The organism is Burkholderia sp. AU32262, assembly GCF_020419985.1.
Taxonomy (GTDB): domain Bacteria; phylum Pseudomonadota; class Gammaproteobacteria; order Burkholderiales; family Burkholderiaceae; genus Burkholderia; species Burkholderia semiarida.
This window is the reverse complement of the sequence record NZ_JAIZRS010000001.1, coordinates 1-57,671: the sequence shown is the minus strand read 5'-3', so window position 1 is coordinate 57,671 and position 57,671 is coordinate 1. Positions and strand designations below refer to the sequence as shown.

The 57,671-nt window shown below is 67.2% G+C and carries 45 protein-coding genes, 1 tRNA gene and 1 pseudogene (1 of these 47 running past the window's edge); 22 read left to right on the top strand and 25 right to left on the bottom strand.

All coding sequences use genetic code 11. The annotated features are described in order from the left end of the window. Positions 1 to 736: the 3' portion of a LysR family transcriptional regulator gene (locus tag LGN10_RS00235; protein ID WP_226221100.1), read on the top strand. The gene continues 137 nt to the left of window position 1, outside the view; only the last 736 of its 873 coding nucleotides appear in the window; its start codon lies off the left edge, out of view; its stop codon occupies positions 734 to 736. 74 nt (positions 737 to 810) lie between these two features. Here LGN10_RS00235 and LGN10_RS00230 read toward each other — a convergent pair. Further along, positions 811 to 895 (bottom strand) — tRNA-Leu (locus tag LGN10_RS00230). A gap of 144 nt (positions 896 to 1,039) precedes the next feature. Here LGN10_RS00230 and LGN10_RS00225 point away from each other — a divergent pair. Then, positions 1,040 to 2,353, top strand: coding sequence for a leucine-rich repeat-containing protein kinase family protein (locus LGN10_RS00225; RefSeq protein ID WP_226221098.1), 1,314 nt, complete (start codon positions 1,040 to 1,042; stop codon positions 2,351 to 2,353). Between the two features lie 35 nt (positions 2,354 to 2,388). Here the strand turns inward: LGN10_RS00225 and LGN10_RS00220 are convergent, their stop codons facing one another. The 7 genes from LGN10_RS00220 to LGN10_RS00190 all read right to left on the bottom strand — a co-directional run bounded on the left by LGN10_RS00220 (position 2,389) and on the right by LGN10_RS00190 (position 7,096). Further along, a complete protein-coding gene (locus LGN10_RS00220; RefSeq protein WP_226221096.1) occupies positions 2,389 to 2,562 on the bottom strand; it encodes a hypothetical protein in 174 nt (57 codons plus the stop codon). 31 nt (positions 2,563 to 2,593) lie between these two features. After that, the gene (locus tag LGN10_RS00215) at positions 2,594 to 3,037 is read right to left on the bottom strand and encodes a copper chaperone PCu(A)C (protein WP_059584498.1); all 444 of its coding nucleotides are present in this window, start codon (positions 3,035 to 3,037) and stop codon (positions 2,594 to 2,596) included. A 92-nt stretch (positions 3,038 to 3,129) separates the two neighbouring features. Continuing rightward, positions 3,130 to 3,495 carry a copper resistance protein CopC gene (locus LGN10_RS00210; RefSeq protein WP_226221094.1) on the bottom strand — a complete coding sequence of 122 codons (366 nt, stop codon included), beginning with the start codon at positions 3,493 to 3,495 and terminating at the stop codon, positions 3,130 to 3,132. Positions 3,496 to 3,786: 291 nt separating this feature from the next. After that, on the bottom strand, positions 3,787 to 4,164 hold the full coding sequence (locus LGN10_RS00205) for a DUF2946 domain-containing protein (protein ID WP_060011865.1): 378 nt from the start codon (positions 4,162 to 4,164) through the stop codon (positions 3,787 to 3,789). A gap of 92 nt (positions 4,165 to 4,256) precedes the next feature. After that, entirely contained in the window at positions 4,257 to 4,751 is a 495-nt protein-coding gene (locus LGN10_RS00200; RefSeq protein ID WP_060311625.1) for an SRPBCC family protein, read from the bottom strand. Positions 4,752 to 4,809: 58 nt separating this feature from the next. Continuing rightward, entirely contained in the window at positions 4,810 to 5,112 is a 303-nt protein-coding gene (locus LGN10_RS00195) for a 2Fe-2S iron-sulfur cluster-binding protein (protein WP_059584503.1), read from the bottom strand. Positions 5,113 to 5,191: 79 nt separating this feature from the next. Further along, a complete protein-coding gene (locus LGN10_RS00190) occupies positions 5,192 to 7,096 on the bottom strand; it encodes a sigma-54-dependent Fis family transcriptional regulator (RefSeq protein WP_226221092.1) in 1,905 nt (634 codons plus the stop codon). 184 nt (positions 7,097 to 7,280) lie between these two features. Between LGN10_RS00190 and LGN10_RS00185 the strand changes: the two genes are divergently transcribed. Together LGN10_RS00185 and LGN10_RS00180 are read left to right on the top strand one after the other, a co-directional pair. Continuing rightward, positions 7,281 to 7,556 (top strand): DUF2964 family protein, encoded by a 276-nt coding sequence (locus LGN10_RS00185; protein ID WP_226291178.1) that lies wholly within the window; start codon positions 7,281 to 7,283, stop codon positions 7,554 to 7,556. A gap of 240 nt (positions 7,557 to 7,796) precedes the next feature. Continuing rightward, positions 7,797 to 8,084, top strand: a complete 288-nt coding sequence (locus LGN10_RS00180) for a DUF1488 domain-containing protein (protein ID WP_006486743.1) — start codon at positions 7,797 to 7,799, stop codon at positions 8,082 to 8,084. Between the two features lie 243 nt (positions 8,085 to 8,327). Here the strand turns inward: LGN10_RS00180 and LGN10_RS00175 are convergent, their stop codons facing one another. Further along, positions 8,328 to 9,629: an NCS2 family permease gene (locus LGN10_RS00175; protein WP_059584507.1), complete on the bottom strand. Its 1,302-nt coding sequence runs from the start codon at positions 9,627 to 9,629 to the stop codon at positions 8,328 to 8,330. An 823-nt stretch (positions 9,630 to 10,452) separates the two neighbouring features. Here LGN10_RS00175 and LGN10_RS00170 point away from each other — a divergent pair. Beyond that, the gene (locus LGN10_RS00170) at positions 10,453 to 10,731 is read left to right on the top strand and encodes a hypothetical protein (RefSeq protein WP_006480752.1); all 279 of its coding nucleotides are present in this window, start codon (positions 10,453 to 10,455) and stop codon (positions 10,729 to 10,731) included. 160 nt (positions 10,732 to 10,891) lie between these two features. Here LGN10_RS00170 and LGN10_RS00165 read toward each other — a convergent pair whose 3' ends face one another. From LGN10_RS00165 to LGN10_RS00145, 5 genes are all read right to left on the bottom strand, one after another. Continuing rightward, positions 10,892 to 11,266, bottom strand: a complete 375-nt coding sequence (locus tag LGN10_RS00165; RefSeq protein ID WP_059585091.1) for a DUF2917 domain-containing protein — start codon at positions 11,264 to 11,266, stop codon at positions 10,892 to 10,894. Positions 11,267 to 11,517: 251 nt separating this feature from the next. After that, positions 11,518 to 11,805: a hypothetical protein gene (locus LGN10_RS00160; RefSeq protein ID WP_059525440.1), complete on the bottom strand. Its 288-nt coding sequence runs from the start codon at positions 11,803 to 11,805 to the stop codon at positions 11,518 to 11,520. A gap of 79 nt (positions 11,806 to 11,884) precedes the next feature. Next, positions 11,885 to 12,790: a metal-dependent hydrolase gene (locus LGN10_RS00155; RefSeq protein WP_060310579.1), complete on the bottom strand. Its 906-nt coding sequence runs from the start codon at positions 12,788 to 12,790 to the stop codon at positions 11,885 to 11,887. 29 nt (positions 12,791 to 12,819) lie between these two features. Then, complete coding sequence (locus LGN10_RS00150) at positions 12,820 to 14,607, bottom strand: SDR family oxidoreductase (protein ID WP_226221090.1); 1,788 nt, start codon at positions 14,605 to 14,607, stop codon at positions 12,820 to 12,822. Positions 14,608 to 14,656: 49 nt separating this feature from the next. Continuing rightward, positions 14,657 to 15,556 carry a M24 family metallopeptidase gene (locus LGN10_RS00145; RefSeq protein ID WP_226221088.1) on the bottom strand — a complete coding sequence of 300 codons (900 nt, stop codon included), beginning with the start codon at positions 15,554 to 15,556 and terminating at the stop codon, positions 14,657 to 14,659. A 498-nt stretch (positions 15,557 to 16,054) separates the two neighbouring features. On the opposite strand from LGN10_RS00145, the gene LGN10_RS00140 reads away from it, so the two are divergent. After that, complete coding sequence (locus LGN10_RS00140; RefSeq protein WP_124863432.1) at positions 16,055 to 17,332, top strand: haloacid dehalogenase-like hydrolase; 1,278 nt, start codon at positions 16,055 to 16,057, stop codon at positions 17,330 to 17,332. 87 nt (positions 17,333 to 17,419) lie between these two features. Here LGN10_RS00140 and LGN10_RS00135 read toward each other — a convergent pair whose 3' ends face one another. The 3 genes from LGN10_RS00135 to LGN10_RS00125 all read right to left on the bottom strand — a co-directional run bounded on the left by LGN10_RS00135 (position 17,420) and on the right by LGN10_RS00125 (position 20,896). Beyond that, a complete protein-coding gene (locus LGN10_RS00135) occupies positions 17,420 to 18,193 on the bottom strand; it encodes a slipin family protein (protein ID WP_059584516.1) in 774 nt (257 codons plus the stop codon). Continuing rightward, complete coding sequence (locus tag LGN10_RS00130) at positions 18,190 to 19,740, bottom strand: NfeD family protein (protein ID WP_226221086.1); 1,551 nt, start codon at positions 19,738 to 19,740, stop codon at positions 18,190 to 18,192. The genes LGN10_RS00135 and LGN10_RS00130 overlap by 4 nt, the downstream gene beginning before the upstream one ends. Positions 19,741 to 19,861: 121 nt before the next feature. Beyond that, on the bottom strand, positions 19,862 to 20,896 hold the full coding sequence (locus LGN10_RS00125; protein WP_226221079.1) for an AraC family transcriptional regulator: 1,035 nt from the start codon (positions 20,894 to 20,896) through the stop codon (positions 19,862 to 19,864). Between the two features lie 137 nt (positions 20,897 to 21,033). Between LGN10_RS00125 and LGN10_RS00120 the strand changes: the two genes are divergently transcribed. From LGN10_RS00120 to LGN10_RS00095, 6 genes are all read left to right on the top strand, one after another. Beyond that, positions 21,034 to 22,167: an acyl-CoA dehydrogenase family protein gene (locus LGN10_RS00120; RefSeq protein ID WP_059584519.1), complete on the top strand. Its 1,134-nt coding sequence runs from the start codon at positions 21,034 to 21,036 to the stop codon at positions 22,165 to 22,167. A 198-nt stretch (positions 22,168 to 22,365) separates the two neighbouring features. Further along, the gene (locus LGN10_RS00115; RefSeq protein ID WP_059640841.1) at positions 22,366 to 24,072 is read left to right on the top strand and encodes an AMP-binding protein; all 1,707 of its coding nucleotides are present in this window, start codon (positions 22,366 to 22,368) and stop codon (positions 24,070 to 24,072) included. A gap of 112 nt (positions 24,073 to 24,184) precedes the next feature. Next, positions 24,185 to 25,714, top strand: a complete 1,530-nt coding sequence (locus LGN10_RS00110; protein WP_226221078.1) for a CoA-acylating methylmalonate-semialdehyde dehydrogenase — start codon at positions 24,185 to 24,187, stop codon at positions 25,712 to 25,714. Positions 25,715 to 25,732: 18 nt separating this feature from the next. Then, positions 25,733 to 26,632, top strand: coding sequence for a 3-hydroxyisobutyrate dehydrogenase (gene mmsB, locus LGN10_RS00105; protein ID WP_059640845.1), 900 nt, complete (start codon positions 25,733 to 25,735; stop codon positions 26,630 to 26,632). Further along, positions 26,632 to 27,423: an enoyl-CoA hydratase gene (locus LGN10_RS00100; protein WP_059584526.1), complete on the top strand. Its 792-nt coding sequence runs from the start codon at positions 26,632 to 26,634 to the stop codon at positions 27,421 to 27,423. The genes mmsB and LGN10_RS00100 overlap by 1 nt, the downstream gene beginning before the upstream one ends. Next, entirely contained in the window at positions 27,420 to 28,559 is a 1,140-nt protein-coding gene (locus tag LGN10_RS00095; protein ID WP_226221077.1) for an enoyl-CoA hydratase/isomerase family protein, read from the top strand. The genes LGN10_RS00100 and LGN10_RS00095 overlap by 4 nt, the downstream gene beginning before the upstream one ends. Positions 28,560 to 28,611: 52 nt before the next feature. Here LGN10_RS00095 and LGN10_RS00090 read toward each other — a convergent pair whose 3' ends face one another. Continuing rightward, positions 28,612 to 29,532, bottom strand: coding sequence for a LysR family transcriptional regulator (locus LGN10_RS00090; RefSeq protein ID WP_060310584.1), 921 nt, complete (start codon positions 29,530 to 29,532; stop codon positions 28,612 to 28,614). 177 nt (positions 29,533 to 29,709) lie between these two features. Between LGN10_RS00090 and LGN10_RS00085 the strand changes: the two genes are divergently transcribed. Next, on the top strand, positions 29,710 to 31,248 hold the full coding sequence (locus LGN10_RS00085) for an MFS transporter (protein ID WP_226221076.1): 1,539 nt from the start codon (positions 29,710 to 29,712) through the stop codon (positions 31,246 to 31,248). Between the two features lie 44 nt (positions 31,249 to 31,292). Here LGN10_RS00085 and LGN10_RS00080 read toward each other — a convergent pair whose 3' ends face one another. From LGN10_RS00080 to LGN10_RS00060, 5 genes are all read right to left on the bottom strand, one after another. Further along, a complete protein-coding gene (locus LGN10_RS00080) occupies positions 31,293 to 32,675 on the bottom strand; it encodes an efflux transporter outer membrane subunit (protein ID WP_226221075.1) in 1,383 nt (460 codons plus the stop codon). 6 nt (positions 32,676 to 32,681) lie between these two features. After that, complete coding sequence (locus LGN10_RS00075; protein ID WP_226221074.1) at positions 32,682 to 34,760, bottom strand: MacB family efflux pump subunit; 2,079 nt, start codon at positions 34,758 to 34,760, stop codon at positions 32,682 to 32,684. Further along, positions 34,757 to 35,953, bottom strand: a complete 1,197-nt coding sequence (locus LGN10_RS00070; RefSeq protein ID WP_059640876.1) for an efflux RND transporter periplasmic adaptor subunit — start codon at positions 35,951 to 35,953, stop codon at positions 34,757 to 34,759. The genes LGN10_RS00075 and LGN10_RS00070 overlap by 4 nt, the downstream gene beginning before the upstream one ends. A 304-nt stretch (positions 35,954 to 36,257) precedes the next feature. Further along, the gene (locus LGN10_RS00065; RefSeq protein WP_099317732.1) at positions 36,258 to 36,860 is read right to left on the bottom strand and encodes an HD domain-containing protein; all 603 of its coding nucleotides are present in this window, start codon (positions 36,858 to 36,860) and stop codon (positions 36,258 to 36,260) included. 78 nt (positions 36,861 to 36,938) lie between these two features. Further along, entirely contained in the window at positions 36,939 to 37,505 is a 567-nt protein-coding gene (locus LGN10_RS00060) for a helix-turn-helix domain-containing protein (RefSeq protein WP_059584538.1), read from the bottom strand. 383 nt (positions 37,506 to 37,888) lie between these two features. Between LGN10_RS00060 and LGN10_RS00055 the strand changes: the two genes are divergently transcribed. The 3 genes from LGN10_RS00055 (at position 37,889) to LGN10_RS00045 (ending at position 40,819) form a co-directional block, all read left to right on the top strand. Further along, positions 37,889 to 39,292 carry an HdeD family acid-resistance protein gene (locus LGN10_RS00055; RefSeq protein ID WP_226221073.1) on the top strand — a complete coding sequence of 468 codons (1,404 nt, stop codon included), beginning with the start codon at positions 37,889 to 37,891 and terminating at the stop codon, positions 39,290 to 39,292. A 96-nt stretch (positions 39,293 to 39,388) separates the two neighbouring features. Further along, positions 39,389 to 39,961, top strand: coding sequence for a hypothetical protein (locus LGN10_RS00050; protein WP_059640859.1), 573 nt, complete (start codon positions 39,389 to 39,391; stop codon positions 39,959 to 39,961). Positions 39,962 to 40,087: 126 nt separating this feature from the next. Then, positions 40,088 to 40,819 (top strand): ribonuclease T2, encoded by a 732-nt coding sequence (locus LGN10_RS00045; protein ID WP_226221071.1) that lies wholly within the window; start codon positions 40,088 to 40,090, stop codon positions 40,817 to 40,819. Between the two features lie 156 nt (positions 40,820 to 40,975). Here LGN10_RS00045 and LGN10_RS00040 read toward each other — a convergent pair whose 3' ends face one another. Continuing rightward, positions 40,976 to 42,505, bottom strand: a complete 1,530-nt coding sequence (locus LGN10_RS00040; RefSeq protein ID WP_226221070.1) for an FAD-dependent monooxygenase — start codon at positions 42,503 to 42,505, stop codon at positions 40,976 to 40,978. Between the two features lie 145 nt (positions 42,506 to 42,650). On the opposite strand from LGN10_RS00040, the gene LGN10_RS00035 reads away from it, so the two are divergent. Then, positions 42,651 to 43,328: a TetR/AcrR family transcriptional regulator gene (locus LGN10_RS00035; RefSeq protein ID WP_185716561.1), complete on the top strand. Its 678-nt coding sequence runs from the start codon at positions 42,651 to 42,653 to the stop codon at positions 43,326 to 43,328. A 47-nt stretch (positions 43,329 to 43,375) separates the two neighbouring features. Here the strand turns inward: LGN10_RS00035 and LGN10_RS00030 are convergent, their stop codons facing one another. Continuing rightward, the gene (locus tag LGN10_RS00030; protein WP_226221069.1) at positions 43,376 to 44,011 is read right to left on the bottom strand and encodes an isochorismatase family cysteine hydrolase; all 636 of its coding nucleotides are present in this window, start codon (positions 44,009 to 44,011) and stop codon (positions 43,376 to 43,378) included. 710 nt (positions 44,012 to 44,721) lie between these two features. Between LGN10_RS00030 and LGN10_RS00025 the strand changes: the two genes are divergently transcribed. The 5 genes and pseudogenes from LGN10_RS00025 to LGN10_RS00005 all read left to right on the top strand — a co-directional run bounded on the left by LGN10_RS00025 (position 44,722) and on the right by LGN10_RS00005 (position 57,103). Further along, positions 44,722 to 46,428, top strand: coding sequence for a ShlB/FhaC/HecB family hemolysin secretion/activation protein (locus LGN10_RS00025; protein WP_413227129.1), 1,707 nt, complete (start codon positions 44,722 to 44,724; stop codon positions 46,426 to 46,428). A gap of 90 nt (positions 46,429 to 46,518) precedes the next feature. Further along, on the top strand, positions 46,519 to 47,421 hold the full coding sequence (locus tag LGN10_RS00020; protein WP_226221064.1) for a hypothetical protein: 903 nt from the start codon (positions 46,519 to 46,521) through the stop codon (positions 47,419 to 47,421). 27 nt (positions 47,422 to 47,448) lie between these two features. After that, positions 47,449 to 47,598, top strand: a pseudogene (locus LGN10_RS33600) (ESPR-type extended signal peptide-containing protein); the annotation flags it as partial. A 24-nt stretch (positions 47,599 to 47,622) separates the two neighbouring features. After that, positions 47,623 to 48,399, top strand: a complete 777-nt coding sequence (locus tag LGN10_RS00010; protein WP_226221392.1) for a filamentous hemagglutinin N-terminal domain-containing protein — start codon at positions 47,623 to 47,625, stop codon at positions 48,397 to 48,399. Beyond that, on the top strand, positions 48,386 to 57,103 hold the full coding sequence (locus tag LGN10_RS00005; RefSeq protein WP_226221062.1) for a hemagglutinin repeat-containing protein: 8,718 nt from the start codon (positions 48,386 to 48,388) through the stop codon (positions 57,101 to 57,103). Before LGN10_RS00010 ends, LGN10_RS00005 begins: the two co-directional genes overlap by 14 nt. The last annotated feature ends 568 nt before the right edge of the window (positions 57,104 to 57,671 follow it).

The window sequence follows — 57,671 nt, the reverse complement described above, 5'->3', positions numbered from 1 at the left end:
ACTGTTCAAACGCACCGCGCGCGGCGCCGAGCTGACGCTGGCGGGCGAAGTTTTCGCGGAAGAGGCGCGGCGCGTGCTCGACGATGCCGAGCGCGCGGCACGGGCGGCCCGGCGCGCCGCGCGCGGGGAAACCGGCCATCTGCGCGTCGGCTTCACCGGGACGGCCGCGTTCAATCCGAAAGTGTCGGATCTGCTTCGCCGCTTTCGCGAGGCGTTTCCGGATGCGGAGCTGACGTTGCAGGAAGCGACGTCCGGTGTGCTGCTGGAGGCGCTGGAGGCCGGGCGCCTCGACGTCGCGATCGTGCGGCCGGAGCGCCGCGTCGCCGCGACGCTGCGGGTATCCGATTGGGACGAGGAGCCGATGTTCGTCGCGCTGCCCGTCGCGCACCGGCTGGCGCAGCGCCGGCGCATCGAACTGGCGGAACTCGCCGACGAGTCGTTCGTGCAGGTGCCGCGCGCGGCCGGCGCCGCGCTGTTCGACGACATCGTCGCCGCGTGCAAGGCGGCCGGCTTCGAGCCGCGCATGGGGCAACCGGCGCCGCAGATCGCGTCCGCGGTGACGCTGGTGGCGGCTGGCCTCGGCGTGTCGGTCGTGCCGAAGGCGATTACGCAGGTGCAGGTGCCCGGGGTCGTGTACCGGCCGTTCACGGGCAACCGGTTTCGCGCGAGGCTCGCCATTGCGTCGCGCTGCGACGAGCCGTCCGCGGTGGTGCGGAATTTTCTGTTGCTCGCGTAGCGGACAACAAAAAACCCGCGAAGCCATGTGCTGTCGCGGGTTTCGGAAATGCGGGAATGCGAGGAAAACGCATCTGGTGCCGACGGCGAGACTCGAACTCGCACAGCTTTCGCCACTACCCCCTCAAGATAGCGTGTCTACCAATTTCACCACGTCGGCACTGCAAGGGGCGCAATTTTAACGTCACATCGCGCGTTTGTGAAGGGGGTATGACGAGGTCGTGTACGGGCGCCCGATCGATCCCGGTAGAATTCATCCGATCGACCCGACGGGTCCCCGCAACCGCCACCCGTTTTTCTCCCCGTGACCCACACCCTCGAACAACTGCAGGCCGGACAACTGTCGGGCGCGCGGCAACTGAAGCTCGCGTGCGGACTGACCGAATTTCCGCGCGAGATCTTCGATCTGGCCGATACGCTCGAAGTGCTCGACCTGACCGGCAATGCGCTGTCCGCGCTGCCGGACGACCTGCCGCGGCTGCATCGGCTGCGCATCCTGTTCGCGTCGGGCAACCGCTTCACCGCGTTCCCCGACGTGCTCGGCGCGTGCGATCGGCTCGACATGATCGGCTTCAAGGCGAACCGGATCCGCACCGTGCCGCGCGGCGCGCTGCCGCGTGCGCTGCGCTGGCTGATCCTGACCGACAACGCGATCGACGAACTGCCGGCCGATATCGGCGACTGTGCGCGCTTGCAGAAGCTCATGCTGGCCGGCAACCAGTTGCGTGCGCTACCCGTGGAAATGGCCGCCTGCCGCGCGCTGGAGCTGGTGCGCCTGTCGGCGAACCGGCTCGACGCGTTGCCCGAGTGGCTGCCGCGCCTGCCGCGTCTCGCATGGCTTGCGGTGGCCGGCAATCCGTTCGGCGCGGCGCCGGAGGCCGCGGCGTCCGCCGGGCCGGACGTCGCGGAGATCGACTGGGCCGCGCTGTCGTGCGAACAGAAACTGGGCGAGGGCGCGTCGGGTGTCATTTATCGCGCGCAATGGCGTGCGGACGGCCATCCGCCACGGACGGTCGCGGTGAAGCTGTTCAAGGGTGCGGTGACGAGCGACGGCCTGCCCGATTGCGAAATGGCCGCGTGCCTGCATGCCGGCCGCCACCCGAACCTGATTCCGGTGATCGGCAAGGTGCGCGGGCATCCGGACGGCACGCACGGCCTCGTGATGGAGCGGGTCGATCCTGCGCTGACGAACCTCGCCGGGCCGCCGAGCTTCGCGTCGTGCACGCGTGACGTCTATGCCGCCGATGCGACATTCGATCCGGCGCAAGCGCTGCGGATCGCGCATGGTATCGCGTCGGCGGCCGGCCATCTGCACGCGCGCGGCATCATGCATGGCGACTTGTATGCGCACAACATCCTGCACGACGGCGCGGGCGGCGCGCTGCTCGGGGATTTCGGGGCGGCTTCGCTGTACGACGTGAACGAGCGCACGCGCGGCCCAAGGTTCGAGCGGCTCGAAGTGCGCGCGTTCGGCTATCTGCTCGGCGAATTGCTCGAACGCTGCGAATCGCGCACCGGCGCGCTCGACGCGCTGGCGGCGGCGTGCGTGAACGAGGACGTCGATGCGCGGCCGTCGTTCGACGAGATCACGGCCGCGCTGGCCGCTCGGATGCGCTGACGGAGGGCGCCGGCTTACGCGTGCCGCGCCGCGCGTCAGCGCGCGTCGCGCATGCAGTACGCGGGAATCGGCGGTGGCGTATCGATGGCGGCAGGCCGCGTCATCCACGCGATCCACGCGGCCCATAACCCACAGGCGATCAGTACCGCGACATTCAGCGGCGTCCGGTAGCGGACGATCAGGTCGGCCAGCGGCAAGCGGTTTTTCATCAGCATCTCCTTCTGTCGTGAGCCGGCGGCGTTACTGGCCGGCGTAGGTCGGCGCCTTCGCGTCGCAGGTCACGGACACGGTCGAGCCGTCCGCGAAATGCAGCCGGACCGGCACCTTCGCGCCAGGCGCGACGGCCTGGCGCGGCTCCTCCAGCATCACGTGATAGCTCTTCGGCTTGAACGTCAGCGTGCCGTGCGCGGGTACGACCACCGAGTCGACGTGAACCATCTTCGCGGTGCTGCCGCTCGTCCGCGTTTCATGCACCATCGCCATCCCGTATGCGGGCGTGTCGATACCGGTCAGCGTCGCGGGCGCGTCGCCGTCGTTCTTCAGCGTGAAGTAGCCGGAGGACGGTACGGTCGCCGGCATCGTGCGGATCCAGCAAGCGTCGGCCTGGATGGCCGGCGCGGCGAACGTGGCGGACGCGTGCAGCGCCAGCGCCGCGAGCAGGCCGGTCGGAATCGAGTGTTTCATCGTGGGTTCTCCTTGTCGGGTGCGATGCGGAGGGCATCGATGCGAATGCGCCCGGCATCGAGCGCCGACGCGCATCGCGTGGGTGACATGCGTTACTTCAGCGTGAATGCGTAGCGGCCGTGCGTGCGATGGCCGTCGCTGGCCACCGCGATCCACGCGACGGTGTAGGTGCCGGGCTTCAGGCTCGTCAGCGCGACGCGCATCCGCTTCCGGTTGCCGGCATCGACGGCCGACTTCCCGTCGACGACCGACTGCCCGTGGCTGTCGGTCACGGCGATCGAGCTGAACGCCGGCTCGAGCGCCTCGCCGAAATCGATCGTGACCGCGTGCGGCGCGCTCGACAGCGTGGCGTCGGGGGCCGGGTCCTGCGTTTTCGGAAGCGCATGCGCATGGGCGGCGTGGATGATGACGAAGCCGAGCGCGGCGAGTGCGCCGCGAGCGAAAGTGGCGGTTTTCATGGGTGGATGAGCGAGTGACGAATCGGATGGAACAGACGGATTCGACGGACGGCTGCGCGCGGCATCGCGGCCGGTGGCGGTCGGTACGAACGTGCGCGGCCGGACATTCGCATGCGGGCGAATGCAGGCGCGGCCAGCCGGGCCACAGACGGCCAACCATGCGCCCGGCACGACGCCGCGCGCAGCAGGGTGACACATGATGATCGTCCTTCGAAACGTGACATGTCGCGCACGCGGGCGGCGTGCGCGGGCTGCGCGATGCGCTGCGGCATCACGCGCAATGACGACGGATCAGGACGTGAACGGCGGGGCGCGCGGTTGCGCGGCCGTGAGCGGCAGCGCGCGGCGCAGGCTTTCGAAGCGGGTGGCCGCGCGATGCGCGATCGCGTGCACGTGGGCCGCGAACGTCAACTCGGGCGCGGGCAGCGCGGGCGTATGGGCAAGCAGGCTGCAGTAGCCGCATGCCTGGAGATGGGCCTGCAGATTTTTCGTCGACGCGTCGGCGGAGCGGTCACCAGCGGCCGGCGCGGCCGAACAGTAGCCGGCCAGCAGTGCGTCGACGCGCCCTTGCGTGGTCAGCGCCTGCGAGATCGTCGGCGCGAGCGCCGTCATCAGGATGGCGAGCATCCCGATCAGACTGCCGATCTTCCGGAGACGACGACTCAGCATGCGATGCGCGGCGGCGGGTGGACGACGATGGAGCCGATTATGCCACGCACGTCGATTCGCGAGTCGGCCGGCGCGTGCGGCATCGCGGCGCGCTACGCGTGCTTCGCCAGATACTTCGCGATCAGCGTCATCTGCGCGGCCCAGCCCTGGTCGTTCATGTCGCGCGCCGTCGCGCGACGCGCTTCGATCAACTGGTCGAAGCCTGTTTCGGTGACCGTGAGCAGCGTACCGCCGGCTTGCGCCGCGAGCGTGAACGTGACGAGCGTCATCGGCTCGGACGCGTAATCGACATTCGGATCGATCGCGAACGGATGCCAGCGAAACGAGAACAGTCGTTTTGGCTCGATACGATCGACGACGATTTCGAACACGGTGCCAGCGTAGGGCTCCTGCGCCTTGGCGACGTCGTCGTCGACGCGGGTCGGCGTGATGCGGCCGAACAGCGGCTGGCCGGCCTCGAACGGGCCGTCGAACGCGACGCCGAACCACTGGCCGAATTCGTCGGAATGGCTGACGGCTGCCCAGACGCGGTCGGGCGGTGCGGCGAGCAGCGTCTGTTTTTCGATGCGATCGGTTGGCTGGGCCATCACGTTCTCCATGCAGGATCGAGCGTTGCAGGACGACGCGCACGGCCGCGCGCCACGTCTAGTCGAGCATGACCGCGTCGGGCACGTCGAGCACGAGATCCGACGTGGCGACGGCCACGCACGGCAGCGTATAGCCGTCGGCCTTTTCCTCGCGGGAGAGCCCCGGCCATTCGATCGTATAGCGTACGCTGCCGCTGACGATCCGGCAAAGGCAGCTTCGGCACGTGCCGTTGCGGCACGAGCGCGGCAGCGACACGCGCGCGAACGCGGCGGCTTCGAGCACGGTCAGCGAATCGGGCGCGTCGAAGGTTGCGCCGAGCGGGTCGACGCGCACGAGGGGCGGGTGATCTGGATCGGTCATGAATGAAGCGGGCGGTTCGGCGGCATCGCGCCAAGCATACCCGAACCCGCCGGCGGCCGAGGGCCGCCCGCCGCGGGTGTCAGTGCCGCCGCAGATACCGGTACACGGTATTGCGCGCGAGGCCGAGCTCGCGCGCGGCCGCCGATACGTTGCCGCCATGGCGTGCGAGCACCGCGTCGATCATCGCGGCCTGATGGCTCTGCAGCGTCGTGCCTTCGCGCCTGCCCGCCGGCGGGACCGAGGCGGCTGCCGCCGGCGCAGCCGGCGCATCGTCGCAGTCGAGCCAGAAATCGTCGGGCAAATGCGCGAGCGTGATTTCCGCTTCGTCGTCGGCGAGCATGCCGGCCGTGCGCAGCACGTTGGTCATCTGCCGCAGGTTGCCGGGCCAGCGGTGGCGCGCGAATGCGTCGAGCACGTCGGCCGCGAGGCGGCGCGGCATCGGCTCGCTGCGCGCGAGCCGCGCGAGGATCCGTTCGACGAGCGCGGGCAGGTCGGTGCGCGTCGCGAGCGCCGGCAGCGTGACCGCCAGCCCGTTGATCCGGTAGAACAAATCCTCGCGGAACGTGCCCTCCGCGATCATCGCGCGCAGGTCGCGGTGGGTCGCGCACACCACGCGCACGTCGACCGGCACCGCGCGTGCGCCGCCGAGCGGCATCACCGCGCGCTCCTGCAGCACGCGCATCAGCCGCACCTGCTGCGCGAGCGGCATGTCGCCGATTTCATCGAGAAACAGCGTGCCGCCGTCGGCCTGCGCGATCTTGCCGGGGCTGCCGCGCTTGCGTGCGCCGGTGAACGCGCCGTCTTCATAGCCGAACAGCTCGGCCTCGATCAGTGAATCGGGCAGCGCCGCGCAGTTGACCGCGACGAACGGGCCGTCCGCGCGCGGCGACGCCTGATGCAGCGCGCGGGCGAGCCATTCCTTGCCGGTGCCGGTCTGGCCGAGGATCAGCAGCGGGAGGTCGCGCCCGCGGATCTTCGCGACGCGTTCGAGCACGGCGGCCATGCGCGCGTCGCCGGTGTCGAGCGTCGCGAACGTGATCGCATCGGGGTCCGGTGCGCGCATGCGTGCGGCCGGCGCGGGCGGCGTGACGGCGACGGTCGTTTTCTGCGCTTCCGGGAATTCGCAGCGTGCGAGCACGCGCACGCCGGTCGACAGCGTGAGGCGGAACGTGGCGCCCGGCGCGCGGGCGGCCTGCCGCGCGAGCTCGCCGAAGCGCATGCTGAACAGTGCGTCGCTCGCCTGGTGCTGCAGGGTGTCGAACGACGCGCCGAGCTGAAACTGGGCGCTGCGGTTCGCGGCGATCAGCCTGCCGTCGGCGCCGAATGCGACGAGCCCGGCGAACAGCGAATCGACGCAATCCTCGTGTGCGTGAAAGCGCAGCCGCAGCGCTTCGCCGCACTGGTTCGCGAACAGGTGGTTCTCGATCAGTTGCGCCGACATCCGCACGAGCGCGAGCGTATGCGGGCTGGAGCCGCGCGGGTCGCCGCTCACGTCGAGCGTGCCGAGCGTGCGGCCGAACGGATCGACGATCGGCGCACAGGCGCAGGTGAGGATATGGTTCGCGCGCAGGAAATGTTCGGAACCGTGCACGACGACGGCCTGGCCGGACGCGAGCGCGGTGCCGATCGCGTTCGTGCCGCGCGCGCCTTCGGCCCACGACACGCCGTTGCACAGCGCGACGCGGTTTGCCTTCTCGATGAAGTCCGCATCGCCGATGCTGTGCAGGATCACGCCGTCGGCGTCGGTCAGCAGCACGAGGCTTTGCGTATCGGCGATCTGCGCGTGGAGGTCCTCCATCACCGGTCGCGCGTGCGAGAACAGCGTGTGATTCGTGTCGAGCAGTTCGCGCAGCGCGACGCGCGACAGCGGCGAGAAATCGGGGCGTTCGTGCGCGCGCAGGCCGACCGCGGTCGAACGCGCATGCGCCTGCGCGAGCAGGTCGGTACGCCCGGCGGTGGCGGGCAGCACGAAGGGTTGCGGCATGGTTTGTCTCCTGTTCCCGGGGCCGCCGGGGCAACCGGATCGACATCGGCGGCGGAGTGCGGCTCCGCTCGCGGCGCACCATTCGGCGCGCCAGCCGTCCGTCCGGGTACGCATCATCATACAAGCGCCACGTGCGATGCGCGACTGCCAACAAAATCCCCTTGCTTTTAAGCGCCCGCCTGCAATGATGGAAATGGAGCACGCGCGCGCCGTGTTCCGCGGTGCAACATGCATGCGACGCGACATGCATCCGTTCGGGAGACGCATCATGGTTCGGGCGGAACTGAGAGTCGTGCTGGCGGCCATCGCCACTTTCATCATGCTGGGCGGCATTGCCGTGGCGATCCACGGGTTGCTGTTCGATCTGACCGATGCGGTGAGATACGGGGCGGCCGCGATTGCGGTGGGCGTCACGACCGCCGCGATCGCGCTCAACGTCTGGCCGACCGATCCGCACTGACGTCCGTTGGCGAAACAGTGCCGGATGCCGCGCAGATCAGACGAAATGCGCGTCGGAACGACGCACACCGAAATTTTTGTCTCCCGCGCGAAACCGTCTAAAGTGGAATTCAACCGGCATGCATCGACCGCGCCACACTCCGCGGCCGGGGCCTCCGCCGGCGAGCCCGCGTGCATTTCGTCCGGCCGGTAGCGGACGACGGACGCGGTCATTCGTTTTCTACCGGTCGAGGCAGCGCCCATGCAGATCCATTTCACGAACGAGAAGCCCGAGTATTCGGGGCGTGACCTGATGCTGGGGTTCACGGCACTGGTCAATGGCGAGCGCGTCCAGTGCCAGATCACCGCCGAGGCGCTGGAAGACCACTTCGGCGCCGCATCGCCGCGCTTCGAGGACATGGTCGGCGCATTCGATCAGCACCGCGAGCGCATCGAGGCGGCCGCACGGCGCCTGCTGTCGGAAACACGTGCGCAATGCGTGACGCTGCGCAGCGGCTACGTGCGCTTCTACGAGGCCAACTGGCGCTGACGACACGACGCCCGTCCGGCGGCGCATGCGCTCGAGCGCGGCGCACGCGAGGACATTGCCTTCACGCAATGCCGTTCGGCGGGGCCGCGCGGCATTTTCGTATGCGGGCCGTGCGGGATTGCCCGAGCGTCGGCGCGCTCGTGCACGTCGATTCATGAGGATCGCAGAGCAATCGTGCGAAAACGAAAACGCCACCCGAAGGTGGCGTTTTCATCGTGCGTCGCGCCGGTGTGCGTTCCGCGCTTACTCGCTGCCGAGATAGAAGAAGCGGAACAGGAACACGGCCGCGATGATCCACACGATCGGCTTGACCGTGCGCGCCTGGCCCGTCAGCAGCTTGAGGCCGCCGTACGCGATGAAGCCGAACGCGACGCCGTTCGCGATCGAGTACGTGAACGGCATCAGCAGCGCGGTCAGCGCGGCCGGCACGGCTTCCGTCGCATCGTCCCACGGCACCTCGACCATCTCGCGCAGCATCAGGCACGACACGTAGAGCAGTGCCGGTGCGGTTGCGTAGCCCGGCACGACGCCGGCGAGCGGCGCGATGAACAGGCACGCGAGGAACAGCACCGCGACGGTGATGGCCGTCACGCCGGTGCGGCCGCCGGCCTGCACGCCCGATGCGCTTTCGATGTACGCGGTGGTCGACGACGTGCCGAGCACCGAGCCCGCGACGATCGCCGTGCTGTCGGCGAGCAGCGCCTTGTTCAGGCGGTTCATCTTGCCTTCGACGAGCAGGCCCGCGCGATTCGCGACGCCCATCAGCGTGCCCGTCGCGTCGAACAGCTCGACGAGGAAGAACACGAGGATCACGTTGATGATGCCGGTCGACAGCGCGGCGCCGATGTCGAGCTTGAACAGCGTCGCGTCGATCGACGGCGGCGCCGAGAACACGCCGTGGAACTGGTTGCCGGCGAAGAAGAACGACAGGATCGTCACGCCGATGATGCCGATCAGGATCGCGCCGCGCACGCGCAGGTGGTCGAGCGTGACGATCGCGAAGAAGCCGACGATCGCGAGGATCGTCTCGTGCTTGTGCAGATCGCCGAGCGTGACGAGCGTGGCCGGGTTGCCGACGATCACGCCCGACGTCTTCAGCGAGATGATGCCGAGGAACAGGCCGATGCCGGCGGTAATGGAAATCCGCAGCGATTTCGGAATGCCGTTGACGATCGCCTCGCGCACGCGGAACAGCGTGACGAGCAGGAACAGGCAGCCGGAGATGAACACCGCGCCGAGCGCGGCTTGCCACGTGAAGCCCATTCCCTTGACGACCGTGTACGCGAAATATGCGTTCAGGCCCATGCCGGGCGCGCAGGCGATCGGGTAGTTCGCGTACAGCCCCATGATGATCGACGCCAGCGCCGCGACGAGGCAGGTCGCGACGAACACGGATTCCTTCGGCATGCCGGCGTCGCCGAGGATCGCGGGGTTGACGAAGATGATGTAGGCCATCGTCAGGAACGTGGTGACGCCCGCGAGTATTTCGGTGCGGAAATCGGTGCCGGCTTCAGCGAAGCCGAAATACCGCTTGATGGATTCCATGAAGGCGTTTCTCCGGTCGGGTTGTCGTGTTGATTGTTGTGCCGAATTGTTGTACAGGCAGCGCGGCCGGCTAACTGTAACCAGCCACTATTGTCCGGCTATCGGCGGATTGTAATAGCGTGGATAGCTCGGACGATATAGTTGGAGGGCACGATCGGTTGCCTGCGCGCAAACGGTCCGGCAGCCCGCCCGCGCGACGAAGGCGCGCATTTTACCGGTTCGTGCGGCACCGGCCGGCGGAAATGGCCGAAACGGCGGGAACGAAGGAAACGAACGGAAGGGGCGCCCCGCAGGCGGGCGAAACCAGCCGATGCGTGCGCAACGGCATGCCGGCTGCGTCGCGCGCACCCGGTGCGCGACGACATGCGACTGAAACGGAGCGCCCGCATGCTGCACGAATGCGGTGCAGGCGGCGCGTTCGTGCGAACGCACGTGTGCCGCCGGTGCGGACACACGACCCGGCAACCGCGTGCGGCGGCCATTCGTCTGTCCAGGCGGCGGCAGGGACCGGATTATCGTGCGCCGAAGCCGTCCCGTCCGCAACTGTCATTTCGCGATGCGGGGGCGACTGTGGTTTCTGTGTAAAAGAATGCAAGACCCCATCGCGTAAACCGGCAAGTCTTTCTAGGATAGATACACCGCACATGCACACGCCGGCCGATCATTGCCGACGCGGGGAAGTCGCAGTCCGTGCAGGCCAGGCGGTGAATGGCGGTCAAGGCCGTTGCGCGTTTGGGCAGGCGCGGCCAGTCACGCACGGCCGGTCAGGCACGGCCGATTGCGATTGCCCGATGCGGGTTCGTCCGTAATCACGGAGGTCAGCATGTTGAACTGGATCAGCCGTTGGGCGATGCGACACGCCCCCACGCCGGAAAAAACCGCCGCGTCGATGCTCGTGACGGCGCGCATGGAACTGTTCGCAGCCGAACAGCGCGTCATCGATGCGAAATTACAGGCGGATTACTGGCGCACACGTGTGTCATTCCTCGAAGAGGTGCAGAAGCAGGGCATCGATCCGTGGGTGACCTCGCAGGCTGCGCAACGCCCCGACCTCGATTCCACTCCACGAAGCACGGGCCCGCGTCTCGCCGCCAGCACCTGATGCACCTGCAGCATCCTCTCGCTGCGCATGGCGCGCGATCGCTCGCGGCACGCATCGGCGTGCCGCGTTCTTCGATGCGCACCCGCGGCGCATTGCGCCGCGGGTGCGCCCGTTTCCGGTCGCGGCCGTTCCGCGTATCGTGCGTGTAACGGCGCGCCGCTCATCCGCTCCTTCTCCCTACCTTCACGAGCAAACGTTGCACTTGCGCGAGCGTGCGCCTGACGCGTTCGCCGTGCCGTACGTACGCGGTCGTGATCGATGCCTGCGCCGGTTGGTCGCCGTCGGTGCCGATCCACACGCGTTCGCCGCGTTGCACGCGCAGCACGTCGCCGGAGCGGATCCAGTAATCGTCGACGCTGCCGAGCCGCGTGATCCACAGCGTCGCATCATGCACGCGGATCTCGGCGTCGTGCTGCGCGCGCCACGTCAGCGTCTTGCGCGGCGCGACCGTGAAATGCAACTCGACTCTCGGCAACGAGATCGTATCGGTGCGGCACCGATCGGGGCAAACAACCAGCCGGCTTGCCTGGTCCATCGTCATCTCCATCGTTGAGCCGGGCGGGATGACGCGCAACAAAACAAAAAGGCCTCATCCGGTTCCGGCGAGGCCTCGTGACATGCATGACTGAAATCTCGATGCTAATGCACAAGCGCCCCCGGCGATCGCCACGTATGGGCGTTCACTCGTTTTTGATGCGCGATGGCGATGGGCTTGAGCATAGGCATGCGAACGAGTGTGTCGTGGCCGCAGGGCCCTGTCAACGGAAATTTCGAGATACGTGGCAATTACGCGTCGCGTTGCGCGAGGCCGTTCACGAGCAGCTCGGACAGCAGGCCCGTCATCCCTTCCGGGTGCGTGGCCGCGCGTGCCTTCAGTTGTTCGACGAGCTCCGCGTTGAGCTTGCACGCGAACGGCACGAGGCCCTGTTCCTGGTCGAGCTTGCGCTGCGCGCGGCGGTCCAGCTTGGCCGCTTCTTCGGCGCCCTTGCCGAAACGCGCGGAGCTCGACTGCTTCATCGCGTGCGTCAGCTTGAGCGCCTTGTTCTTTTCGAGATCGGTTTTCTTCATGGCCATCGCGGCACCTCCGGGAAATTGAAGCCGCGATTGTACGCATTTCGGCGGGCGCCGCCCGCCGAACCGGCCGGCAACCCGGTCACGCGCCTTTCGTCGTGCCCCAGTTGCCGCCGTGCGCGGCCGCCTGCGCGGCCGGCGAGCGGGCGAGATAGGCGAGCGCCTGCTCGGTCGAGCCTTCGTGGTGCGGCGTATAGCCGGGCTTGAAATAGCGCAGCGCCGCGCCGATCACCTTCCAGAACGACGGCAGGTGCCCGCGCCGCGAACCCCGCCACCACGCGAGCACGAAGCCCGGGTAGCGGCCGGCGTCCGGATCGCGCCGGTACATGAACTTCGCGCCGGTCGTGATGTAGTGGAGCAGCAGCAGGATCACCAACGCCATGTGCACGCAGCGCTCCGGATAGGTGCCGCCCAGGTGCCGGTAGATGTCGAACGCGACGGTGCGGTGCTCGACTTCCTCGGCGCCATGCCAGCGCAGCAGGTCGACCATCGTCGGGTCCGCACGGCCTTCGTCGAGGCCGTGCGCGTTGAGCACCCAGTTGCCGAGATAGCCGAAGAAATGCTCGAGCGACGCGATCACGGCCAGTTGCTGCCGCAGCCAGAAGCGCGTATGGCCGATCTTCAGCCCGAGCGGCCGTTCGCCGAGCACGCGTGTGAACAACCGGTTGAGCTTTTGCGTGAACGGCTTCGTGTCGATGCCGTGACGGTCGTAGTAGTGCTTCAGCACGCCGCCGTGCGAGCGCGAGTGCACGGCTTCCTGGCGCAGGAAGCCTTCGGCTTCGTCGCGCAGTCGCGCATCGGCGATCAACGGCAGCGCCTTGTTGTAGACGCGGCAGAACCACAGCTCGCCTTCCGGGAACAGCAGGTTCAGCGTGTTGATGATGTGCGTGCTGCCCGGATCGTTCGGCACCCAGGTGACCGGCGTGTCGCTGAAGTCGAACTTCACGTGTCGGGCCCTGATCTTGTGGTAGTCGGCGGTATCGTTCATGTCGTCTCCCTGTGCGGCGTCGTGCGCCGTCAATGCGATGCCATGCTGACGCGGGCGATCATCCGGCCCAGCCACGGCATGAAGCGGCCGACGAAGCGCATCGCGTGCGCTTCGCCGCCGACCGCGACGACGGGGCGGTTGCGCAGCACGCCGTCGATCATCGCCTGCGCGACGGTTTCGGGTTTCAGGCCGCGCATCTGGTACAGCCTGGTCGCGCGCTTGCGCAGCCGCGCTTCGTCCTGGGCGCTCGCGCCCGCGTAGTGCGTCGACGCCATGATTCCCGTTTCCGCGAACCCGGGGCACACGGCCGTCACGCCGATGCCCTTCCCGGCGAGTTCCGCGCGCATGCATTCGCTGAGCATCAGCACCGCGGCCTTCGTCGTCGCATACGCGGGCAGGTCGCGCGACGGCCCGAACGCGGCGGCCGACGCGGTGTTGACGATGTGCCCGCCGGCGCCGCGCGCGGCCATCTGCTGCGCGAACAGCCGCGAGCCGTGGATCACGCCCCACAGGTTCACGTGCAGGATGCGCTCCCAGTGCCGCGTGCTCGTGTCGAGGATGCCGCCGGCCATCCCGATGCCCGCGTTGTTGATCACGACGTCCGCGCCGCCGAGTTCGCTGCCGACCCAGGTCGCGAGCGCTTCCATTTCGTCGGCGGACCCGACGTCGACGCGTTTCGCATGCGCGTGCGCACCGGTCAGCCCGATGAGCAGCGCGGTGCGCTCTGCGCTCGCGAGATCGATGTCGCATGCGACGACCGTCGCGCCTTCGCGTGCGAAGGCCAGCGCCGCGCAGCGGCCGATGCCGCTGCCCGCGCCGGTGACGACCGCGACCTTGCCGCTGAAGCGCCCGCTGGTCGCGCGGCGGCGCGCGTTCGCGAGCGCGGGCGGTTCGTCGCCGGATTCGACCGAATCGATCAATTGACCGGCGAGATCCGCGAAGCGCGCGGGATCGGCGAGCGGCAGCCAGTGGCCGGCCGCGACTTCGCGGCGGTAGTACCGCGGCACCCAGCGCGACAGGTTCTCGGACAGCGCGGGGCTCACGTACTTGTCGCCGAGCGGCACGATGGTCTGCACCGGCGCATGCGCATAGCGTTCGCGCGGCGCAAACAGGCAGCGGATGAAGTTCGCACGGTAGAGGCGCACGCCGCGCGCGCCGTCGTCGGCCTGCGTCGGGCGCGGCGTGGCGGGCGTTTTCTCGATCCGGCGCAGCAGGCCCGGCCACGCGCGGCCGAGCCACAGCCGCCAGCCGAGTTCGGGGAGGAGCGGCAGGTGGAACAGGTAGACGTACCACGAGCGCACGAGCTGGCCGCCGAGCCTGGCCAGCGACGCGGGCGTCGGGTGCAGCACGCGTTCGCGCAGCCAGAACCCGACGTGGTCGAGGCACGGGCCCGAGCACGACGTATATGACGCGATACGGCTGGCCAGGCGCGGATCGGTGACGAATTCCCAGCCCTGGATCGCCCCCCAGTCGTGCGCGACGAGGTGCACCGCGCGGCCGGGGCAGAGCGCGTCGATCACCGCGACGAAATCGTCGGTCAGCTTCGCGAGATGGTAGTCGGCCGTGCGCGTCGGCACGCCGGACAGGCCCGCGCCGCGCACGTCGTACGCGATCACGTAGTGTTTGCGCGCAAGCAGCGGCGCGACGTGCCGCCAGACGCTGCTGTCGTCGGGATAGCCGTGCACCAGCACGACCGGCGAGCGGGCCGGGTCGCCCCAGGTGCGCACCGCGAGCGTCAGGTCGCCGGAGGCGACCGCCGTTTCGCTGTGAACCGATTCGAACAGGGCCAGCGGCGCTTCGTCGGAAAGAGGCTGCATCGTGAGTCCGTCGTTCAGGGAGTCGGGAGGAGGGCGCGTGACGTGCGTGTCAAGCGGCGGCCGGCACGTTCGCCGCCGCCTGCGCGCGCTCGGCCTGGCGGCGCTGCCAGCGGCGCACGTGCGGCAGGTCGTCGTCGAGCCAGTACGCGTCGTCGTCGGTGATCACGAGCAGTTCCTCGAATTTCGCGCCGACGCCCGCGAAGCCGAGATGCGGCTCGACGGCCCACAGGCCCGGCACCGGCGCATGCTCGGAGCGGCGGTCGATCGACCACAGCGGCGACCAGCCCTGCTGCTTCGCCGCGCGGCCCTGGTCGAGCAGCAGGTTGCGCGTCGCGTTCAGCCCGAAGCGCGCGACGAAGCGCGGCTTCGACAGCTTGTGGATCTTCGCGACACGATGCGCGAGCACCTTGAACGGATAGGCCTTGTGGCGCGGCTCGACGCCCTGGCGGCGGCACAGCGCGTCGACTTCCTGCGCGACTTCCGCCATCGACCGGCGCGCCTTCACGAGCCGCACGATCATGTCGCGGTGGTCCATCAGGTCGTCCTGCAACTGCTCGAGGATCGGGTTGCGGCCGACGCAGTGCGCGTAGCCGACATCGGCGACGATGCCGTCGAGCACGGGCGCGACGTCGAGGATCACCGGCATGTCGGTTTCGAGCTGACGGTTGCTCGGGAAGAACGCGAGATTGAAGCCGCCCATGTGCTTGAGGCCCGAGAAGCCGTCGAACGCGGTGCGCTCGCCGAACCACGCGAACGGCTTGTGCAGCCAGTCGTGCACGCCGTGATCCTGCAGCCATTCGGTCAGCAGGCGCGCGGCTTCCTTCTCGGTGATGCCGGGGTAGAGCATCGCGCCGACGGTCTCGACGCAGCGGTAGGCCAGTTGCTGGACCGCGCGGAATTGCGGCAGCTCGTCGAGGTGGACTTCCGGCAGCGGGTGGTGGGCGGTCATGATGCGTCTCCATGTGTCGGCCCGCGTTTGCGTGTCGGCGCGATGCGGGTCCTTGTGCAAGGCTGGGCGCTGATCCGGATCGCTTCCGCCGGTGATTCGGAGGCGGATTATTCAGTCAGCATTTAATGTGCCATTGTGTGATGTAACGATAATAGCCGGTTCGACGTCGCGCGCCAGCCCCCGGAGATGAGGGCTTCTCCTAATGAAGGGCCGAAATGGAGGGGTTGCTCTAGGTTTCCGGCGGTCAGGGCCGGATGGCCATCGCTGCGCACGCGTCTCGAGCGGCGGGGGGGGGCCGGCCGGGGAGCGCCGCACGGGCCCCGGATGTCGCGCCGGATCAACTCTCCGTCGCGTCGCGGTGCGACGCTGTCAAATTGCCGAAATAATTTCGTCACATCATGCGCCCGGATTCGAAGCCTTTGCGGCTTCGCGGGGCCGGTGTGTCGCGCGTCGCGCGGGGCGACCGAAGCCGATTCGACATTTCCACGGAGAGAGACCATGCAGCGCCGCCGGTTCATGAACACCCTTGCCGCGGCGACCGCCGCGACGCCGCTGATGCTCAAGGCCGGCACGTCCGGCGCGAAGAGCGTAGCCGCACCGGACGCGCTGGACCCGGGCCGCTGGTCGCCGTTCAACGCCGCGCGCCTGCAGGCGGTGCTCGACCGGCATGGTGTCGCGAGCGCGCACTACGACGGAAAGCGCCGCCCGTATGCGGTGTTCGACTGGGACAACACGTGCATCATGAACGACTGTGAAGAGGCGTTGCTGATGTACCAGATCAACCATCTGCAGTACAAGCTGACGCCGGATGAATTCGTCGGCGTGATGTGGAAGGACGTGCCGAAGGGCGCGTTCATGAAGGACTACACGACCGTCGACGGCAAGCCGGTGACGATGGAGGACCTCGCCGCCGACGTCGAGTCCGATTACCGCTGGCTCCATGCGAACTACAAGGGCCTCGGCGGCGACAAGAGCCTCGACGAGATCCGCGAGACCGACCAGTTCAAGGATTTTCGCGCGAAGCTGTACTTCATGTACGACGCGATCTGCGACACGCATCCGCTCGAAGTCGGCTACAAGTGGATCATCTACTTCTACAAGAACATGACGACCGCCGAGCTGCAGGCGATGGCGGAAGCGTCGAACAACTACGGTATCGGCGACGCGCTGCGCAAGGTCCGCTACGAAAGCCCGAAGACGCTGCCGGGCAAGGCCGGCGTGGTCGCGGACACGCATTTCCACGGCATCCGCATTCACGAGGAAATCCGCGCGGTGATGCATACGCTGCGCGCGAACGGCATCGACGTGTACGTGAGCACCGCGTCGCTCGACGACGTCGTGCGCGTATTTGCCGGCAATCCGAACTACGGCTACGGCGTGCCGCCCGAGAACGTGATCGGCCTGCGTCTCGACATGCAGGACGGCAAGTACACGAGCACCTATCCGGCCGGCTGGCATTTCAACTGGGGGCCCGGCAAGACGGTGGGCATTCGCAACGTCCTCGCGTCGAAGAAGGGCTACGGCCCGCTGCTGGTGTTCGGCGACAGCGACGGCGACGCGTGGATGCTGCGCGATTTCAAGGACACCGCGGCCGGCGTGATCGTCAACCGGATGAAGAAGGGCGAGATCGGCGCGGACAGCAAGCTCGCGGCCGAACAGATCGGCAACCCGGACGCACGCTTCCTGCTGCAGGGCCGCGACGAGCACACGGGCCTGATGATTCCGGACGAGAAGTCGATCAAGTACGGCAAGGCCGAGCGCAAGCTGCTGGCCTGACGCGGGCGGGGCGCCGGGCGGCGGGGCGTCGGCCCCCGCGCCCATCGGCACCGGCCGCGGCGTCATGTGGCCCGGCACGCGCGCGTCTCAACGCTCGCGCGCGGGGCCCAACCGATCCAGCAACGCCCCCAGCAGATCGACCGGCAACGGAAACACGATCGTGGAGTTCTTGTCCGCGGCGATCGTCGTCAGCGTCTGCAGGTAGCGCAACTGCATCGCCTGCGGCTGCAGCGCAAGCCGCTGCGCGGCCTGCAGCAGCTTTTCCGACGCCTGCAATTCGCCTTCCGCGTGAATCACCTTCGCGCGCCGCTCGCGCTCGGCTTCGGCCTGCCGCGCGATCGCGCGGATCATCGTCTCGTTCAGGTCGACGTGCTTGATCTCGACCGTCGACACCTTGATCCCCCACGCATCCGTCTGCGCATCGAGCGTCTTCTGGATGTCCGCGTTCAGTTGCTCGCGCTCGGCGAGCAGCGCGTCGAGTTCGTGCTTGCCGAGCACCGCGCGCAGCGTCGTCTGCGCGAGCTGGCTCGTCGCCTCGAAGAAGCGCGCGACCTGGATCACGGCCTTCTCAGGATCGACGACGCGGAAATACACGACCGCATTGACCTTCACCGACACGTTGTCGCGCGTGATCACGTCCTGCGCGGGCACGTCGAACACGACGGTGCGCAGGTCGATCCGCACGACCTGCTGGACGATCGGGATGATCAGCACGAGCCCCGGCCCTTTCACTTTCCAGAACCGGCCGAGCATGAACACGACCCCGCGTTCGTACTCGCGAAAGATGCGGATCGACGATGCGACGAGCACCACGACGAAGACGATGAGGACGCTGCTGAAGCCGAACGTGTAACCGATCATGAAGGTTCTCCCTGGGGATGGACCGGCGCGGGCACGTCGTAGAGCGGCGCGACCGTCAGCGTCAGCCCGTGGCGGCCGGTCACGCGCACGCGGCAGCCGGCGGCCAGCGGCATGCTGCTCGCCACGCGCCAGCGCTCGCCATGCACGCGCGCCCAGCCGGCGGCCGACGGCGCGGCGCCGGCCGCGCCCGGCGGCTGGTCCGGCTGCAGGCCGTCGTCGAGCACTTCGCCGATGCTGCCGAGCAGCGCCTCGGCACCCGTCACGACCGGGCGGCGCCGCGCGCGCAGCGCGACGCCCGACACGCCCGCGACGAGCAGCCCGCCGCCGAGCGCGAGGCTCGCGATCACGGGCCATGGAATCCCGTAGCCGGGCACGTCGGTGTCGATCAGCATCAGCGCGCCGATCGTGAACGCGACGATTCCGCCGAACCCGAGCACGCCGAAGGTCGGCAGGAACGCCTCCGCGACGAGGCAGCCGAGCCCGAGCAGCACGAGGCCGAGGCCCGCATAGCTGACCGGCAGCAACTGCATCGCGAACAGCCCGACCAGCAGGCAGATCGTGCCGGCGACGCCCGGCAGCACGAAACCGGGGTTCGCGAATTCGAAGAAGAGGCCGTAGATGCCGATCGTCAGCAGGATCAGCGCGACGTTCGGATCGGCGATGATCGCGAGGAAGTGGCTGCGCCAGTCGGGCGCGAGCGCGACGAGCGGCGCGTGCGCGGTCGCCAGACGCAGCGTGCCGGCGGTGGTCGTCACCGCGCGGCCGTCGAGCTGGCGCGCGAGATCGGCCGCGTCCTGCGCGATCAGGTCGACGACGTGCTGCGCGCGCGCCTCGTTCGCCGACAGGCTCACGGCCTCGCGCACCGCGCGCTCGGCCCATTCGGCATTGCGTCCGCGCAACTGCGCGAGGCCGCGGATGTACGCGGAAGCGTCCTGCATCGCCTTGCGGATCTCGGTCGATTGCGTATCGGTCGGCAGCGCGGCCGGCGTGGCGGACGCACCCGATGCACCTGACGCACCGGTGGGATGAGGCGCAGCGGGGGGCGCGCCCGGCGGCGCGGCGCCGCCGATGCCCAACTGCACGGGCGACGCCGCGCCGAGATTGGTGCCGGGCGCCATCGCCGCGAAGTGGCTCGCATAGACGATGTAGGTGCCCGCGCTCGCCGCGCGCGCGCCGCCCGGCGCGACGAATGCGGCGACCGGCACCGGCGAGCCGAGGATGGCCTTGATGATCTGCCGCATCGACGTATCGAGGCCGCCGGGCGTGTCGAGCTGGAGGATCGCGAGCGGCGCGTGCTCGCGAGCGGCGCGCGCGAGCGAACGCACGATGAAATCGGCGCTGGCCGGGCCGATCGCGCCGTTGACGGGAATCACGACGACCGGATGCGCGGCGGGCGCGTCGGCCGATGGCGGCGCGGCGACCGCGGCGCACACGACGAGCAGCGCCGCGAACAGCGCGGCGCGCGCGACCCGCGCGGACAGCGGGTGACGGGGGCGGCCGTCGGCCGCGGCAGGCGCCGGCGGCGGCCCATGACGGTGAAAGCGCATCGGGACGTCCGGGCGGCGCACGGCCGCGTGCCGTCCGGCTCGCGAAAAGGGCGTGGGCCCGATGCTTGAAGATTAGGCGGTTTCGGCCGAAAGCGCGAAGTTGTGGCCGCACCGGCCGGCGTCAGCTTGCGCCGCCGCCGCGCGCGAGCACTTCGTCGCGATAGTCGGCCGGGCTGCGCCCGCTCCATTTGCGGAACGCGCGGTAGAACGCGCTCGGCTCCGCGAACCCGGTCGCGGCCGCGACGTCCGCGATCGTGCGGGCGGGGTCGGCCAGCGCCTCGAACGCGAGATCGCGCCGCAGCGTGTCCTTGATCGACTGGTACGCGTGGCCTTCCTGGTGCAGTTTGCGGCGCAGCGTGGCCTCGGCCACGTGCAGCCGCGCGGCCATCCCGCCCGCGCCCGGCCACGCGGCGGGCGGCATTCCGCGCAGCACCGCGCGCACGCGCTGCGCGAGCGCGTTCGGGTTGCGGTACTTGACGATGAAGCTGGCCGGCGCGTTGCGCAGAAACGTTTTCAGCGTCTTCGTGTTCTGCACGACCGGCAGCGTCGCGAATTCGGGATCGAAATCGACATACGAATCGGGCTCGTTGAAGCGCATGTCGTCGCAGAACATCGACGGGTATTCGTGGTCGGCGGGCGGCGTGTCGCAGCGGAAGCTCGCATGCAGCAGCGGGATGCGCCGGCCGATCAGCCAGCAGGTGAGCCCGTACACGATGATGAAATAGGTCGCGTACGTGAACATCGCGGGTGTCGCGCCGTTGTTGCGGTGCACGAAGCGCAGCCGCACGCGCTGCGGGTTCGCGTCGAGCTCCGCGTGCAGGTCGTCGAGCACGCAGTGCATGAAGTTCACCGCGCGCGCCATCGCGTGCAGCCCGTCGCGCGCGGATAGCGCCGCCTGGCTCATCGCGATGAAGCTGCCGCTGCGCATCGGGTGGCTGTCCTGCCCGAAGAACTCGTCGTCGAGCGTGCGGGCGATTGCGTTCCACAGCGCGCCGTATTGCTGCGCGGACACGCGTGCGCGCGGCTGACCGAGCAGCGCCGGGGCGATGCCCGCTTGCGCGAGCAGCGGCTCGGCCGCGACGCCGCGCCGCGCGGCCAGCGCGACGCTGTACGCGACGAGGCTGATCGCGACGGTTCCCTTGTCTTCCTGCTTCATCGGTGTCGCCGATATGGCAAAAACGCTCAGTGTAAATGAGCGGCGCGAGCATCGAACAGTCGCGCGTGCTTGCCTACACTTGTTGCATCGAAACGCAAGGACGGTCGCGCCCGGCGGCCGCGGGAGACAGCAGCACCATGGACGAGCTTTACACCGAAGACCAGCGGATGATCCGCGACGCCGCGCGCGCGTTCGCCACCGAGAGGCTGGCGCCGAACGCGGCGCAGTGGGACCACGACGCGCACCTGCCCGACGCGATCGTCGCGCAGCTCGGCGAGCTCGGGCTGCTCGGGATGATCGTGCCGCAGGAACTGGGCGGCTCGTATACGGATTACGTCGCCTATGCGCTGGCGATGGAGGAAGTCGCGGCCGGCGACGCCGCGTGCGCGACGATGATGAGCGTGCACAACTCGGTCGGCTGCGGGCCGATCCTCGGTTTCGGCACGCCCGCGCAGAAGGATCGCTGGCTGGCCGACATGGCGGCCGGCCGCGTGATCGGCGCATTCTGCCTGACCGAGCCGCAGGCCGGTTCCGAGGCGAACAACCTGCGCACGCGGGCCGAATTGCGCGACGGCAAATGGGTGCTGAACGGCGCGAAGCAGTTCGTCACCAACGGCCAGCGCGCGGGCGTGGCGATCGTTTTTGCCATGACCGATCCGGAAGCGGGCAAGCGCGGCATTTCCGCGTTCCTGGTGCCGACCGACACACCGGGCTTCATCGTCGGCAAGCCCGAGAAGAAGATGGGCATCCGCGCGTCGGATACGTGCCCGATCACGTTCGAGAACTGCGCGATTCCCGAAGAGAACCTGCTCGGCAATCGCGGCGAAGGGCTGAAGATCGCGTTGTCGAACCTCGAAGGCGGCCGCATCGGCATCGCCGCGCAGGCGCTCGGCATCGCGCGCGCCGCGTTCGACAAGGCGCGCCGCTATGCGGGCGAGCGCGTGCAGTTCGGCAAGCCGATCGCCGAGCACCAGGCGATCCAGCAGAAGCTCGCCGACATGGCCGTGCAGATCAACGCCGCGCGCCTGCTCGTGCATCACGCGGCGAAGCTGCGCACGGCCGGGCTGCCGTGCCTGTCCGAAGCGTCGCAGGCGAAGCTGTTCGCGTCCGAGATGGCCGAGCGCGTGTGCTCGGATGCGATCCAGATCCACGGCGGCTACGGTTATCTCGCCGATTACGAAGTCGAGCGCCACTATCGCGACGCGCGCATCACGCAGATTTACGAAGGCACCAGCGAAGTGCAGCGGATGGTGATCGCGCGGCAGCTGTGAGTCGCGGCGCGCGCCCATCCGGCATCACGCAGTCGAACAAACGGTCGAACGAGCAGGCATACAACGCAGGCACGAGGGCAGCGCGGCAAACGCGGCACGCAGCGACGTGACCGTGCGCCGGGCGACACGGAACCGGGCAGGTGCTGCAGCACCTGCGCCGGTTGACCGCTGGGCATGGAGACTGGACGGAGACGACACATGACGGTACAGGCATTCCTCGACGCACGCGACTTTCTGCTGCGCCATCGCACCGACTACGACACCGCGTATCGCGATTTCGCATGGCCGGTGCTCGACGCGTTCAACTGGGCGCTCGACTATTTCGATCCGATGGCGCGCGGCAACGACCAGCCCGCGCTGTGGATCGTCGATGCGGCAACCGGCACGGGCGACCCGTATTCGTTCGCGCAGATGTCCGAGCGTTCGTCGCGGATCGCGAACTGGCTGCGCTCGATCGGCGTCGCGCGCGGCGACCGCATTCTGCTGATGCTGCCGAACCGTGTCGAGCTGTGGGACGCGATGCTCGCGGCGATGAAGCTCGGCGCGATCGTGCTGCCCGCCACCACGCAACTGTCGCCCGACGACGTGCGCGACCGCGTGCAGATCGGCGGCGCGACCTACGCGATCGTCGACGAGAACGAAACCGCGAAGTTCGAGCAGGCCGGCCTCGGCCTCGAGCAGAAGATCGTCGCCGGCGCGCCGCGCGAAGGCTGGCTCGCGATGAACGACGGCTATGCGGCGAGCGCCGCGTTCGAGCCGGACGCCGTCACGCACGCGAACGATCCGATGCTGCTGTACTTCACGTCGGGTACGACGTCGAAGCCGAAGCTCGTCGAGCATACGCACCGCACCTATCCGGTCGGGCACCTGTCGACGATGTACTGGGTCGGCCTGCAGCCCGGCGACATCCACTGGAACATCAGCTCGCCGGGCTGGGCGAAGCACGCGTGGAGCTGCTTTTTCGCGCCGTGGAATGCGCAGGCGTGCGTGTTCGTATTCAACTACGCGCGCTTCGAGCCGAAGGCCGTGCTCGATGCGCTCGTCAAATACCGCGTGACCACGCTGTGCGCGCCGCCGACCGTGTGGCGCATGCTCGTGCAGCAGCCGCTCGCGTCGTTCGACGTGAAGCTGCGCGAGATCGTCGGCGCGGGAGAGCCGCTGAATCCCGAGATCATCGAGCGCGTGAAGAACGCGTGGGGCATCACGATTCGCGACGGCTACGGCCAGACCGAGACGACCTGCCTGATCGGCAACTCGCCGGGCCAGCCGGTCGTCGCGGGCTCGATGGGCCGGCCGCTGCCCGGCTACCGGATCGCGTTGCTCGACCCGGACGGCGCGCCGGTGACCGAAGGCGAGGTCGCGCTGCCGATCGGCGATGGCGTCGCGCGCCCGGTCGGGCTGATGAAGGGCTACGCGAACAATCCCGACGCGACGGCCCATGCGATGCGCGACGGCCACTACCGCACGTCGGACATCGCGATGCGTCGCGACGACGGCTACTACGTGTACATCGGCCGCGCGGACGACGTGTTCAAGTCGTCCGACTACCGGCTGAGCCCGTTCGAGCTGGAGAGCGTGCTGATCGAGCACCCGGCGATCGCGGAAGCGGCCGTCGTGCCGAGCCCGGACCCGGTGCGGCTGTCGGTGCCGAAGACGTTCGTCACGCTGCGCGAGGGCTATGAAGAAAGCCCCGCGCTCGCGCTGGAGATCTTTCGCTTCTCGCGCGAGAAGCTCGCGCCGTACAAGCGCATTCGCCGCCTGCAGTTCGCGGAGCTGCCGAAGACGATCTCGGGGAAGATCCGCCGCGTCGAGCTGCGCCGCCGCGAAATCGAACGCGGCGACGACGCGAGCGCGCGCATGCCCGGCGAGTACTGGGAAGAAGATTTCGCCGCCGAACTGAAATGACCGGCCGCGGGCCGTGCGCGCCGCATGCCGCGGCGGTCGCCCGCAGCCGAATTGAAACGGTCGCGCGGCGGCATGCCGTTACGTCGCGGCCCACTGCAAGGAGATTGCACTGATGAACGCGAATCCGACGCCCCGTACGGGGCAAGACGTGCCGACGGTCAAGCTGCTGATCGACGGCGCCTTCGTCGAGTCCGCCACGAGCGAGTGGCGCGACATCGTCAACCCGGCGACGCAACAGGTGCTCGCGCGCGTGCCGTTCGCGACCGTCGCGGAAGTCGACGCGGCCGTGCAGGCCGCGCACGCCGCGTTTGCGACGTGGAAGAGCACGCCGATTTCCGCGCGCATGCGCATCATGCTGAAGTTCCAGGATCTGGTGCGCGCGAACCAGCAGCGCATCGCGAAGACGCTGACGGCCGAGCAGGGCAAGACGATTCCCGATGCAGAAGGCGACATCTTCCGCGGCCTCGAAGTGGTCGAGCACGCGTGCTCGATCGGCACGCTGCAGCTCGGCGAATTCGCGGAGAACGTCGCGGGCGGCGTCGACACCTACACGCTGCGCCAGCCGCTCGGCGTGTGCGCGGGCATCACGCCGTTCAATTTCCCCGCGATGATTCCGCTGTGGATGTTCCCGATGGCGATCGTGTGCGGCAACACGTTCGTGCTGAAGCCGTCGGAGCAGGACCCGATGTCGACGATGGAGCTCGTCGAGCTCGCGCTCGAAGCCGGCATACCGAAAGGCGTGCTGAACGTCGTGCACGGCGGCAAGGACGTCGTCGACGCGATCTGCACGCATCCGCTCGTGAAGGCGATCTCGTTCGTCGGTTCGACCACGGTCGGCACGCACGTGTACAACCTCGGCAGCGCGCAGGGCAAGCGCGTGCAGTCGATGATGGGCGCGAAGAACCACGCGGTCGTGCTGCCCGACGCGAACCGCGAACAGGCGATCAACGCGCTCGTCGGCGCGGGTTTCGGCGCGGCCGGCCAGCGCTGCATGGCGACGTCCGTCGCGGTGCTGGTGGGCAAGGCGCGCGAATGGCTGCCGGACATCGTCGCGAAGGCGAAGACGCTGAAGGTCAATGCGGGCTCGGAAGCGGGCACCGACGTCGGGCCGGTCGTGTCGCGCGGCGCGAAGGCGCGCATCCTGTCGCTGATCGACATGGGCATCAAGGAAGGCGCGAAGCTCGAGCTCGACGGCCGCGACGTGAAGGTGCCCGGTTTCGAGGAAGGCAACTTCATCGGGCCGACGATCTTCTCCGGCGTGACGACCGACATGACGATCTACACGCATGAAATCTTCGGGCCGGTGCTGGTCGTGATGGAAGTCGACACGCTCGACGAGGCGATCGCGCTCGTCAACGCGAACCCGATGGGCAACGGCGTGGGCATCTTCACGCAGAGCGGTGCGGCCGCGCGCCGGTTCCAGAGCGAGATCGACGTCGGCCAGGTCGGCATCAACATCCCGATCCCGGTACCGGTGCCGTTCTTCAGCTTCACCGGTTCGCGCGGCTCGAAGCTCGGCGATCTCGGCCCGTACGGCAAGCAGGTCGTGCAGTTCTATACGCAGACCAAGACGGTCACCGCGCGCTGGTTCGACGACGATACGACGGCCGGCCCGGTGAACACGACGATCCGGCTGCATTGAGCGGCGGAGGACACCACCATGAAAATCGGATTTATCGGCCTCGGTCACATGGGCGCGCCGATGGCGCTGAACCTGCTGAAAGCCGGCCACGAAGTGCACGCGTTCGACCTGAGCGCCGACGCATTGCGCGCACTGCAGGACGCCGGCGCGCAGGTGGCCGCGTCGCCGCGCGATGCGGCGTCGGGCGCGACGTTCGTGATCACGATGCTGCCGGCCGCGCCGCACGTGCGCTCGGTGCTCACCGGCGAGAACGGCGTGCTGGCCGGCCTCGGCGCCGGCGCGACGGTGATCGATTCGAGCACGATCGACCCGGCGAGCGCGCAGGCGTTCGGCGCGCTGGTGCGCGAGCACGGCGGCGCGTTCGTCGACGCGCCGGTGTCGGGCGGCACCGGCGGCGCGGCGGCAGGCACGTTGACCTTCATGGTCGGCGGCAGCGACGCGGATTTCGAGCGCGTGAAACCGGTGCTCGCCGGGATGGGCAAGAACATCGTCCACTGCGGCGCGACGGGCATGGGGCAGGTCGCGAAGGTCTGCAACAACCTCGTGCTCGGCATCTCGATGGCGGCGGTGTCGGAGGCGATGTCGCTCGGCGTCGCGCTCGGCATCGACCCGAAGGTGCTGGCCGGCATCGTCAACACGTCGACGGGCCGCTGCTGGAGCTCGGACACGTACAACCCGTATCCGGGCGTGATCGAGACTGCGCCGTCGTCGCGCGGCTACTCGGGCGGCTTCGGCACCGACCTGATGCTGAAGGATCTCGGCCTCGCGAACGACGCGGCGAAGCAGGCGCGCCAGCCGGTCTATCTCGGCGCGCTCGCGCAGCAGCTGTATCAGACGATGAGCAGCCGCGGCGACGGCCAGCTCGATTTCTCGGCGGTGATCCGCCTGTACCAACCGGCCACGAAGAAGGACGCATGATGATCGAACTCGACTACGTCGACGACGGCGCGATCGCGTGCGCGACGCTCAAGCGTCCGCCCGCGAACGCCTTTACCGCCGACGGACTGCGGCAACTGCAGCAAACCGTCGCCGAACTGAATGCGGACCCGCGCGTGCGCGCGCTGGTGATCACCGGCGACGGCCCGAAGTTCTTCAGCGCGGGCGCCGACCTCAACACGTTCGCCGACGGCGATCGCGCGGTCGCGCGTGCGATGGCGTCGCGCTTCGGCGCGGCGTTCGAGGCGCTGCACGACGCACGCGTCGTGACGATCGCGGCGATCAACGGCTATGCAATGGGCGGCGGCCTCGAATGCGCGCTCGCGTGCGACCTGCGGATCGCGGAGACGCATGCGCAGATGGCGCTGCCCGAGCCGTCGGTCGGGCTGCTGCCGTGCGGGCTCGGCACACAGACGCTGCCCTGGCTCGTCGGCGAGGGCTGGGCGAAGAAGATCATCCTGACCGGCGCGCGCGTCGATGCGGCCACCGCACTGCGGATCGGCCTCGTCGAGGACGTGGTCGAAAGCGGCGCCGCGCGCGAGGCGGCACTCGTGCTGGCTCGCAACGTCGCGCGGCAAAGCCCGCATGCCGTGGCCTACAGCAAGGAACTGATCGGCCTCGCGCGCCGCGGCGTGCCGCGCGGCGCGGCGCTCGCGGTCGAGCGCGAACGCTTCGTCGATCTGTTCGACACGGCCGATCCGCGCGAAGGCGTGGCGGCGTTCCTGGGCAAGCGCGCGCCGCAGTGGCGCACCGATGGAGAGCCGCAACGATGAGCACGCCGGTGACGAATCACGATGCATTCGCGGAGCATGCGCCCGAGGTGCTGTTTCGCGTGGTGAACCGCGTGGCGCTGATCACGCTGAACCGGCCGGCCGCGCTCAACGCGCTGTCGTACGCGATGATCGGCGAGCTGGCCGCGCTGTTCGAGCGCTGCCGCCACGACGACCGGATCGTCGCGGTCGTGCTGCGCGGCGCGGGCGAGAAGGGCTTCTGCGCGGGCGGCGACGTGCGCGCGTTGTACAAGATGGTCGCGCAGCGCGAAACCTGGCTGCCGTTCTTCGTCGACGAATACCGGCTCGACTACGCGATCCACACGTTCCCGAAGCCGGTCGTCGCGCTGATGGACGGCATCACGATGGGCGGCGGCATGGGGCTCGCGCAGGGCGCGGCGCTGCGCGTCGCGACCGAGCGCAGCAAGATCGCGATGCCGGAGACGCGCATCGGCCTCGTGCCCGACGTGGGCGCGACGCATTTCCTGTCGCGCATGCCGGCCGAACTCGAACTGTACGTGGGGCTGACCGGCGCGATGCTGTCGGGCGCCGACGCGCTCGCCGCGAAGCTCGCGGACCTCTGCGTGCCGTCCGCGTGGCTCGACACGTTCGAGACGCGCATCGAAAGCGTCAAGTGGGACGGCGATGTGCTGCCGCTGCTGCGCAAGGTGTTCGAGCCGCCGTGCAACGTCGTGCCGCATGCGGCGCTCGACAGCCAGATGCCGTGGATCGTCCGCCACTTCGACAAGCGCTCGACCGTCGAGCGGATCGTCGCGACGCTCACGCAGGATCTGGCGCGCGACGAACTCGCGCGCGAGCACCGCCAATGGCTGCAGGCGACGCTCGACGCGCTCGCGAGCCATTCGCCGACGATGCTCGCGGTGACGCGCGAGGCGCTGCTGCGCGGCCGGCAGATGACGCTCGCGGAATCGTTCCGGATGGAGCTCGGCATCGTCGCGCGTGCGATCGAGGAAGGCGATTTCTGCGAAGGCGTGCGCGCGCATCTCGTCGACAAGGATCGCAAGCCGCGCTGGGCGCCCGCGTCGCTCGTCGAGCTGCGCGCCGAACGCGTGCGGCATTTCCTGACGTCGCCGTGGAAGCTGTTCGCGCATCCGCTCGCCGATCTCGGCGCGGCGTGATCCTTGCGAGATGGCCCGGCGCGCCCGTGCGACGCGTCGGTTTCCATTCATCTCATCGCGGTTCGTCCGCGCGCTCGATCATCGGCGGAATCGCCTGCGCGAGCGCGTCGATCACGCAGCGCGTCTTGCGCGGCAGGTAGCGCGTCTTCGGCCAGATCGCGTGAATGTCGCCTTCACAGACGAAGCAGCGATCGAGCACGACCACCATCTCCCCGCGCTTCACGTATTGATCCAGCAGCCAGCTCGGCACCCACGCGATCCCGAACCCGGCCGCGCCGGCCGCGGCGATCGCCTGCACGTCGTCGAAACTCAGTTGATGCGGCATGTCGATGCGCACCGTCGAGCCGTCCGGCGCGCGCAAATCCCACGGCTGCACCACGCCCGAACGCGAATACGCGATCGTGCGGTGGTGCTTCAGATCGTCGAGCGTCTTCGGCACACCATGGCGCGCGAGATACGACGGCGCCGCGCCGAGGCTGCCGTACTGCGTGCCGAGCCGCCGTACCGCGAGGCTCGTGCTGTCCGCGAGCGTGCCGATCCGCACCGCGAGGTCGATCCCTTCCTCGACGAGATCGACGAATCGGTCGGTGATCGACACGTCGATGCGCAGGTGCGGATAGCTGCGCGCGAGATCGAGCACGATCGGCGTCACGCAGTGGTGCCCGAATGCGAGCGGCACGCTCAGCCGCAGCTTGCCGCGTGCCTCGTGGCGGCCGCAGTCGAGATCGGCTTCCGCCGCTTCCAGTTCCGCGAGCGCGCGCACGCAGCGGTCGTAGTACGCCTGGCCGTCGTCGGTCAGGCTCTGGCTGCGCGTCGTGCGCTGCAGCAGCCGCGCGCCGAGCCGCTTCTCGAGCCGCGCGATCGCCTTGCCGACCGCCGAGCGCGTCATGTCGAGCCGCTCCGCGGCCAGCGCGAAGCTGCCTGATTCCACCACCTGGACGAAGGTCGTTACGCCGTCGAGTCTGTCGGTCATCGCGTTGCGTCGATTGGGTCCGTAAATTCCCCAGTGCGTGGAAATGCGTGCGTCAATGGGGAGGTGAATTCTCACTATAGTACCGATTCCCGCCCAGCGTGCGTCGCCGGCCGCGCGCGGCGAATCCTACTGACCTGGAGGCGCGCGGCCCGTTGCCGGGCCGCCGCGCAAATACGCATGACGCTATCCGACTCCCGCAGGAATGCGGTCGCGCTCGCGGCCGTCTGTCTTACGTCGCTGATGTTCGGCCTCGAGATCTCGAGCGTGCCGGTGATCCTGCCGACGCTCGAACACGTGCTGCATGGCGATTTCAACGGCATGCAGTGGATCATGAACGCGTACACGATCGCCTGTACGACGGTGCTGATGGCGGCCGGCACGCTCGCGGACCGGTTCGGCCGCAAACGCGTGTACGTGATCGGCACCGTGCTGTTCGGCGCGACGTCGCTGCTGTGCGGGCTCGCGCCGAACGTGCCGGTGCTCGTCGCGGGCCGGCTGCTGCAGGGCGCGAGCGGCGGCGCGATGCTGATCTGCCAGATCGCCGTGCTGTCGCACCAGTTCCGCGAAGGGCGCGAGCGCGGCCGCGCATTCGGGATCTGGGGGATCGTGTTCGGCATCGGGCTCGGTTTCGGGCCGATCGTCGGCGGCGCGATCGTCGCGCTCGCGAGCTGGCCGTGGGTGTTTCTCGTCCATGCGCCGCTCGCGGCCGTCGCGCTCGTGCTGATCGGCGGCGCGGTGCGGGAATCGCGCGATCCGCATGCGGGCACGCTCGACGTCGCGGGCATCGTCACGCTGTCGCTCGCGGTGCTCGGCCTTGCCTTCTACATCACCCAGAGCGCCGAACTCGGGCTCGCGAGCGCGGCCGGCCTCGGCGTGCTCGGCGCGACCGTGCTCGCGCTGATCGGTTTCTTCATCGCGGAGCGCGCCAGCGCGCGGCCGATGTTCGACTTCTCGGTGTTCCGGATCCGCGCGTTCACCGGCGCGATCTTCGGCTCGATGGGGATGAATTTCAGCTTCTGGCCGTTCATGATCTACCTGCCGATCTGGTTCCAGGTCGCGCTCGGCTACGACAGCGTGACGGCCGGCCTCGCGTTGCTCGCGTACACGTTGCCGACGCTGATCGCGCCGCCGTTCGGCGAACGGCTTGCGCTGCGGTACGGGCCTGGCGTCGTGATTCCGGGCGGCCTGTTCACGATCGCGGCCGGTTTCGTGCTGATGCGGCTCGGCAGCGCGGCCGTTCACGCAAGCTGGCTGACGATGCTGCCGGGCTGCATGATCGCCGGCATCGGGCTCGGGCTGACCAACACGCCCGTCACCAACACGACGACGGGCGCGGTGCCGTGTGCGCGCGCCGGCATGGCGTCGGGCATCGACATGAGCGCGCGGATGATCTCGCTCGCGCTGAACATCGCGACGATGGGCTTCGTGCTGGTGGCGGGGATCGTCGCGAGCCTGCAGGGCGGGCCGGCCGGCGCGATCGGCGACGCGGCGCTGCGCCGGCTCGCGCAGGAAATCGCAGCGGGCCGCACCGACGGGCTGCAGGCGATCGCGCCGGCGCTCGCGCAGGCCGATCCGAGCGGCGCGGCGCTGCATTCGGCGCTCGTGCACGGCTTCGGCTGGGTGATGCTGTACGGCGCGGCGGGCGTGGCCGTGCTCGCGACCGCGAGCGCGGTGGCGTTCGCGCCGGTGCGGCGCGGGGCGGCCGTGTGCGAATGACGCGGGCGGCGCGCGGCGTATGACGGATGACGGATGACGGCCGGTCAGGAGGTCCCGCCGCCGAGCGCGCGGTAGAGCTTCATCTGGTTGTTGAGCCGGTTCAGGCGCGTCAGTTCGTCGGCGCTCTGCGCGCTCCTCAGCACCTGCTGCTGGTCGAGCCACGGCTGCACGGCGGTCGCGCCGGCCGCGAAGCGCGCGGCGGCCAGCCGTTCGGCGCGCTGCGCCTGGGCCAGCGACAGCGCGCGCTGTTCGGCTTCGCGTTCGAGCTGCACGCGTGCCGACAGCGCGTTCTCGACTTCCGCGAGCGCCGTGTAGAGCCGCTGGCGGAACCCGACCACGGCTTCCTCGTACTGCGACTTCGACACCCGGATCTGCAACTGCATCGTGTTCCACTGGATGAACGGCAGCGCGAGGCCGAGCCCGAGCGTGCCGACCGGATTCGTCAGCACGCGCTCGAGGCTCGTGCTCGTCGTGCCGGCGTTGCCGGTCAGCGTGAAGGTCGGGTAGAAGCTCGTACGCGTCGCATCGACCTGCGCGAGCGACTCGCGCAGCCGGAATTCCGCCGCACGCAGGTCGGGGCGCCGGCCGAGCAGGCTCGCGGGCAGGCCGGCCGCGACCTCGGGCGGCGCCGCGTCGGGCAGCGCCGACGGTTCGGCCGCGCGCTGCTGCGGCGGCCGGTCGAACAGGATCGCGAGCGCGTGGCGGTTCTCGGTGCGCTGCTGGATCAGTTGCGTCTGCGCCGCGCGTTGCGCGGCGAGGCTTTGTTCGGCCTGCGCGAGATCGAGTCCCGACACGGCGCCGGCCGCGTGCCGCGACCGGACGAGCGCGAGCGTGCGTTGCGCATACGCGATGTTCGCGTCGCCGAGCGCGATCTGCCGGTTCAGATAGCCGATTTGCCAGTACAGCGCCGCGGTCGTGCCGATCAGCGACAGCCGCGCGGCTTCCAGATCGGCGGCCGTCGCGTCGGCTTCCCAGCGCGCGGCATCGCGCAGCGCGGCGAGCCGGCCCCACAGGTCGATTTCGTAGCTGAGCGAACCGTTGAGGCCGCTCGAGCGGCTCATCCGGTGCGTATCGAGCGTGCGCGACACGGCGCCGTTCGCGCCGAGCGTCACGCTGGGCGTCAGGTTCGTATCGACGAGCCCGGCCTGCAACTGCGCGCGATACACGCGGATCGCCGCAATCGCGAGGTCGTTGTTGGCGCGCAGCGCGTCGTCGATCAACGCGTCGAGTTGCGGATCGCCGAAGCTGCGCCACCAGTCGCGCGTGGCGGCCGGCGCGTCGGCCGCGACCGGCGCGGCCCAGTTCGCGGGCATCGCGACGGCCGGCGGCGGTGCGTGGCGCGCGCCCGCGCAGCCGGCGAGCAGCGCGGCCGCGCACGCGAATGCGCCGAGACGGTGAAGCGGGGAGGCGTGCGTGATGATGGCCATGTTTCGTCAGTCGCGCGCGAGCGCATCGATCGGGTCGAGCCGCGACGCGTTGCGCGCGGGCATGAACCCGAAAATCACACCGGTGAGCGTCGAGCACGCGAACGCGGTCACGATCGCGCCGGCCGAGAACACCATCTTCCACTGCGTGACGAACATCGAGAACAGCGCGCCGAGCCCGAACGACAGCGCGATGCCGATCGTGCCGCCGAGCAGGCATACGAGCACGGCCTCGACGAGGAACTGCTGCAGGATGTCCGACTGGCGCGCGCCGACCGCCATCCGGATGCCGATCTCGCGCGTGCGCTCGGTGACCGACACCAGCATGATGTTCATCACGCCGATCCCGCCGACGACGAGCGAGATCACCGCGATCAGCGACAGCAGCAGCGTCAGCGACTGGCCGGTCTTCTCGACGGTCTTGACCACGCTGTCCATGTTGTACGTGAAGAAGTCCTTGCGGCCGTGGCGCTGGATCATCAGCTTCTCGAGGCTTTTCTCGGCCGCGGCGCTCGGCTGCCCGTCGCGCACGCGCACGGTGATGCTGTCGAGATAGCGCTGGCCGAACAGGCGCCCGCTCGCGGTGGTGTACGGCACCCACACGTTCAGGCTCTTCACGCTGCCGAACGCGCTTTTCTTGTCGGCGGTCACGCCGATCACGACGCACGGCACGTTGTCGACCAGGATCACTTCGCCGACCGGATTGCGCGTCGCGCCGAACAGCTTGCGGCGCGTGTTCTGATCGATCACGGCCACCTGCGCCTGGCGGCGCACGGCATCGTCGTCGAACGCGACGCCGAGCGCGAAGCGCATCCCGCGCGCCTGGAAGTAGCGATCGCCGACGCCGCTCACGAGCGCGTTGACGTCGATGTTGCGGTAGCGCAGCAGCAGCGTGCGCGACGTTTCGGGCGTCGCGCTGTCGACGTACGGCTGCTCGGCGAGCGCGGCGACGTCGGCGGGTACGAGCGTCTGGATCGTGTCCGCGCGGCTGTCGCCCCAGTCGGTGCCCGGATAGACGTTGATCGTGTTGGTGCCGATGCTGCCGATCTCTTCGAGCATGTAGCGCTTCGCGCCTTCGCCGACCGCGACGATCGATACCACCGACGTGATGCCGATGATGATGCCGAGCATCGTCAGCAGCGTGCGCAGCCGATGCGACACGAGCGCGATCCACGCCATCCGGCACGCCTCGGCGAAGCGGCCGGTGCCGGCTGCGAAGCGGCGGCCGGGTGGCGCGGGATCGGCATTGGCGACGGAATCGGCGCCGACGGGCGGCCGTGCATCGTCAGCGGCGGGCGCGGACGGCGTACTCGCGGCCGCGTCGGCGCCCACTTCCGCGAGCGCTTCGGCAGGCGCCTCCGCGAGCGCTTCGGCAAGCGCCTCCGCGTAGTGGCGGTTCGGCCGGTCGGCGATGATCTCGCCGTCGCTGATCTCGATGATGCGCCGCGCATGGCGCGCCACGGCCTTGTCGTGCGTGACGATCACGATCGTATGGCCGAGCGCGTTCAGTTCGTGCAGGATCCGGATCACGTCCTGGCCGCTTTTCGTGTCGAGCGCGCCGGTCGGTTCGTCCGCGAGGATCACCTGGCCGCCGTTCATCAGCGCGCGCGCGATGCTCACGCGCTGCTGCTGGCCGCCGGACAGTTGCCCGGGCCGGTGATGCGCGCGATCCGCGAGCCCGAGGCGCGCGAGCAACGCGCGGGCGCGGGCGTGCCGCTCGGCGCGCGGGGTGCCCGCGTAGATCGCCGGCATTTCGAGGTTCGCCACCGCGTCGACGTGCGGCAGCAGGTGATAGCGCTGGAACACGAAGCCGAAGTGCTCGCGGCGCAGTTGCGCGAGCTCGTCGCTGTCGAGCATGTGCGTGTCGCGCCCGCCGACCGTGTACGTGCCTTCGCTCGGATGATCGAGGCAGCCGAGGATGTTCATCAGCGTCGACTTGCCGGAGCCCGACGCGCCGACGATCGCGGCGATCTCGCCCGCGTCGATCGACAGGTTCACGTTGTTCAGGACGACAACGTCCTTGTCGCCGGCCGGAAAGCGTCGCGTGACGGCGGCGAGTTTGAGCAGGGGCTGGCTTCTCATCGTCATACCGCGTCCGCCAGCGGCGCGCGCTCGTCCGGCGACGCCTCGCCGATCACGACGCGTTCGCCGTCCTTCAGGCCGGCCAGCACTTCGACGCGCACGTTGTTGTTGATGCCGATGCGCACGTGGCGCGTTTCCGTGCCGCCGTCGGCGCGCAGCACGCGCACCGCGTAGGTGCCGTCCTTGCGCTTGTCGCCGAGCGCGGCGGCCGGAATGCTGAGCGCGTTGCGCGCGTTGCCGAGCACGATGTTGACCTGCGCGGTCATCGCGATGCGCAGCCGATGCCCGGGATTCGGCACGTCGAACAGCGCGTTGTAGAACACCGCGCTGTTCGGCTTCGTGCTGCCGCCGCTACCCCCGCCGCCGAGCGCGCTCTGCGCTTCCGCATAGTTCTGCGGCGCGGGTTCGATCGCGCGCAGCTTGCCGTAGTGGCGCTTGTCCGGTTCGCCGAGAATCGTGAAATACGCGGTCTGGCCGGCGCTCACGCGGATCACGTCGGCTTCCGACACCTGCGCCTTGACCGTCATCGTGTCGAGATTCGCGAGCTTCAGGATCACCGGCGCCTGCTGCTGCGCGATCACGGTCTGGCCTTCCTGCGTGACGATCGCGACGACTTCCCCGTCGATCGGCGCGACGATGCGCGTGTAGCCGAGGTTGGCTTGCGCGGTCTCGATCTGGATGCGGGCCGAACGGATCTGCGCGGCGAGCGACGCGAGCGTCGCGCGCTGCACGTCCAGCGTTGCGCGCGCGGCCTCGAACGATTCGCGCGACGTCGCGTCGTCGGGCAGCATCGCCTGCTGGCGGCGAAACGCGAGTTCGGCCTGCGTGAGCTGCGCGGCGGTCGACTGCTGCTGCGCGCGCAGGCTTTCTTCGCTGGCGCGCGCCTGGCGCAGCGCGTTTTCCGAAATCACCGGGTCGATCTCGGCGAGCCACTGGCCCTTCGTGACCTTGTCGCCGAGCTTGACCTTCAGCGTCTTCAACTGCCCCGACACCTGTGCACCGACGTCGACCTGCCTGAACGCCTGCAGCGCGCCGGTCGCGAGCACCGCGTTCTCGAGGTTGCCGCGCGTGACCGGCGCGGACAGGTACTGCGGATGCTTGTCGGGCGCGCAGGCCTTCAGCGTGACGCCGGCGGCGATCGCGACGACGGCGAGGGTGGCCAGCACGATGCGCCGGCGGCGATGGGTCTTCTGGGTCATGAGCATGCAGCGAGGATGAAGCGTGCGCCGGCGATGCGTGCGGCCGGGCGGAACGATCCGGTAGGCGTCGCGTGCCGGGCGTGTTGCGCGCAACGGGTTCCGCGTACGCATCGCGCGGGCGTGCCGAATCGAATCAGGCGCTCATGGTAAGCGAGGAATTCGCGCCAAATCGTGTGGAAATTGTGCTGAATTGTGTGGACGCCGCACCATCGGGCGGGCGAGACGGCGAGTTTGTCGCGATTCGTGGAACGGGCCCGCCGCGCGTGCGGCGCCCGGTGCTAGCGCTGCGCGGCGACGATCGCCATCATCGGCCGGTCGCGTTCCTCGTCGAGCGCTGGCCGCTCGCGTCGATCCGGCGTTGCGTATCGGCGTCGACGATCGCGCGGATCGCGCTGAACAGCGGTTGCGCGTCGGTGTAGCGTCGCCCGTAGCCGAGGTTGAACGCGTAGTCGAAATCGGGCGGATTGCGGCCCTGGTTGTGTTGCAGGATCGTTTCGAGCTTGTCGAGCGCCTTCGCCGCGCGGGCTTCCGGCGACGCGGCTGCCTCGTATTCGTCCCACAGTGCGACGATCTCGTCGCGCATCGTGCGGTCGAGCGACGCGGTCAGCGTCAGCAGGTCGTCGCGTTCGTGCGTGCTCTTGTCGGGGTGCGCGGCCTGCTCGATCGCCGGGATGTCGCCATGCAGCGCCTCGCCGAGGTCGTGGACGACGCACAGTTTCAGCAGCCTCAGCGCGTCGACGCCGGGCAGCGCGTCGGCGAACACGAGCGCCATCAGGCACAGCCGCCAGCTGTGCTCGGCCGTGCTTTCCGCACGGCCGGCCGACGTATGGCCGCTGCGCAGCACGTCCTTCAGGCGCTCGGCTTCGCGCAGGAAAGCGAGCCGCGCGTGGATCGTATCGGGATTCATGATCGGCGTCCTTGCGATGAACCGCCAAGCGTACGCCGGCCGGACGCGCTTCGTCCACGCATGAAATATGCGCGTGCGTCAGCGCGCGTCGAGCGTTTCAACGAGCCGCACGGCCGAGCCGTCCGACAGCGTCATCCGCGTCCACCGGCACCGGCTGCCGCGAATCGGCACGACGCGCGACGCATTCGCGCCGGTGTCGAACTCGACGCTCGGCGGCCCCGCGCGGTCGTGCCAGCCGAGCGGATCGAGCGCGGCTTCCATGCGGACGATTTCCGGTGTCGCGTAGCGCCACAGCGACGTGCCGAGCAGTGCCGAAACCGGCTGCGAGAATTCGGCCGCGCGCGCCGGCGAGCTGGCCAGCAGACGGTGCGTGAGGTCGCACACGAGATGCATGCGGCCGGCGCTGCCGGCGATCAGCCGCGCGAGCGCGTGATCGCCCGCGGAGTCGAGGCGCGCGGCGAGCAGCCGTTCGGCCGTTGCGCGCTCGTCGGGCGACATCTGCTGAAGGCCGGCCTCCCAGCGCGAGATCGTCGATTGCGCGACGCCGAACAGTTCGGCTGCGTGGCTTTGCTTCACGCGGTGCAGCGCGCGCCAGCGCCTGAGTTGCGGGCCGAGCGGCGGGGGATGAAGCGGGGAGGCGGGCATGGTGGTGCTCCGGTCGATGCTGCCGTCGCGCGGCGCACGTCGCGACGGCTACGCCGTCCGTGCGGTTCGCTTCAGTTCAGTGGCTTTCGCCCTCGGAAGCCGGATTCTCGCGTATCCGCCGCACGTTGTCGAACCGGAAGTTCGCCGCGGCAGCGGGCGGCCTGGCGCGTTCGCGCCCGTCGAAAACGTTTTCGCGGCGCTTTCACCCGGCTCCGTCATATCTTATTATTCGGCCAGAGCGGCGCGTGCCGGCCGCTATCGGTCATGTCGGCGGCATGACGCGCCGGCAACGATGACCGCCATCCGGCAGGCGCGTCGCACCATGCGCGGCCGAAACGACCGGGAACGCGAGGCCGCGCGTATCCCGAAAAAACGAGGGCGCAATGGTACGACTGGTGTTGCTGCTGCTGGGCATCGAATATCTGCGAACCCGCTGGCGCGGGCTAACCGTGCTCGGCTGGCTGTGGGTGGCCGCGGGCGTCGGCATTTTCCTCGACGCGCTCGACGGCGCGCTGCATTTTCCGATCGAGCTGTTCGCGTGGCTGTTCCTGATCGAAGGGCTCGCGACGCTCGCGGTGGCCGGCAGCGGGGTCGGCGGGCAGCGCATCCTGCGCTACGTGAAGGGCGTCGCCGTCGTGGTGGCCGCGGGGCTCGTGTTCGCCGGCCATCATCACGGCCACTTCCTGCTGTCGATGATCTTCGGCACGCTGTTTCTCGTCGACGGGCTGCTGCAGTGCACGTCCGCGTGGATGGTGCGCTATCGCCGCTGGCACGTCGCGTTCGCGTGGGGCGTCGTCGAGATCCTGCTGGCGATCTTCTTCTTCCAGCCGTACCCGACGCACTACGCGGGCACCGTGCCGTACTGCCTCGGCCTGCTGCTGATGTTCGGCGGAATGCACATGCTGAGCCTCGCCGCACGCGTGCGCCGGCTGACGCGCAACCCGGCGTTCGCGACGTCGCCCGCGCCAGCGCTCGCGCCGGATCTCGACGATGCGCAGGGCCTGCCGCAGTTCGCGCAATCCGAATGGGACGGCCCGCCGGCCGACGGCGAGCGGGCGCTCACCGTGCACGTATGGACGCCGACCGGCACGTCGAAGGCCGAAGCGCAGCGCTATCCGGTAATCGACCGCTACATCGCGGCGGTGGACGTCAACGGCGTGATCTCGACTGGCCATGCGGCGCTGGAATCGCCGGAGGGCATCTACATCAGCCTGTATCCGGGCGTCGAAATCGATCGTTCTCCGGACGAATTCACGCGCATCCTGCGTGCGACGCGCGAGAACGACGTACCCGGCCTGTTCCAGCCCGACTATGCGACCGAGTCGAAAGCGTGGTGCCCGTCGACCGTGCGCGTGCGCATCCGCAACTACGATCCGGCCAAGCTCGACGCGTTCTGGTCGTCGTACCGACAGAACACGACGTACAACCTCACGCACCGCAACTGCTCGAGTACCGTGTCGAATGCGCTCGAGGCCGCGCTCGACGGGGCGGTGTGGCGGCTGAAGGGCGAGCGGGCCGGGTGGGGCGCGTTCGTGCGGCTGCTGCTCACGCCCGAGCTGTGGGTGGCCGCGCAGATCCGCAAGCGCGCGGTGACGATGGCGTGGACGCCCGGCCTCACGCTCGACTATGCACGCGCGCTCAGCATGCTCGCCGATCCGCGCCCGTTCGCATGGTGGAAGGTCGCGCGCTCGGCGGTGAGCGCGATCATGGCGTCGCGCCGCGCATGGCGCGAGCAGGACAGCGCGGCGTTGTCGCCTGGCGGATCGGAGGTGGCGTCGATGAAGTGAAACGCGTGGCGCCGGCCGCGGGCCCGGCATCACAAGGGGCGCTTGCGCACGGCCCGGCAAGATTGTCCGCCATCAGCACCCACGGATGACACAACCATGAACGAGACGAGGGCGTTCCGCATCCTGATTCCGGCCGCGCTGGCGCTGGCGAGCGCGGGCCTCGCGCAGGCGGACACGGACGAAGTGCTGCGCATGAGCGACGACGTGTACCGGACGTCGGTGTCGTTCTGCTCGAACGTCGCGGCCGCCGAGAAGATCGCATGCCAGGGCGACATGATCGCCGCGGGCAGCCGGATCGTCGCGGCGATGGGCGGCCTGCCGCCGGCTTCCGCCGCGGCGATCGACGAAGGCGCGCGCAACAGGCTGCCGCTGGAAGAGCGCAACGGGCTCGCGCCCGTCGAGCCGGGTGCGATCGACAAGGACGACGATCTGGCCGGCCTCGCCGGCATGGTGCGCCTGTGCGACGTGTACGAGCCCGAACCGGCGTCGCGCGCGCGGCACCATGCGGCGCTGAAGCAGAAGGCGCCCGATGCCGCGCCGCGCGTCGAGGCGTTGCTGGCCGACGCATCGACGGCGGCGCGCCGGCGCGTCAGCATCGGCGTGTGGCAGATTCTCGCGCTCGAAGGCCCGCAAGCATCGGCGCGGGCGTGCACGCAGCTCGGCGCCTGAGCGATCCCGCCTTCTTTCGTGCACCTTCACATTCGTGCCACGTTGCGGCAGCAACAATCGCGAGCAGACATTCGACAACCTTGCGGCGCATCCCGCGCCCGCAAGCCTTTTCCGAGGAAACACGCCATGCTGAAGACGCTCGCCCGCGCCGCTGCCGCACTCGCCGTCGCTTCCGTTTCACTGCACGCCGCCGCGCAGACCAGCTACGACTACCTGTTGCTCGCCGCATCGTGGGAGCCGGGCTTCTGCGCGTCGCACGACACGCCGGAATGCACGAACCTCGCCGGCTCGTATGCGGCGACGAGCCTGTCGCTGCACGGGCTGTGGCCGAACCGCTACGACGGCAACCAGCCGTTCTACTGCGGCGTGCCGCAAAACGACATCGATCTCGACAACGCGCACCAGTGGTGCAGCATGGACACGTACCCGATCAGCAGCGCGACCCGCAACACGCTGTCGACGTACATGCCGGGTGTTGCGTCGTGTCTCGACAAGCACGAATGGTTCAAGCACGGCACCTGTTCGAATTCGGCGACGCCCGATGCTTACTGGAACCAGGCGTCGGGCATGATCAGCCGGTTGGGCAACACGTCGTTCAACGCGTTCCTGCAGGCGAACGCGGGCAAGACGGTCACGCGCAACCAGCTGCTGTCGGCCTTCGAAGGCGCGTTCGGCAGCAACACGCGCAGCGCGGTGTCGCTGAAATGCACGAAGACGAACGGCGTGAGCTATTTCACCGAAGCGTGGATCGCCGTGAAGACGAATGCGACCGCGCAGTTTCCGAGCGCGGCGTCGCTCGTGACGGATGGCAATACGCAGGGCACGTGCCCGACGTCGGGGGTGTTTATCGCGAAGTGAGGCGGACGCGGCTGACGTGCGCGATGTCGCGCACGTCGCGGGTGGTCCGGGCTGCGGCAGGGCGGATCGCGTGGGCGTTCGAGAATGTCGGGCGTGCCGTTGATGGCGCGCATGGAGATTTGTCGGTCGGCAGCTTCCTGCGTCGGGCGGCGGCGCTCAATTTGCCGCGCGCGGCGTGCCGAACCATCGTGTGAGCGCATGCGTGGCGGCGTCGATGTCCGCGTCCACGTCGTCTTCGCACGCCCAGGCGACGAAACCGTCGGGGCGCACGAGCACCGCGCGCAATCCGAGCCGGTCCTTCGCGTCGCTCGCGATATAGGCGATGCGGTCGCGCCAGCGGTTTGCCGTCGCGTGAAGCGGCTGGTTCGCATCGAAGTCCAGCAGCACACCCTTGCCATGCCTCGCGCGTTTGCCGAGCCGCGTGCCATCAGTCAGTTCGAAGTCCGGAACGCTGCGGCCCACGAGCGGATGGCCGCCGCCGAGATCGTACGCGAGCGACACGCCCCACAGGCGCTCGGCGAAGTACGTCGCGCCGTCGCGCGTATCGACGAGATCGCGCATGATCGCCGCGAGCGCGCGCGAACCCGAGGACGGCCGCATCAGCGCGACCTGCGCACGCGACCAGTCGAGCACGCGCGCGCCCACCGGATGCCGTTCGTCCGTGTAGCTGTCGAGCAGGCCCGCCGGCGCGTCGCCGCGGATCGTCGCGGCGAGTTTCCAGCCGAGATTCATCGCGTCGCCGAGCCCGAGATTGAGCCCTTGCCCGCCGAGCGGCGAGTGGATGTGCGCGGCATCGCCTGCGAGCAGCACGCGTCCGTTGCGATACGTCGCGGCCTGATACGCGCGGTCGGTCCACGTGGCGGCGAGCCGAAGCGTGTTCAACGTGACGCTGGCGCCGGACACGCGACGCAGCACGGCCTGCGCATGCTCGCGCGTCACCGGCCCGCTGCGATGGAACGCACCGCCGTCGAACTCCACCAGCGCGACGGTACCGGGCGGCGTGTACGTGTACATGCCCGCCGGCGTGTAGTGACGGCCCGGCGGCAGCGCGCCCGGATCGGCGAACCCGGCTTCGATCGAATAACCGGTGAACTCGGCGTCGGTGCCGGTGAACGCGAAGCCGCCGGCCTTGCGGACCGCGCTGCGGCCGCCGTCGCAACCGACGAGCCAGCGTGCGCGGAAAGTCTCGCCGCCCACGCGCAGCGTGACCGCATCGGCCGACTGATCGAAGCCTTCAACCGCCAGGCCGCGGCGAATCTGGACGCCCGTTGCGCCCGCACGGGCGGTCAGCACGGATTCGACGCGCGCCATGTCGGTCGCCATGTGCGTGCCGGCCGGGCCGGGCAGGTGATACGGCCACCGCGACGCATCGATGTCGTCGTGGAAGAACTGGATGCCGGCGAAATGGCCGGCCGGACGACGTGCTTGCTGCATCCAGTGCGCGGTGTCCTTTGCGTGGGCCGGCAATGCGATGCCGTCGAGCAGGCCGCGACGGTAGAGCGCGTCGATGGTCGGCGCGGACAGGCCGCGCATGCCGAACGGGAGACGCTTCAGCGGAGATTCGGGATCGTCCGTCTGCTCGACCACCAGCACGGACACACCGGCGAGGCGCAGCTCGCATGCGAGAAACAGGCCGACAGGGCCGGCTCCGGCAATCACGACATCATGGGTCACGGGCGGATTCATCGGTGGCTCGGTTTCAGGCCAGGGCGGCCCGGTGTGATCGAGAAGGCGGTACCCCCGGCATCGCGCCCGCTTCGGAAAAGTAATGGAACGATGTTCCATCGGCGCGATATTGGAACGATGTTCCAGATGTGTCAAGCTGACGCGCATGAAAACCAGCAACCGGACCGAGCGGCGCGCGGATGCGTTGTCGAAAGAGCGGATCGTCGAGGCCGCGATCGGGATACTCGACCATGCAGGCGAGGGCGCGCTGACGTTTCGCTCGCTCGCTGCACACCTGGCGACCGGAAGCGGCGCGATCTACTGGCACGTCGCCGACAAGGACGACCTGCTCGCGGCGGCCGCGGATCAAGTGATCGCGGCTGCGCTGACGGACGTGCCGACGGAGCATGACGGCGATGCGGCGCACGCGCTCCGGCGCATCGCGCTGCGTCTGTTCGACGCGTTCAGCGCGCATCCGTGGGTGGGGGCGCAGTTGTTCCGCGAACCGTGGCAGCACGCGGTGCTGCGGATCCTGGAGCGCGTCGGCGGGCAGCTTCAGGCGCTGGGCGTGCCGGAATCCGCGCAATTCGACGGCGCGTCCGCGCTGATGCATTACATTTTCGGGCTGGCCGGCCAGTACGCGGCCGGCGCGCGGCTGCATCCGCGCGAGACGGGTCAGCCAGAGATCGTCGCGGCCGTTGCCCAGCGGTGGGGGCAGCTCGATCCGACGCAGTACCCGTTCGTGCGCAAGGTGGCGGCGCAATTGGCCGCGCACGACGAGCGCGCGCAGTTCCTGGCTGGCATCGATCTCATTCTGGCGGGAATGGGCGCGGCGGCTCGGTAAGCGGCGTCCGGCGGACGATTCCGAACGGCGGTGCCACGAGTCCGCCGTTACGCCAGCAGCCGCAGCGCATCCGCGAGCGACAGCACCGTCGTGCGCGATTCGAACGCGGTGGCGAACAGATGCTCGTGGACGATCGGGTCCGGGTCGTAGCAGCAATCCTTGACCGTATAGAGGCGGAAATCGGCGTCGCTCGCGTGAGCGATCGACGACAGCATCACGCCGGTCGACGCGATGCCGACCATGATCAGCGTATCGACGCCTCGTGCGATCAGCCGCGCCTGCAGATCGGTGCCGAAGAAGACGCTCGCGCGGTGGGCGACGATCAGCGGTTCGTCGGGTTGCCGGGCCAGTTCGGGACACGGGCCGTCGTCGATGAACAGGCCGAGTTGCTTGATGCCCTGGCCGTTCTTGTTCAGCGGGCTGACTTCCGGATAGCCGGGGCTGAAGCGGAGGTTCGCGAACCAGACGCCGACGCCGGCCGCTCGTGCGGCGTCGCATAGCTTGCGCGTATTGGAGAGCAACTCGGCCGCGACCGACGGGAAGAGGCCGAGGATGTCGGTCTGGTAATGCATGACGAGCAGCGCGGTTCTGGATGGCGCGACGGCCGGGATCGACGCGGATGCGCCGCTGTGCGCGTGTACGGGGGAAGAAGCGACGAGTTCCGATGCGTTGTCTTGATCCATGCGTGGCGTTCTCCGGTAATCGCTGCGGAAGGTCGGACACCCAAAACCGATTCGGCCCGCTCAGCCTTGAACAGTACATCGGCGGAGCGGCCGCAGCTGGCCGTGTTCGGGAAAGTGATATGTGTCTCAAAAATTCTACATTCCGGAGCCAAACAGGGCGTGTGGCGAAAATCGTGTTGCAAATTGGAGACGTTTAGTATCGCACGGACGTCTACTGTCACTTGTCGATGATCAGTGGATTAACGGCGGTGAGGAATGTCAATCGTCCAGATTTTGATATTTCCTATCTCAGTATTAAGGGTGGTTTTTGGGATTTTCGTAAGAACGATGAAGTCTCGCAGGGCGATTCCACGGAGATGTGCCCGGTACTCCTTGTTGATTTGCGAGTGGTCTAAATAAATCAATGATTTATTGAGTTGATGTGGGGCGATGGCGCCTCTTTTGCCTGGCGGTCTCCCTAGAGAAACTGCTCTGTTTTTGATGCGTGATTTTTATTGGATAACCTTTTCGAAGTGTCAATTTTTTTGCTTTTTAGAGGGATTGACTTGTGCATATCTGATTGGAGTACGCCGCGATCGCCGATCATGCAGCCACGGCGGGTGAACATTCACGGCTGAGGATATTGGTACGGCATTGCAATTTCTGACACTGTGCTTTCGAGTGTTTTGATAAATTGCGGCGCGAGAGACCAATCATTACGCGGCTAACAAGTGAAGAAACGAGAAACTTCGGCAGCGTTGATTTTGGCGTTGGCGAGCGTTTCTACATTCGCGCAAGGCGTTCCGCCGTCCGAGATCACGTCTGGCCCGCAAATCCAGCGTTTGCAACAACAGCAACTGGACGCGACGAAGGAATTGAATCCTCGTCCGACCGTCCTGACGCCGACGGGCGAGAAGGCATCGACAACCGGCGTCGACAACTTGCCGCTCGATAATCCGTGCTTTCCGATCAAGGCAATCGCACTGGAAGACAATGCGTTCGCATGGCTTGCACGTTTTCTGCAACCGGTCGTCGGCCAGTGCGTCGGCAAGGCCGCGCTCAAGCAGATTCAGGACGCGGCCAATAACGCACTGATCGACCGTGGCTACGTGACGTCGCGCGTGCTCGTGCCAGGGCAATCGCTGCAAGCCGGAACGCTGACGCTTCGTGTGGTTCCCGGGCGGATCAGCGACATCCGCGCCGGCAAACCGGCGATCGGCTGGACGCGCGCGGCATTGCCGGCATCGGCCGGTGCGTTGCTGAATCAGCGCGACATCGATCAGGGGCTCGAGAACGTGCGCCGTCTCCAGTCACAGTCCGATGCGACGTTCGACATCGCACCCGGCATGAATCCGGGCGACTCGGAGCTGGTGTTCCATCCGGGCACCGGCAAGCGCTGGCATGCCGTCATCGGCGCGGACAACGCAGGTCTCGATTCGACCGGCAAGTACGAGCTGTCGGGCTCGTTCACGTTCGATTCCCCGTTTCACTTGTACGATCAACTGCAGATCGCAGGCACGACGAACGCAAACATTGGCGCATCCGGGAAGGGGAATCAATCCGTCTCCGCCAACTACAGCGTGCCGATCGGTTACGCGATGCTGACGCTGAACGCGAGCCGCTCGCGGTACAAGCAGACAGTCGCGGGTTTTGACGAGCCGATCGAATACAGCGGTGTTCAGTCTCAACTTCAGGCCGGGTTGTCCGGCGTGATCTATCGGAACGCGCACGCGCGCACCGAAATTCACGGCAACCTGTTCCACAAGATCAGCCGCAACGCGATCGACGGTGTCGACATTCCGGTGCAGCATCGCGACATCATCGGTTACGAACTGGGTATCGCGCATCGCCAGTACATCGGCAATGTCGTGCTCGACGGCTCATTCGCGTGGCGCGCATCGTTGCCTGGCGTCTCCAGCCATTCGGGCACGGTGGTCGGCACCCCTGACTTCGACGGCAAGACGCAGATCGAACTGGCAAGCCTCGGCGCTCAAGTTCCTTTCAGGATCGGCAGTCAGGCGTTCTCGTACCAGTTCGGCTGGAACATGCAGAACGCACGTACGCCGCTGACCCCTTCCGACTATTTCACGATCGGCACGCGTTACGCGGTGCGCGGCTTCGATCAGCAACTGACGCTCGCCGCCGAGAGCGGCTGGGTGGTTTCCAACGAACTCGACTGGTACGTGCCGACGCCTGTCGGTACGCAGGCGCTCTATGCCGGCATCGATGCCGGGCGCGTGCGGGGACCGGCCGCCCAATACCTGCTCGGCGAAACGCTGGTCGGCGCCGTCGTCGGCATGCGCGGCAATCTCGCACCGAAGAACGTGCTCGGCGCCGCGCTGAACTACGACGTATCGCTCGGCTTCCCGTTGTCGAAGCCGGAAGGATTCAAGACGGGGTCGCCGACGTTGCTGTTCCAGGTCAGCACGTTGTTCTGAGCGTAGCGGGGCGGGCCGAGCGGGGTGTCGATCTCGACTCGGTGTCCTGTTGATCGTCAATCAGATCGTCAATCAGAAGAAGGAGGAACCATGCAGCACCGGTACGAGAAGCATCGGCTTTTGCAAGCCGCGGCGGCAACGTTTGCGGTGGTGGCGGCGCTTGGCCTGAGCGCATGTGGCGGTGGTGACGACGGTGGTGGCGGTGGCAGCGCGGCATCGAATGGCGCGTCGTCGAACGGAGCGCCGTCGGGTAGTGCGTCGTCTTCGACGGGGATTCGCGTGGAAGGGCAATCCCAATCGATCTCGAGCCAGATTTCGACGGTCCGCATTCTGATGCCGCCCGCATCGTGGAACGGTGGACAGATGCCGAACGGGAATTACACGCTCAGAGCCCTGTCCCAGCCGACCGCGTCGCTCAAGGAGCAGGCGCCAGGCGCCTATGTCGCGATTCCCTACGACTCGTCGGGCACGATCAAGACCCTGACCAAAGGCACCGTGACGGATCTCGCCGGCAATGGCGACATCGCCATCGGCCGCTGGACGGACGGCGCCGATTCGGCAGGCGCGACGTACAACGCCAATCAGGGGCAAGTATGGGCAATCGGTGTGCCGGTTGCGATCGATACGACGTCGCCCGTGCAAATGCAATGCTCGCTGGCCTTCGCAACGCGTCCGACGTCGACGGACGGCAATACGGCGCCGGGTTCGCTGAATGGCGCCACGGCGACGCTGACGAGCGGTACCGACACCTTTGGTCATCCGGCCATCAACTACACGCTGAATCTGCAGTACTCGATCGGCAGCGACCAGAACCAGTCGTTCGTTGGAACCTCCGCGATTGGTCTGGCGGAGCTCAGCTCGAAAACCAGATCGGCGCTGATGAGCACGGTCATGGGCACGGACGCGAAGCAACCGTATCTGGTGGTGTCGTACGGCATCCCGGCCGCGACGACGGGCAACATCAACGGTCTGGCGGCACTGAGCTGCAAGTAACGTGAGTAGCGGCCGGTCATTCTCGCGATGCGTGGACGGCCGGCTCGACATGCATTCAAGAATAAGACGATCATGAATTCCGGAATCTTTCGCTTGGTCTTCAGTGCCGTGCGCGGCATGCTGGTAGCGGTTGACGAATACGCATCGGCGCACGGGGGCGGTGAACGCGCTCGCGTGCGGCCAGCCACTCGACCCGTGTCGGTGGATTCCGGAATCTCGATCTGGTTTGCGGCACGCGCAACCGCGTTCGCCGCACTGTGTACGTTCGGCATGCAGCCGCTCGTCGCCGAAGCGCAGGCAACGCTGCCGATCACGCCCGATCGAAGCGGTCCGACCCATCCGGTCGTCGGGGTGTCGGCATCGGGCGTACCGCTCGTCAACATTACCGCACCGAAGAACGGCGTCTCGCTGAACAACTTCACGCAGTACAACGTCGGCACGAAGGGGGCCGTGCTGGTCAACAGCGGCCGGGATTCGCGGACGCAACTCGCCGGCTGGGTGCAAGGCAATCCATTCCTCGGCAACAACGCCGCGCGCGTGATCGTCAACCAGGTCACGTCGGGCAACCCCAGTCAACTGCTCGGGCCCACCGAGATCGCCGGTAATCGCGCGAATCTCGTGATCGCGAATCCGGCAGGCATCACCTGTGCGGGTTGCGGCTTTCTGAATGTTCCGCGTGTCACGCTGACGACCGGCGTGCCGACTTTCAATCCGGATGGCACGTTGGCAGGTTTCAACGTGACGCAGGGGCAGATCGGCATCGCCGGTGCGGGGCTCGACGCGCATGGCAGCGCGATCGACCTGATCGCACGCGCGATGACGATCAACGGCCAGGTGTGGGCGGATTCGATCACCGCGGTGGCGGGGGGCGAACCGGGTCGACTATGCGAGCAACACCGCGCAGGCGCGGAACGGTACCGATGCCGCGCCGGGCGTCGCGATCGACGTGCAGGCGTTGGGAAGCATGTTCGCCAATAGCGTCCGGATGATCGGGACCGAGGCCGGCGTGGGTGTGCGAGATGCCGGTTCCATCACGTCACTGACTGGCGATATTCAAGTCTCGAACAACGGCGATGTGACGATTGCGCCGACGGCGCGTCTTCAGTCGGCCGCGAATACCCGGATCGATGGCGCCAACGTCGCCCAGCAAGGCACGATTGTCAGTACGCAGGCCACCGATCTGAACGCGTCTCGGGCGCTGTCGAACGCCGGAACGATTTCGTCGGCCGGCAACACGAACCTGACAGCCGCCACGTCATTCAACAATAGCGGGCAGGCATACGCGGGCGCGGATTCCGCAGGCAATCTCGTCGGCGGTGGCTCCGTCACGGCGCGCGCCGCGAACGTGACGAGCAGCGGCACACTGGCAGCGGGCGACAACGTCAATCTGTTCGCCAACGACGTCACGCTCGACCACGGAACCGTGAACGCGGCCAGCGCGGTCAACGTCACGACGAATGGTACGTTGTCGAATGTCGCCGGCACGATGAGCGGACAGAACGTGACACTGAGTGCGGGGCAACTGGTCAACGACTCCGGCACCATCAGTTCGCACAGCCTCGCGAACGTAACCGCGCAATCGGTTTCGAACCGGTCGGGGACGTTGGCGGCGGACGCACTGTCCCTGAACTCGGCCGGCGCGCTAGACAATACGCAGGGGCACATGACTGCGCGCACGGCGCAGATCGCCGCAACCGACCTCACGAACGTGGCCGGCGAGATCGGCACGTCGACGGGCGCGTTGACATTGACGGCGACCGGGAACGTGTCGAACGACAACGGGAAGCTCGCGGGCGGCAATGGTCTCACGCTGACGGCGAATGCGGTTTCCAACGCACAGGGCCAGATCGGCTCCGTGGCGGGCGATACCTCGCTCGACGTCACGCAATCGCTGAACAACGCAAACGGCAAGGTCGCGTCCGCGAACGATCTGTCGATTCACACGGCCCATCTCGACAACTCGGCTGGATCGGTGAGCGCACACGCCGCACGGATTACCGCGACCGATGTCGTCAATACGGGCGGCAAGATCGGCACCACCGATATGCTGACCGTGACGGCGACGGGCGCGGTCTCGAATGAGTCCGGCGCGATAGTCGGCGGCAATGGTCTGTCGGTGACGGCAAACAGCGTTGGCAATGCGGCGGGTACGATCGGATCGGCCGCCGGCGACACGGCGCTGCGTGCGACGAAGTCTCTGACGAACGTTGGCGGTACGGTAAGTTCGGCCAATGCGCTCGTCGTTGCAAGCGACACGATCGACAACTCGAACGGCAGTATGACGGCCGTGCGCGGCGTACAGGTCCAGGCGGGGGATCTCGTCAATGCGGGCGGTCAGATCGGGTCATCGTCTGATGCGTTGTCGTTGACCGCAACCCGCACGGTGTCGAACGATAGCGGCAAGCTGGTGGGGGCGAGCGGGCTGTCCGCGACAGCCGGCATCCTCAATAACCGTGCAGGCCAGATCGGCGCGTCCAACGGCGACATGACGCTGATCGTCTCGCAGGTACTCGACAATACCCAAGGCAAGATTACCGCTGCCGGTGCGCTGAACACGCAGGCCGGCACGTTCGACAATTCGCAAGGCGCGGTTTCAGCGGACGCAGCGAAGCTCAATGTTGCAGGCGCATTGACGAATGCAGGCGGCACGATCGCGACGACACACGACACGACCGTGGCGGCGCAGACCGTGACAAACCGCGGTGGCACCATCGGCTCCGTCTCCGGCGCATTGTCGGTGGCGACATCCGGTGCGACGGACAATACAGGGGGCAAGCTGCTGGCCTCGGGGGACACGACGCTCACCAATTCCGGCTTGCTGAACTCGGGCGGTACGATCACGGGGGCGAACGTCACGCTCGCGTCCGGACAAGGTGCGATCGACAACACGCTCGGCAACGTGGCGGCGAGCCAATCGCTGACGAGCCGTTCGGGGGCGTTCGATAACCGGTCGGGATTGGTGCAGGCGACGGGATCGGTCGATCTCGATACGCACGGCCAGACGTTCGACAACGGCATATTGGCAGGGCAATCCACGGGTGGTCAGGTTCTCGGCAATGGCGTCACGCTGACAACGGGAGCACTGAGCAACGCAGGTGGTGCGATTTCGTCGAGCGGTGCGGCAACCGTCAACGCTGCTTCCGTGACGAACGATGCGGGATCGCTCGTGGCGGACGGCGTACTGACGGTACGAAGCGCCGGTACGGTGTCGAACGTGGCCGGCCAGATCGGCGGCAACAGCGATGTCACGGTGTCCGGTACGACGGTCGATAACACGCGCGGCGCCATGCATGCGCGCGGCGCGCTGTGGGTGACGGGCGATACGATTCGCAATGCGCAGACTGCCAATTCAACGCTGCCGACCACCGCAGGCGTGCCGGGGTTGACTGCCGGGATGGAAGGCGCAAGCGTCACCCTTGATGCGAATCAGGCGATCGACAATACGTCCGGCTCGATTCGAGCGGACAGGAATGCGAAGCTGACCGCACCGATCATCGACAACACGTCGGGCAGCATCCAGTCGAAAGGCTCTGCAACGTTGACGGCAGCGAATACGCTGGTCAACAGCCAGGGCGACATCAATGGTGGTCAGCAACTGACGGTCTCGACCGGGACCTTGAGCAACGACGGCAAGCTCCAATCATCGGGCGACGTCGACGTAACGGCGCAAGGCGATCTGACCAACGCCGGCCAGATCGTGGCCGGTCATGATCTGACGACCACGGCCGGCGGCACGCTCGACAACAGCGGCACGCTGTCGGCGGGCAATGTCGCCAATGTGAGCGCCAATTCGATCCGGAACCGTGCGACCGGTGAGATTATCGGTGGCGACGCGACCAACATTCACGCGAACCAGTCGATCACGAACGAAGGTCTGATCGATGGCGGCACAACGACGGTGACGGCCGGGGACACGATCACGAATGCCGGTGGCCGGATTTACGGCGACACGGTCGCAGTGGGCGCGAACACGGTTGTCAACGACCGGAATGCCCAGGGTGTCGGTGGCGTGATTGCTTCTCGCGGTGACCTCGACATCGGGGCGCAGACGCTCATGAACCAGAACAACGCGCTGATGTACGCGAGCAACGACATTCGTGTCGGCGGCGCGCTGGACGCGAACCATCAGGCAACCGGCGCTGCGCAGACCGTGACGAACAACGGCGCGCAGATCGACGCCGGTCGCGACATCACGATCGGCGCAAACCGGTTCGAGAACCTGAATTCGAACTTCCAGACCACGACCGTCACGACCGACAGCGGGAATCAGCTTTGGTATCAGGTGCCGGGCTCGACGGAGAAGATCGACCCGTCGACGGTCTACCTGTACCAGAAGAACAGCCAGGAAATCCATCCGGGCACGGATTACCAGTGGGCGCTGGACGACGATCAGAAATTCATCCTGCTGCCGTCGACGAAATATCCGTTTGCCGAGTATGCGAAGTACACGATGAACGGGGTGGCGGGCAAGATCGATAACACGGCGTATGCCGCAATCAACTTTGGTGGGGGCGGCGCAGCTACACAAACTGGTGCGTATCGGACGGTCCCGGCTGACATCTGGGCGACGTTTGGCGTAGCGCCGCCGCCGGACGGGAATCCGGCATGGATGACGTCGGGACCATTCGCCATGACTGCGGGTGCTGGACTGGTTACTGGCAGACGCGGCGTTGGCAGCGATTGGTTCGCCATCAAGCCCCCTACTGAAGCTGATGTGACGGGCGCAAAACCGCCTCCCTTCAGCCCACCGAGCCCTTCATGTCTGACCTCGACAAACGCGGCATGCGCACCGTTCCAACAGTGGTACAAGGCCACCGTCGCGGCCTACCAAAATCTGAATCAGGCGCTCGTTGGGTATAACGGGGATGTCGCGAGCCGGCTCGTCCAGACCTATACCGTCTACACGGTAGACGTGAAATCGACCAAGGACGTGGTAACGGCTTCGCAACCCGGCACGGTTACCGCTGGCCGTCATATCACGATCAACACGCCGTCCGGCGTCAACGACAAGAGCCAGATCGTGGCCGGCGACGGCAACCATCCGAGGAACGTGCAGAACATCGGCGCGACCGGTACTGAAACGTTCACGGGCTCGGGCAAGGCGATCTATACCTGGGTGCAGTCCGGCGGCGCGTTCAGCGGCGACGAACGCGCGACCTCGACGACCAACTACTCGCCGGCTATTCCGTCACAAGCGATCGATCTGCCGGTGGTGCTGGCCGATCCGGGCAAACCGTCCGATCCGATCAAGAGCGTGGCGGCGGCGACATCCGCTGCGCAGGGCGCAAGCGGTACGGGCGTGACGCCAGTAGCGGGCAAGGAAGTTGGCGGGCAAGTGTTGGTCGGCTCGGGTGTGTCGGGCGTCGGCGTCGGGACCGTATCGGCCGTGAAGGCCAATATCGGCGATGTAGTCGTGCGCACGGTCACGCCGAATACACGCCTGCCGAACAACGCGCTGTATCGGGTGACGAGCGACCCGGGCAGCCACTTCCTGATCGAGACGGACCCGCGCTTTACCGATTACAGGAAGTGGTTGTCCAGCGACACGATGCTGGATGCACTCAAGGTCGATCCGAATACGGTCCTCAAGCGCATCGGCGATGGCTTCTACGAGCAGCAGCTCGTTCAGCAGCAGATCATCCAGACCGCCGGCCAGCGGTTCATCGGTGACTACACGGACAATCAGAAGGAATACGAAGCGCTGATGGCGAACGGCGTGAAGGCGTCGCAGCAGTTCGGGCTGAATGTCGGCACGGCGCTGACCGACGCGCAGATGGCTGCGCTGACGAGCGACATCGTGTGGCTTGTGAATCAGACGGTGACATTGCCGAACGGCAGTCAGCAGACGGTGCTGGTGCCGCAGGTATATCTGCGCGCGAACGCGGCGGACGTGACTGGCGAAGGCACGATCATCTCCGGCAAGAACGTCACGGTCGATGCCAACGGCGCGTACAAGAACTCGGGCACGATCGCTAGCCGCAACGTCACGATCATTCATGCCGATTCGATCGACAACAGCGGTACGGTGTCGGGTGGAACCGTGCTCGCGAGCGCGAACCAGGACCTCAATAATCTCGGCGGGTTGATTCAAGGCAACACCGTAGCGCTGTCGGCTGGCCGCGACCTCAATCTGACGAGCACGACCAGCTCGGCGAAGGCCGCGAATGGCAGCGCGACCGGCATCGACCGTATATCGACGGTCAATGCGGGTACGCTTCAAGCCGTCGCCGGCCGGGATCTGAACGCCAATGCGGCTGTGATTGCGACGACCGGCGATGCCGTGCTCGCAGCGAACCACGACGTCAATTTGAATGCGGTTCGCCAGAGCAGCCAGGATGCGGTGAAGTGGGATGCGCGCAATCATGCCGAGCATTCAGCGTCGATCGACACGGGCACGCAGATCGCGACGGGCGGCAATCTGGCGATCGTGGCGGGCCATGACGTGAATGCGACGGCCGCGTATGCGAATGCGCAGGGTGCGATTGGCGTGAGCGCCGGGCATGATGTCAATCTGAATGCCGGTGAACAAAGCGCGAGCGCGAACGACGAGCACTATCACAAGGAAAACGGCTTCCTGTCGTCGAAATCGACGCACACGATCGATTCGAGCAGTTACACCAATGCGGTCGGTACCACGTTGTCGGGTACCAGTGTCGCGGTGCAGGCAGGCAATGACCTGACGGCGAAGGCGGCAACGATTGCGGCGACCAACGACGTCGGCCTGACGGCCGGTCACGACCTGACGATCGCCACGGCGGACACGGCCTCGAGCGAATATCACTACAAGGACGTGAAGAAGTCGGGCCTCGGCAGTGCGGGCGCGGGGATTTCGTACGGCACGAACCAGACCATCGATACCAGCCGCGACACGGTGAAGGGTTCGCAGGGCAGCCTGATCGGCAGCACCGACGGCAGCGTGTCGATGGTAGCGGGCAACAAACTCCACGCGACGGGCTCCGACATTGTCGCAGGCAAGGACGTGACGGGCATCGCGAAGGAAGTGACGATCGATGCGTCGCGGACCGATCGCCATCACGAAGAAACGCACGAGGTGAAGAGTTCGGGTTTCACGCTGGCCGTGAAGTCGCCCGTCATCGATGCAATTCAGAACGTGAACCAGCAGGCGCAGGATGCCGGCGGCAGCCAGGACGGACGTGCCGCCGCGCTGCATGCGGTCGCCGCGGCCGGCGGCATGGCCGATCTGGTCGGCGCGACGGGCAATATGACCAAGGCGCTGAGCGATCCGAACGGCAAGCCGGAGGCGAAGATCGAGTTGAGTTTCGGTTCTTCGCACAGCAAGACGACATTCACCGAGGACAGCAGGCAGAACAACGGCAGCAGCGTGAAGGCGGGCGGCACGGCGGCGTTCGTCGCGACGGGCGACAAGAACGCGGGCCAAGGAAACGTGACGATCCAGGGATCGGACGTGAACGCGAAGGACGTGCTGCTGCAGGCGACGAACAAGGTCAATCTGGTCAACAGCACGGATACCGACAGCACGCGCAGCACGAACGAATCGAAGAGCGCGAGCGTGGGGGTGTCGTATGGCACCGGCGGATTCGGTGTCTCGGCGTCGATGTCGCGTGCGCACGGCGATGCGAATTCGGATGCGGCGACGCAGAACAATACACACGTCAACGCGCGCAATACGGCGACGATCATCAGCGGCGGCGATACCAATATCGTTGGGGCCAACGTCAACGCCAACAAGGTGATGGCGGATGTGGGCGGCAACCTGAATCTCGCGTCGGTGCAGGATACGAGCCGCAGCGAAGCCCACCAGAGCAGTTCGGGTGGTGGGTTCAGCGTCAGTCAGGGCGGTGCGAGCGCCAGCGTCAGCATCAGCATGCAGAACGGCCATGCGAGCGGTAACTATGCGGGCGTGAACGAGCAGGCTGGGATTCGGGCCGGGGACGGTGGCTTCGACATCAACGTGAAGGGCAATACGGACCTGAAGGGTGCGTATATCGCGAGCACGGCGACGCCGGACAAGAATCAGCTGACGACGGGGACGTTGTCGTTCTCGGATATTCAGAACAGCTTGAGCTACAACGCGAGTAGCTTCGGGATCAGTGCTGGTGGTGGTGTGGGTGATGGGGGCAGCAATTACGCGACGCACGGGCCGACGAGCGGGAAGAATACGGGTGGCGGTCAGCCGCTGTATGTGAGCGAGAGCGACAGCAGCAGCGCGAGTACGAAGAGCGCGATCAGTGCCGGTACCATCACGATTGCGGATCAGGCGAACCAGAAACAGGACGTGGCGACGCTCAATCGTGATACGTCGAATCTGAACGGGACGGTTGGCAAGACGCCGGATTTGCAGCAGGTGTTGAGCAATCAGTCGGATTTGATCAATGCGGCGCAGGCGGCGGCGGAGACGATTGCGAAGCAGATTGGGAACTACGCCGATAAGAAACGGGAGGAGGCACAGACGAACGCAAACAACACGACTGATCCGACGCTCAAGGCACAATACCAACAGGAGGCTGCTAGTTGGGCCGAGGGTGGTGGCAACCGCGTTGCGTTGCATATCGCAGGCGGGGCGTTGACGGGTGGGTTGACCGGCGGTGGCTTGGGTGCGGTTGGTGGCGCTGCGGGTGCTGGTGTGTCGGCGAAGCTTGCGCCGCAACTGAATGAAATAGCGCAATCGATCAAAGATGCGGGGCCGACCGGGAACAAGAACGTTGACGAACTGCTGGGTAATGTGACCTCGAACCTGCTGGCAGGCGGCGCTGGCGCGTTGGTGGGTGGTGGGACCGGTGCGTTGACTGGAGCCAGTGTGGATCGCTTCAATCGGCAACTCCATCCGGACGAGTACGCGCGAGCAAAGAAGGATGCGAAGATCGTTGCGCAAAAGCTCGGGATAAGCGTGGAGGAGGCCGAGGGCCGGATAGTTGCCGAGATTCTGAGGAACTCAGATAAGCAGGCGGCGGAGGTGTCCCGCGGGAAACATGATTATGAGATTCGTAGCATCGTCGGCTGTCAAAACTTGAATTGCGATGGCTACAAGAACGATCCGCAGTATACAAATCATAATTACAACGGTCAGTACATCAAGCCAAATCAAGATGCGTACGATCGCGGACAGAAGCAGTTAGGTCGCGGGCAGACGTATAACGATCTGGTGACATCGAACATCAAAAATGATCCGGTGGGATCAACGCTCGCGGGTGCAGGGATGATAGGGTTGGGGGTAGTGACGGCGGGGGGCATTCCTTCCGCTATCGGAATGGCTACGGGCGGTGGTATCGGAGCCGCCATTAATTCGGGCGCGCAGTATGTTTTCAATAATGGCAAGATTAATCCGGTTGATACTGTTATGGCGGGCGTGACCGGTGCTCTTACGTTTGGTACTGGATTAATGCCGGGCTTGGTGATCAATACCGGTGGCTCACTCGCCGGATCTGCGTATAAGGGTGAAAATCCAAATACTGGCATTGCGGGTGCCGTCGCAGGTTCGATGACCGGCTACGTGATCGGCGGGAAGATTGAAGGGCTGCTGAACACAAAACTGAACCCATGGTATCAACCGGCGTGGATTGATCTTGGTCTCGGCATCTCGAAGCCTGCTTCGCCGAGCGTGCTACCATCGGTTCTAGGCACGTCGCTCGGCGCAAGCGGTTCGGAAACCACTAATGGGGTGACGGGGATTCTGCTTAATCCTCCTCCGGCAAAGAAATGAATCTGAAAACGAATCGTGATGTGCGGGCGTTGTTTGTATATCTGCTTATATGCCTATTAACTTTTTTGTCAGGGGCGCTAGTAATAGAATTCGGAGTGATCCCGCTGATTGCATGGCTTCAAGGGGGGCAGACGTACATGCTTCCCGCACTGAGCCGAATCTATGCGTGGTGCAAGTTTGTCCCGTTCGCGGCGATTGTGTGCGGCGGGGGCGCATGGTTGTATGACAGGAGAAGATATAAATGTTAGGAGCAGTCGGCTTGGGCTTCAATGCTCGATGAACGCATGATGTTTGCATTGCGCGCTGTTGATGAGTCTCGGCGGTTGCATCGGAACGGGCTCGTCGACAATCACGAGCGTTACGCGCGGGCTCCCGGCTACCGGCATGCACGTGCACGGTGAGCGCTAGTGTCCTGTTCCGTTGTTAACTGGTCTATCTTCGCGTAGCATGTTGACGTCAACGGAACGGGAGACGTCAGCATGGCGATGGGACGACCGAAGGCGGAACTGGTGCTGAGCGAAGACGAGCGTTCGCAACTGATGTCGATCGCGCGTTCTCGCTCGATTTC

Bases quoted from the DNA above. Each gene is read 5' to 3' on its own strand.
- LGN10_RS00220 (WP_226221096.1), bottom strand. From the start codon at position 2,562: ATGAAAAACCGCTTGCCGCTGGCCGACCTGATCGTCCGCTACCGGACG.
- LGN10_RS00215 (WP_059584498.1), bottom strand. From the start codon at position 3,037: ATGAAACACTCGATTCCGACCGGCCTGCTCGCGGCGCTGGCGCTGCAC.
- LGN10_RS00210 (WP_226221094.1), bottom strand. From the start codon at position 3,495: ATGAAAACCGCCACTTTCGCTCGCGGCGCACTCGCCGCGCTCGGCTTC.
- LGN10_RS00205 (WP_060011865.1), bottom strand. From the start codon at position 4,164: ATGCTGAGTCGTCGTCTCCGGAAGATCGGCAGTCTGATCGGGATGCTC.
- LGN10_RS00200 (WP_060311625.1), bottom strand. From the start codon at position 4,751: ATGGCCCAGCCAACCGATCGCATCGAAAAACAGACGCTGCTCGCCGCA.
- LGN10_RS00195 (WP_059584503.1), bottom strand. From the start codon at position 5,112: ATGACCGATCCAGATCACCCGCCCCTCGTGCGCGTCGACCCGCTCGGC.
- LGN10_RS00190 (WP_226221092.1), bottom strand. From the start codon at position 7,096: ATGCCGCAACCCTTCGTGCTGCCCGCCACCGCCGGGCGTACCGACCTG.
- LGN10_RS00185 (WP_226291178.1), top strand. From the start codon at position 7,281: ATGATGGAAATGGAGCACGCGCGCGCCGTGTTCCGCGGTGCAACATGC.
- LGN10_RS00180 (WP_006486743.1), top strand. From the start codon at position 7,797: ATGCAGATCCATTTCACGAACGAGAAGCCCGAGTATTCGGGGCGTGAC.
- LGN10_RS00175 (WP_059584507.1), bottom strand. From the start codon at position 9,629: ATGGAATCCATCAAGCGGTATTTCGGCTTCGCTGAAGCCGGCACCGAT.
- LGN10_RS00170 (WP_006480752.1), top strand. From the start codon at position 10,453: ATGTTGAACTGGATCAGCCGTTGGGCGATGCGACACGCCCCCACGCCG.
- LGN10_RS00165 (WP_059585091.1), bottom strand. From the start codon at position 11,266: ATGGACCAGGCAAGCCGGCTGGTTGTTTGCCCCGATCGGTGCCGCACC.
- LGN10_RS00160 (WP_059525440.1), bottom strand. From the start codon at position 11,805: ATGGCCATGAAGAAAACCGATCTCGAAAAGAACAAGGCGCTCAAGCTG.
- LGN10_RS00155 (WP_060310579.1), bottom strand. From the start codon at position 12,790: ATGAACGATACCGCCGACTACCACAAGATCAGGGCCCGACACGTGAAG.
- LGN10_RS00150 (WP_226221090.1), bottom strand. From the start codon at position 14,607: ATGCAGCCTCTTTCCGACGAAGCGCCGCTGGCCCTGTTCGAATCGGTT.
- LGN10_RS00145 (WP_226221088.1), bottom strand. From the start codon at position 15,556: ATGACCGCCCACCACCCGCTGCCGGAAGTCCACCTCGACGAGCTGCCG.
- LGN10_RS00140 (WP_124863432.1), top strand. From the start codon at position 16,055: ATGCAGCGCCGCCGGTTCATGAACACCCTTGCCGCGGCGACCGCCGCG.
- LGN10_RS00135 (WP_059584516.1), bottom strand. From the start codon at position 18,193: ATGATCGGTTACACGTTCGGCTTCAGCAGCGTCCTCATCGTCTTCGTC.
- LGN10_RS00130 (WP_226221086.1), bottom strand. From the start codon at position 19,740: ATGCGCTTTCACCGTCATGGGCCGCCGCCGGCGCCTGCCGCGGCCGAC.
- LGN10_RS00125 (WP_226221079.1), bottom strand. From the start codon at position 20,896: ATGAAGCAGGAAGACAAGGGAACCGTCGCGATCAGCCTCGTCGCGTAC.
- LGN10_RS00120 (WP_059584519.1), top strand. From the start codon at position 21,034: ATGGACGAGCTTTACACCGAAGACCAGCGGATGATCCGCGACGCCGCG.
- LGN10_RS00115 (WP_059640841.1), top strand. From the start codon at position 22,366: ATGACGGTACAGGCATTCCTCGACGCACGCGACTTTCTGCTGCGCCAT.
- LGN10_RS00110 (WP_226221078.1), top strand. From the start codon at position 24,185: ATGAACGCGAATCCGACGCCCCGTACGGGGCAAGACGTGCCGACGGTC.
- mmsB (WP_059640845.1), top strand. From the start codon at position 25,733: ATGAAAATCGGATTTATCGGCCTCGGTCACATGGGCGCGCCGATGGCG.
- LGN10_RS00100 (WP_059584526.1), top strand. From the start codon at position 26,632: ATGATCGAACTCGACTACGTCGACGACGGCGCGATCGCGTGCGCGACG.
- LGN10_RS00095 (WP_226221077.1), top strand. From the start codon at position 27,420: ATGAGCACGCCGGTGACGAATCACGATGCATTCGCGGAGCATGCGCCC.
- LGN10_RS00090 (WP_060310584.1), bottom strand. From the start codon at position 29,532: ATGACCGACAGACTCGACGGCGTAACGACCTTCGTCCAGGTGGTGGAA.
- LGN10_RS00085 (WP_226221076.1), top strand. From the start codon at position 29,710: ATGACGCTATCCGACTCCCGCAGGAATGCGGTCGCGCTCGCGGCCGTC.
- LGN10_RS00080 (WP_226221075.1), bottom strand. From the start codon at position 32,675: ATGGCCATCATCACGCACGCCTCCCCGCTTCACCGTCTCGGCGCATTC.
- LGN10_RS00075 (WP_226221074.1), bottom strand. From the start codon at position 34,760: ATGACGATGAGAAGCCAGCCCCTGCTCAAACTCGCCGCCGTCACGCGA.
- LGN10_RS00070 (WP_059640876.1), bottom strand. From the start codon at position 35,953: ATGACCCAGAAGACCCATCGCCGCCGGCGCATCGTGCTGGCCACCCTC.
- LGN10_RS00065 (WP_099317732.1), bottom strand. From the start codon at position 36,860: ATGAATCCCGATACGATCCACGCGCGGCTCGCTTTCCTGCGCGAAGCC.
- LGN10_RS00060 (WP_059584538.1), bottom strand. From the start codon at position 37,505: ATGCCCGCCTCCCCGCTTCATCCCCCGCCGCTCGGCCCGCAACTCAGG.
- LGN10_RS00055 (WP_226221073.1), top strand. From the start codon at position 37,889: ATGGTACGACTGGTGTTGCTGCTGCTGGGCATCGAATATCTGCGAACC.
- LGN10_RS00050 (WP_059640859.1), top strand. From the start codon at position 39,389: ATGAACGAGACGAGGGCGTTCCGCATCCTGATTCCGGCCGCGCTGGCG.
- LGN10_RS00045 (WP_226221071.1), top strand. From the start codon at position 40,088: ATGCTGAAGACGCTCGCCCGCGCCGCTGCCGCACTCGCCGTCGCTTCC.
- LGN10_RS00040 (WP_226221070.1), bottom strand. From the start codon at position 42,505: ATGAATCCGCCCGTGACCCATGATGTCGTGATTGCCGGAGCCGGCCCT.
- LGN10_RS00035 (WP_185716561.1), top strand. From the start codon at position 42,651: ATGAAAACCAGCAACCGGACCGAGCGGCGCGCGGATGCGTTGTCGAAA.
- LGN10_RS00030 (WP_226221069.1), bottom strand. From the start codon at position 44,011: ATGGATCAAGACAACGCATCGGAACTCGTCGCTTCTTCCCCCGTACAC.
- LGN10_RS00020 (WP_226221064.1), top strand. From the start codon at position 46,519: ATGCAGCACCGGTACGAGAAGCATCGGCTTTTGCAAGCCGCGGCGGCA.
- LGN10_RS00005 (WP_226221062.1), top strand. From the start codon at position 48,386: ATGTTCGCCAATAGCGTCCGGATGATCGGGACCGAGGCCGGCGTGGGT.